Here is a 57,671-nt window from a genome sequence, read left to right on the forward strand (position 1 = left end):
GTTTATTCATCCAAGTGCACTGATATTCACTTTTATTTCAGTAGTATTATTGCGCCCCTTAATTGATGAGTTACTATTTCGTCATCTATTGATTCATGAATTAGGTAAAACATTTAATCTTTTAGTAATGATGATTGTTAGTGTGTTAATAGAAACCATTGTCCAAGTATATGATTTAATTTCAATATTGGAAGCCATCCCTTACATGATTATTTCAATAGGTGCAGTGATGGTATATATGAAAAGTGGGAAAAATTTAGCAGCGTCCTATCTTTATCATAGTACTGTACAACTCATCATATTTATTATTACAATGATTGATAAGCTTGTTTAAATAGAAAGAATAGGAGAGTTATATGACTTCGGAACATAATGATACATACTACCAAACCTCAGAGCAACGACCGATAAGAAATGAATTTGATTCAAAACGTATTGTTAAACGTGATTTTTGGCTAATACCTACATATTTAGTCATGAATATAGTTTTTCCGTTGATTCTTACATTTATTGTGATGGGAATAATTTCAGGCATCACAGGTGGTCATATATCGGAAAGTAAGTTTACAAAATATTATTTAGGATATGCCCAAGTCTTTACCTTAATTGGTCAATGTCTTGTATTAGTAGTCTTTTATTTAATGCATCGCAAAACCATTATTCCTATTGCCATCTCACGATTCAAAGCTTTAAAAAAACATATTCCACTCATTATCATTGTGATGGTGGCCCTTTATGTGTTGCAAGGCGCATATGGTTATTTAATGGAATTTTTACCGAAACAATATCAGTTTGATGATACAGAAAATAACAAAATGATTATTAAAATGTTTGAAATCAATTGGCTTTGGCCTGTTTTATTTTTAGATATTGTGATTATTACACCTTTTGTAGAAGAATTATTATTTAGACATTTGTTAATTCATGAGTTAGGTAAAAAATTAACGTATGGTGTGATGTATGTCGTGTCAGTGCTCGGGTTTGCAGGATTACATATGACAAGTGCATCATCACCATTTGAAGTTGGCCCTTATTTAATTATGGCTACAGGATTTGTTGTGGCATATCACTTAAGTGGTCGAAATTTAGCGATGACGATTACCCTTCATATGATAAATAATTTTATTTCTTTTATAGCGATTATTATGAGTATCATTTGGGGTTAAGAGTAAGAGGTAGAGTCATTGAAATTCAAAAAATAGTAACATTGAATTTCATTACTTTGCCTCTTTTTTTGTTATGATAAAAAAGAATATGTCATCTCATTAAAGAGTAAAGATAAGGAGGAAACGCTTGTGTTATTAGAAGTAAAACATCTGACCTACAAAGCAGATCAACGAACGATACTCAATAATATTAATTTTAAATTAGATCAAGGTGAAACCGTTGCAGTGGTTGGTCCTTCTGGAAGCGGAAAAAGTACATTCTTAAAGCAACTTAACAATTTAATTAGTCCGACTGAAGGAGAATTATTATTTAAAGGAAAACCATATGATGAGTATCGTCCTGAAGAATTACGTTCTAAAATTAGTTACATGATGCAACAAAGTGAATTATTTGGAACGACAGTAGAAGATAATATGGCTTTCCCAGCATTAACGCATCATGATCAATTTGATGAAGATAAAGCGAATGATTTACTTAATAAAGTCGGCTTGTCAAACTATAGTCTAGATTCAAAAGTAAAACATATGTCTGGTGGAGAACGTCAACGTATTGCTATTGCACGCCAGTTAATGTATCAACCAGAAATATTACTTCTAGATGAATCAACGAGTGCACTTGATACGCAAAATAAAGAAAAAATTGAAGATATTATCTTTAAATTAGCAGATGAAGGCGTCGCTATATTATGGATTACGCATAGTAATGATCAAAGTATGAGAAATTTCCAAAGAAGGATTACTATTAAAGATGGTCAGATTACAAATGAGGAGGTGTTAAATCATAATGAGTAATACAGCGCTTTGTTTAACAGCATTATTATTATTAATTCCTATTATTATTTCATATAAAGAAGGCTTACATATTATCAAAGATTTAGTCGTCGCTTCGATTAGAGCGGTGGTTCAATTATTAATTTTAGGATTGATATTAGAATATATTTTTAAAATTGATCAAGTATGGATATTATTGATTGCAGTATTAGTCATTATTATTAACGCTTCTTGGAATACCATTAATCGTGCATCGCCTGTTATGCATCATGTGTTTTGGATTTCTTTTGTTTCTATATTTATATCAACAGCAATTCCATTAGCATGTGCAGTGCTTGCTGGTGCCATCGATTTTAAAGCAAATGATGTCATTCCTATCGGCGGTATGCTTGCAAATAATGGTTTAATTGCCATTAATTTGGCATATCAAAATTTAGATCGTGCGTTCGTTCGAGATGTAGACGATATTGAATCTAAGTTAACATTAGCAGCAACGCCAAAGCTTGCGTCTAAAGGGGCGATTCGTGAAAGTATTCGTTTAGCGATTGTTCCAACAATTGATTCTGTAAAAACATATGGATTAGTGTCTATTCCGGGTATGATGACAGGATTAATTATTGGAGGTATGGCACCATTACAAGCCATCAAATTCCAATTACTTGTTGTGTTTATTCATACTACTGCAACGATTATGTCTGCATTGATTGCAACGTATTTAAGTTATGGTCAATTCTTTAATGCACGTCATCAACTCGTAGCACGTACAACGAATATAAAAGACAATAACTAAATCTCAATGACATATTTTTTCGCACAAAAATTTAAAAAATTATTATATAATGAAACAGTTACGAATGATAAAGGTTACCATTGCGTAACTGTTTTTTTATACCAAAATATATAAAGAAAGGAGTTCTATGCATGTCTGTCATGCGAGTGGCAACCTTCATTATTAGTGTGTTTATCGTCGGTATGGTTGAGATGATGGTTGCAGGAATTATGAATTTAATGAGTGGAGATCTCGGTGTCTCTGAAGCGATTATTGGTCAGCTTGTGACTTTATATGCATTAACATTTGCTATTTGTGGCCCCATACTTGTTAAGCTTACGAATCGCTTTGCAGTACGACCGGTCTTATTATGGACACTCGTTGCATTTATCATTGGAAATGCCATGATTGCGGTGGCGCCTAACTTTACTATTTTAGTGATTGGACGTATCTTATCTTCAGCAGCCGCGTCACTCATTATCGTTAAAGTCTTAGCTTTAACAGCGATGTTAACGATACCTAAAAACAGAGGAAAAATGATTGGTGTCGTTTATACTGGATTTAGTGGGGCTAACGTATTTGGCGTCCCGATCGGTACGATGATTGGGGATGCAATAGGTTGGAGATTTACGTTCTTATTTATTATTATTGTGAGTGTGATAGCTGGTGTACTGATGATGGTATATTTACCATCAACATCAGAATTAAATCAAGTTCAACGTCAATGGGGTTCAACTTCAAATAAACAGCCAAATACATCTAAAATTTTAAGACCGGTGGAGGTAGTCAAATATTTAGCAATTACTTTTTTAATTTTAGTAGCAAATTCTGTGACATTTGTTTATATTAATCCTCTTATTTTGAATCATGGTCATCAAATGGGATTTGTATCATTGGCGTTATTAGTGAATGGGATTGCAGGAGTGATTGGTACGTCGTTAGGTGGCATATTAGCAGATAAACTTAGCAGTAAACGTTGGCTAATCATTGCCTTTTCTATTTTTATAGTTATGATGTTGATAATGAATCTTATTTTGCATACTGTTACCCTATTATTAATTGGATTGTTTATATGGAATATTGTACAGTGGAGTACCAACCCAGCAATTCAAAGTGGTATAATTGAACACGTTGAAGGTGATACGAGTCAAGTGATGAGTTGGAATATGTCGAGTCTGAATGCGGGAATAGGATTTGGGGGCATTATTGGAGGACTCGTTGTTTCAAATATCTCTGTTCAAGCAGTCACGATTGTGAGCGCGATGGTTGGAGCTATGGGTCTTATTATTGTCATAAGTTTAAAAAATATGTCTTATATAAAAAATTAAGTAGGAAGTGGAACAGAATTCATTTTGAATTCATTGTTCCGCTTCTTTTTATTTATATATATAACAATAAGGTGTTTGAGGAGAATAAGATGGCCACGGCATAGTGTGGTATGTCGCAAAATAGATTAAATCATCTATCATGTGTTTACTGAGATAACGTTCATGTTCTAATGAGTTCACACCATGCGCTTTTAAAATCTCTAATTTTCCAAACCAAAACACTAAATCTAAAATATGATAAGCAGATTGAAACGGTGATGCATTAGAAAGGCACCAGTCAAAACGTAATTTCCAACAATGGGGATTGTTGTCAAGTTGATTTAAAAATGAAATTGCAGGTGTTTCAAAATAATGCGTTGTCACCATACGGGCTTGGTCTTTACCAGTTTGAGCTTGAGAAATGTGAAGGTGTATATCATTTAATGTCATAACTTCCACAAAGCGCTCAGGTGATAATTTTCTAGATTCATTGCGAATATAAATATTGCCTTCCTCTTTCGTAGTACCTATAACAACCGGTTTAGTAAATTGAGAAAGGGGACGAGACATGTTTGACTCTTGAATAGGTGCATAAATCAATTCAAGACCTTTTGATTTTCCGCGTGATGCTTCATCATAAGCCATTAATGATAATATCTCTAAAGTTGTTAAATGAGTCATTCTTTTTTTAGGAAAATAGGTATCTTTCAGATAGGCAAAATGGGCTGCTTTCTTTTGTCCTAATAAATGAGAATCAAGACGTAGCGTTCCACTTAATAACATCACTTGATGATAGTATTTATCTAATTCTGGTCGTTGCATTAATGCCATAATACTCATACTACCAGCAGACTGTCCCATTAATGTTATATTGTTTGAATCTCCACCGAAATATTTAATAAACGTATGTACCCATTTGAGTGCATTAATTTGATCAGACAAACCATTGTTTTTATTATAATCGCTATTGAAGTAAGACCAGTCTAAAAACCCTAAAGCACCTAAACGATAATTAAACGTAATTACAATGACATCATATCGAGCAACAATATGTTCAGGTGTATAAAGTTCTTGAGAACCATGTCCGTTCACAAAGCCACCACCATAAAAATAGATAATGACAGGCTTATTGTTATATTGATTGTTTTGACACCAAATATTTAAATATAAGCAGTCTTCACTTTGATTAAATAATTGAGCATGTGATGAGAAGAAGGTTTCGAGTTTGTTGTAGGGTTGTGGTGGTATAGATTTAAACGATGTTGCCTCAATGGTCTTATCCCAAGTTTTTAAGCATTTCGAGTGTTTAAATCGATGTTCATTAATAGGTTTATCAGCATAAGGAATCCCGAGAAAGTAATTAATTTTCTTTTTAGTATAGCCTTTAATATCTCCGCCATGTGTTTTAATTAAAGTCAATAGTATCATCTCCATACTTATCTTATGTCTAATATAACATTAAAAAAAACGTCTGAAACAAGTTGAGACAATTCTCTAACTTGTTTCAGACGTTTGAATGATTATTCGTTACCTTTAGCAGCTGCTTCAGCTTCTTCTGGTGAGCCGTCTTTCATTTTTTTATTGATTTTCTTAGCACGTTTGAAGTAAATACTATTGAAGTGACTTGAAGAACCAATTTTATAAAAAATGAGTGACAACACAATAATAGCAATAAAGTCATATGGGTAGTGAATCCAGTTCATACCTTTAAATTCCTTACTACCTACAAATGACATAGCAGCTAATAAAATAAGATAGACAATAATCCATAAGCTACCGCCAATTTGTTTTTTAGTATTTTTCCAATTCATTTTATATTCATAGAAGAAGTAAATTGGTAAACCTAAAATAATAATTAAAATAACTTCTGCTGTAGTAGGCCACATTGCCCAATAAATGGCCAGTGATGCTAATACGAATGATAAAGGTGCCATGATTTTTAATAATTTACCACGGAAGGGACGATGCAATTTAGGTCCCATTTTACGTAACGAAATAACTGTAGTAGGGCCTGTAAGATAGGCTACTAATGTTGCAGTCGAAATAACAGCTGCAAGTACGCCCCAATCACGGAATAACGTTACCATGATCATACTCATGACAGCATTAAATGCAATCGCAACACGTGGAATATTATATTTTGAATTAATTTTTCCTAAGAATTTAGGAATATGACCATTTTTCTCCATAGCGCTTAATACACGACCAGTAATGGCTACAAATGATACGCCAGTACCAAATGGAGATACTACGGCTTCAATATAAAGTAAAATGGCTAACCAATTAATACTTAATAAAATTGCCATGTCTGCAAATGGTGAATTAAAGTTAATACCGTGCCAACCATGTGAATGAATCATTGATTGTGGCATTGAAGTGATAAATGTACTTTGTAAGATAATATATAAAATTGCACTTAATATTAGTGAAATGCCGATACCACGTGCAATGTTTTTCTCAGGATTTTTAATTTCTGAGCCCATATTAATGATCGTTTGGAATGCATTAAATGAGAAGATAATACCTGATGTTGTTGTTGCTGCAAAGATAGGAGCACTACCATATGGCATAAATGTATTCAAGGAATGACCATAGTTTCCTGAATCAAACCCTGAGATCGTTAACATAATAATTGTTAGGAGTGGCACCCCTAATTTAAATACAGAAATTAAACTTGTAAATGAGGTTAATAATTTTACAGACCAATAATTTAATAATGAAAAGACAATGATGATAATGTAAACAACAAATAAACCAACTGTACTTATTGAACCATTATGCATCAATGCCTGAGTTGGCTTAGCCCAGTCCCAAGGCCAAGAGCTGATATATTGGACTGCAGATACTGCTTCAATTGGAATAATCGTTACGAGTGAGACCCAATTTGCCCATGCAGCAATGAAGCCAAGTAATGAACCATGTGTATATTGAGCATAGTTACTCATGCCACCAGATTGTGGAAACATTGTTCCTATTTCAATATAGTTATAAGAAATCGTTCCAATAACTATGAAGCCTATGACCCATGAGATAATGGCTGCTGGTCCAGCAACTGAAGATGCTTCCCAAGCTCCAAAGAGCCAACCAGAACCAATTAACGAACCTAAACCGAGTAACACGAGTTGCGTCAAGCTAATTTTATTATCGTTTTTATTCTTTCCCATAAATACTCCTTTTAATTTATTTTATTTTTTATAAAAAAAACACGATATAATTATACGCTTATCATTTAATTAGTCAAACTAAATATTTAAGAGATTTCAAAATATTATTAAAAGGAGTTTATTAAATTTTTTCTATAATATAATGATGATAATGTTATGAAAAAGTATGTAGTGAAACCGATGTAGAAAGGGAATAAATGATAAATAAAAATAGAGATGATAGGCATAGAATCGTATGATTTGAAATAATACAAAAAACCCTGTAAAGAAGTTTTCTTTACAGGGTTAAAACATTTAATTAATATTTTTGGTCACCATTTAATTTAACTAGGATTTTAGCTTGTGATTTATCATTAACTAATTGATTGAATCCTGATTCAACGATGTCAGCTAATTCAATTTTATCTGTGACAACGCTCTTAACATCTAAGCTGCCATTTGCGATTAAATCAATTGTTTGTTGGAATGTTGTTGGTGTATAAGCAATAGTAGACGTTAATTTAACACCAGAGTTTGTCAATAACATTGGATCAAAGTTAACTTCGTGTGCAAAGATTGAAACAATGACAACACTACCTCTTGGGCGTGTTACTTTTACAGATTGTGCTAATGTTACGCCAACACCAGCTACTTCAAAGGTTACATCTACACCGTTTTCAGTATGTTCGTTTACGAATTCTAATGGGTCAGTATTACCAGAGTTTACAACGTGAGTTGCGCCCACTTCTTTAGCTTTAGCTAAACGTTCTTCTGATAAATCAAATACAAAGATTTTACTAGCACCAGCTGCTTTAGCTGCAACGACTGTTAATAAACCAATTGGACCTGCACCAAAGATAGCCACTGTATCACCAAATAATAAGTTACCTTCTTTAACAGCTTGCACTGCTACTGCTGTTGGTTCAACTAATGCACCTTCTTGAGCAGACACATTTTCAGGTAAGTGATACACATTGTCTTCAGGTGCATTAGTAAATTCAGCGAAACCACCATCTGAACCCAATCCGATGAATGTATACCCATCATATAAATCTAAATTTTCTTCTTTTTCACGTGCAGAAACAGTTGGGTTTACAACGACACGGTCACCTTTTTTATATTTTGTAACGTCTTTCCCCACTTCTTCAACGATACCTGAGAATTCATGTCCTAAAGTTACAGGTGCTTTTTGACCTAAGAATGGATCAGGTTTGTCAGTGGAAATAAATACTGGACCTTCTAAATATTCGTGTAAGTCAGTACCACAAATACCAGCCCAAGATACTTTAACTTTTACTTCGTTATCTTTTAATTCTTTTGGTTCACGATCTTCAACGCGAACATCTTTTTGACCATACCATACTGCTGCTTTCATGATATATAACATCCCTTTCATAATAAAAAACACTTTGTAATTATAGATTAATACGAGGAACTCAGAAATTCAAATATATATAAATGAATTGTTAAACACTTTAGAAAAATTTGACAATTTTTCGAACTTTAATTGTAGACAATATAAAAAAGTTGGAATGTACTATTTACAAAGAATAGTTGTATATAAGTAATGTTAAATTTAAAAACTTAAAAAAATAATTAGGTAAAAAAATTAATTATTACATATAAATAATGTTTCAAAAAATTATAAAGGGTATATAAGTATAGGTGGTGGAATTTTAACGATTTCTATTAAAATGCAATTTTTTAAAACTTTATTACGCAATGGCCATATGGTTCTTGATTGAGACAATCAAAAATAGAATACTTTGGCTTTTTTGTATTTAAAATTTTCCATCATTAATACGATAGAAGGGGACATCCTATGACGCTTAGTATAAAGAACCTTACTAAAATTTATTCTGGAAATAAGAAAGCAGTCGATAATATTTCTTTAAATATTGAAGCTGGAGAATTTGTTGCATTTATTGGAACAAGTGGTAGTGGTAAAACAACAGCATTAAGAATGATTAATCGCATGATTGAACCTACAGAGGGTTCAATTGAAATGAATGGTAAAGATGTACGTAACATGAATCCAGTAGAATTACGTCGTAGTATTGGATACGTGATTCAACAAATTGGATTAATGCCACATATGACTATCAGAGAAAATATTGTGCTCGTTCCAAAACTTTTAAAATGGTCTAAAGAAAAGAAAGATGCTAAAGCAAAAGAGTTGATTAAATTAGTCGATTTACCTGAGGATTACTTAGATCGTTATCCGTCTGAACTGTCGGGTGGACAACAACAACGTATTGGTGTAGTTAGAGCGCTTGCAGCAGAACAAGACATTATTTTGATGGACGAACCGTTCGGTGCATTAGATCCTATAACTAGAGATACGTTACAAGATTTAGTTAAAGATTTACAAAAAAAGTTAGGAAAAACGTTTATTTTTGTAACTCATGATATGGATGAAGCGATTAAGCTAGCAGACAAAATTTGTATTATGTCGAAAGGCCAGATCGTTCAATATGATACACCGGACAATGTTTTAAGATATCCAGCAAATGATTTTGTTAGAGAATTTATTGGACAAAATAGACTGATTCAAGATCGACCAAACATGAGAACGGTTGAAGATGCAATGATCAAACCAATTACTATTCAAGCTGACGATTCTCTTAATGATGCAGTCAATATTATGAGAACCCATCGTATAGACACTATTTTTGTAGTGAATAATAAACATCGTCTTTTAGGGTTTTTAGATATTGAAGATATAAATCAAGGATTACGTCAAGGTAAAGAATTAATTGATACGATGCAGCGTGATGTTTATAAAGTACATATCGATTCAAAACTACAAGATTCAGTGCGAACTATTTTAAAGCGTAATGTACGTAATGTGCCTGTAGTAGATGATCATGATACATTAATTGGACTGATTACACGAGCAAACTTAGTAGATATTGTGTATGACTCCATTTGGGGTGAAGAGAATGAAACGAGTCACTCTTCTAAAACCTATTCAAATGAAGTTGAGCGAGAGAATGAACGTCAAAATGAAACACAACAACGTTTAACAACACAAGGTACACAACGTTATCATGAAGATATTATGAACGGAACAGATAGAGAACATACCCATAATACGGATGATACGGGAGTGGATCGTTAATGAGAGACTTTTTTGCACAATACGGAGAAGAACTCGTATCGAAAACGATAGAACATTTCTATATTTCTATTATTTCGTTACTTATTGCTATTGTCGTAGCTGTACCACTTGGTATTTTATTATCAAAAACAAAACGTACGGCGAATGTTGTATTGACTATTGCAGGTGTACTTCAAACGGTACCAACACTTGCCATTTTAGCGCTTATGATTCCAATTTTTGGTGTAGGTAAGACACCAGCAAGTGTAGCTTTATTTATCTATGTATTATTACCTATCTTAAATAATACAGTATTAGGAGTTCAAAATATTGATAAAAACATTATTGAAGCTGGAACAAGTATGGGGATGACAAAACTTCAATTAATGAAAGATGTGGAATTACCCCTTGCCTTACCATTAATTATTAGTGGTATACGTCTTGCAAGTGTATATGTCATTAGCTGGGCTACACTTGCGAGTTATATTGGTGCAGGTGGTTTAGGTGATTTAGTATTTAATGGCTTAACTCTCTATGAACCACCAATGATTATTAGTGCTACAATTTTAGTGACTTGCTTGGCACTGATTGTGGATTTCTTATTATCTTTAGTTGAAAAATGGGCTGTACCTAAAGGTCTTAAAGTATCTAGATAGTTTAAAAGGGAGGAATGAACAGCTATGAAAAATATTAAATATATATTTATCGTTCTTACATTGTCTCTCGTAGTATTATCTGGATGCGGCTTACCCGGTTTAGGTGACAGTAATTCGAAAGACAGTGTGAAAATTACAGCGACTGAAAGTAGTGAAACCAAAATAGTAGCAAATATTGAGAAATTAATGATTGAACATTATACAAATGGAGATATCAAACCAATCATTATTGGAAATTTAGGTTCAAGTATTGTTCAACATAATGCACTTATGCGTGGAGATGCTAATATGTCAGCGGTGCGTTTTACAGGAACAGAGTTAACCAGTGTACTCGATGCACCCCCAACTAGAGATGCGAATAAAGCCATGGATGAGTCACAGCGATTATTTAAAAAGAAATATGATCAAAAATATTATCATTCACTTGGCTTTGAAAACACGTATGCGTTTATGGTAACAAAAGAAACTGCTGATAAATATCACTTAGAAAAAGTATCAGACTTAGAAAAATATAAAGATCAGTTACGCTTGGGTATGGATACTCAATGGATGAATCGTGCCGGAGATGGATACCCAGCTTTCCAAAAAGAGTATGGCTTTAAGTTCAAAAGTGCACGTCCAATGCAAATTGGTTTAGTGTATGATGCACTTAAAAACAAAAAATTAGATATTGCCGTTGGTTACTCCACAGACGGACGTATTGCGGCATATAATTTGAAAATCTTAAAAGATGACCGTAACTTTTTCCCTCCATATGATGGCAGTCCATTAGCCACAGAAGAATTAATTAAAGACCATCCAGAGATTGATAAAGCTTTAACAAAATTAGAAAATACAATAAGTACAAAAGAAATGCAAAAACTGAATTATGAAGCAGATGGAAAAGGAAAAGAACCAGCCGTCATTGCAGAAGAATTTATTAAAAAACATAACTATTTTGAAGATAAGAAAGGTGGTCAATAACAGTGAAAGGGAATGTGTTAAGTTCGCTTTATGAATATTACACTTTGAATTTTGGCTATCTGATGGAACTCTTTTTTAAACATTTATTGATGTCTATATATGGAGTATTGTTTGCATGTATTATTGGCATTCCAATTGGTATTTTAATTGCACGTTATTCAAAAATAGCATGGCCAGTGATTACTATTGCTAATATTATTCAAACCGTGCCAGCTATTGCAATGCTTGCCATACTTATGTTGGCGTTAGGACTCGGTCCATCAACAGTTGTATTTGCAGTATTTTTATATGCCTTGCTACCGATCATAAAAAACACCTACACAGGTATTACAGAAGTTGACTACAATATTAAAGACGCAGGTAAAGGTATGGGAATGACCAATAACCAAGTTATGCGTATGATTGAGCTTCCACTATCGCTATCTGTAATCATCGGTGGTATTCGTATTGCACTTGTTGTAGCAATAGGAATTGTTGCTATTGGTTCATTTATTGGTGCACCGACGCTAGGAGACATTATTATTCGTGGAACGAATTCTACTGATGGTACAGTCTTTATTCTTGCAGGTGCGATTCCAATTGCATTAATTGCGATTTTAATTGATATTGGTCTACGTTTATTAGAGAAAAAATTAGATCCCACACATCGTTCTAGTAAACAAGTACAAAGTTTAAGATAAATTAAAAGCGTTGCTTAGACGATGACTAAGTTGTTACTTAGTTCGTCAGTAACGCTTTTTTTATTAGAATAATAGTGAAGCAAGTGGTGGTACGATTACAACAATAATCACACCTACAATTACTACTGCAATACTTCCCATTGATTCTTCTGTTTCTCCTAGTTCTTTAGCAGCGGCAACACCAAGTGTGTGTCCACTTGTACCAAGAGCTAAACCACGTGCAATTGGATTTGAAATTTTAAACATTTTTACAATTTTTCCACCTAATGCTGAAATAACGACAGCGTTAAGGATAACTGCTAATGATGTTAATTCTTTTACACCACCGATACCGTCAGATACTGGTAAGGCAATCGCAGTTGTTGCAGCTTGAGGTAACATAGACGCACTAATTTGATCACCTAAGTGGAATAATGTTGCAACTAAATAGATTAAGATTAAAGCTACTAGTGTACCCACAGCAATACCACCAAAAATTTGTAACCAATACTTTCTAAGTACTTGACGTTTTTTATAAAGTGGAATCGCGAAACTAATTGTTGCAGCTTCTAAGAAGAAGTTGATAATATCTCCACCAATTTTATAGTTATCATAACTAATACCTGTTACTTTTAAAAAGACAATTCCTGCCACCATCGCTACAAATAAAGGTGCCAGTAGGAAAAAGCCATTTGTTTTTTTATAGAAATATTGTGCAATAATATATGGAATTAATGAGACTAAAATACCAAAATAAGGTGTTGTAATACCTAAGTGATCAGCCATTAGTTTTCCTCCTTAAGTCGTGTTTTTTCATTTTGTTCTTCAGTAGGGAATAATGTTTTTGTTACAAATAATTGTGATACATAGCCCACACTGACTAATAATAATAATGTTGAAATAATAATTAATAGAATAATTAAAATTGGATGTTGACTTAAAAGTGGTAACGAATTAATAACTGATACACCGGCTGGTACGAATAAGAAGCCGATATTATTTGTTAGAGCGGTTCCCACACCCTCTACTTGACGTAATTTTACGACTCCTGAACTTAATAAAATAAATAATAATACGAGTCCGATTACCGATGCAGGCATTGGAAACGGAATAAATGATTCAATAATTTTTGAAACAAATAATACAGCAACAATAGTTAATACTTGGATAAAGAAATTGTAAGTTTTACCTGCTTTCTTATTTCCTTGAGTATTAGCGGTAGTTGAATTGTTTTTCGCCATATTGATACTCTCCCTCTTTTTCTTTTCTCTTGATGTTAGTATAAAATGAAACCGATTTCTTGAGTTAGATTTAGAAGTGAGTTACGAAAATTAATAGGTGAGTTGCAGTATTTTCCAGTTGAAAATCAGAAAGTGTTTATAGAACAATAAATGAACTATGATGGCATTAAAAAAGCTCTTAATCTAACACTTGATCATATGAAGTGTTAGGTTAAAAGCTAACTTAGAATATATATTAAGCAAGACCAATTTCTTGTTTAAATGATTTCATAAATGAACGACTAACTTGAAATTTAACATTCGTTGTCATTGTCACTTGATACGTATAATTAAACCAGTGTTCGACACTTTCGATATACTGCTTGTTAATAATCGTAGCTCTATGAATTTTTATAAACAACTGCTTAGGTAATTTCTTCTCATAATAATTGAGCGGTTCTGTCGTTTCATATGTTTTTTTTAAAGTCGTAATAGTCGAAATTCCATTGTTCACAGAAATTGCAACAATATCGTCTAAATTGATGACATAAATACGCTCATCCACTTCGATAGGAAGTACACTTTGATGATTAGTATAAGAAGAAGTATTCGTTTGTGATTGTGGAGAGTGGATAGGGTCTGACAATGTTTGAATCTGTTGTTTAGCGTTTAATAATCGTTTTACTTTTTGAACTGCTTGTTCAATTCGTTCTAATTCAAAAGGTTTTAATATATAATCAACTGCATCTAATTCAAATGCTTTTACTGCAAACGTATCATGTGCCGTAGCAAAAATGATATAAGGGGATGGTTTCATTTTTCGAATTTTATGAGCTAAATCAATCCCATTTTCATCCATTAAATTAATATCTAAAAACACTAAATCATAGGTGTGACAGAGCAGTTTTTCTAAAGTGTCTTCAATATTTTCAGCTTCATCGATTATTTCGAAATCAGATATTTCATTTAATAAGTAATGTAATTCATTACGTGCTAATGGCTCATCGTCAACAATAAGTGTCCTCATTTAACGTTCCTCCTTGATTAAATGATATGGAATCATACAGGATACTGTTGTTCCGTGCTTAGATGTATCAAAGTGTAATTTTGCATTAGAACCATATAAACCAGTGAGACGGCGATTTAAGTTTTCTAGTGCACTACCAGTTCCAGTTTCTGAAGCCACACTGATTTGTCCAAGTGAGGGTAATTTTTCAGGCGCTATACCATGTCCATTATCACTAACTGATAGTTTTAATGAGGCTTCTTTGTATTGAACGTCTACACAAACAATGTTATCTTTTCGTCGATGTTTGAATGCGTGTTTAATTGCATTTTCCACCAAAATTTGAATGATGAATGGTGGAATTAATACTTGTTTATAGGCATCATCAATATGATATTTAATTGTAAATCGATCTGGAAAACGTGCTTGCTCTAATGATAAATATGCTTTGACTTGTTGTAATTCTTTTTCTAAAGTAATCGTGCTATTACGCGCACCTTGTAAGTTTGATCTGAAAAATTGACTCAATTGCAAAAGTAACTTGCGTGCTTTTTCACTGTCAATACGTACAAGTGCTGAAATGGTGTTAATCGCATTAAAGAAAAAGTGTGGATTAACTTGAGCTTGTAGAGACTTAATTTCAGCATCTCGTAATAATTTACTTTGCGTTTCGGCCAGTCCCAATTCTAATTGACTTGAAAAAATATCTGCTAAACCCCGAGCAAGTTGTTTAGTTGATGTCGTAATATGATTATAGTCTGTAAAATAAAATTTTAAAGTACCTGCGACGTTTCCATTCGTCATTAAGGGCACAACGATAGCTTCTCGAAGTGGACAATTCGGATTATTACATCCAATGTCCTCTTTTGAATTGGCTTCTTTTAATTGGCCTGTACGTATGACTTCTTTAGATAAATTAGTAATGATTTCTTTTTTAGCGACATGATGATCACTACCCGCGCCTACGTGTGTTAAAATATCGGTTTTATTAGTAATTGCCACAGCAGATACTTTCATTAGCCTCAGTATAATTTCAGCTACAGGACGAGCAGATTTTTCATTTAATCCTGAACGAAAATAAGGTAGTGTTTTGTTTGCTAATTCAAGGACGTCATGAGTTTGAATTGCACGTGTTTGCTCTTCTTGTTTTAAAGTAGACAGAATAATAGATAAAAATAACGCAGTTCCAATACTATTAATTAATATCATCGGTAAAGCAATAAATTTTACCAATGCCCAAGCATTAGAAACATCATCAGCAAAAATTAAAATACAAGCCATCTGAATACTTTCGTTTATTAATCCAATCATGGCACCTATTAAAACAGTTGGATAGCGATTATGTCTCATGGTGCGATATCCATAAAATCCAGAAATTAATGCAATGATGACTGATGAAAATAGGTAAATATAAGCATTTGCGCCACCAATGAGGATTCGTGATAAGCCCGAGATAATACCAACGATAATCGCTACAAAAGGACCACCAATTAAACCAGACATTCCAATCGTTAATACCCGTGTATTCGCAAGTGACGTTTCATTATTTAGATGATAGTAAATATTACTAGAAATAATTTTGCCATGCTCAATTTCAATTCCAGTAAAGTTAGAAATAATTGCGAATAATGAAAATAAGATGGTGAGTTCTATTTGAGCACGTAATTTTTCACGTGCACTCATAATCGTCTTGAAGTGATTAATATTCATTAAAATGTAAGCAATAATAATAATTAAGCCTACACGTTCAAGTAATAAAATAAATAAATTAAACATTTTTGCACCTATTAAGTATATTAATAAAATTCAAAATTTTTACTACACTTTTTATTATAGTATGGAAAATTTAAAGTTGATAGTTTAAAATGTTCACTTATAAATACTTAGCACTTAATTTATATTAAATGATAATTTATTTTGGAAAATAATATTTAAAAAGAAAAAAAGATTTTTATATCCCATTATAGTAAGCTATGATAAAATTTTAATGTAGTTTAAAATTATATAGTTTTTGGGCAAGGTAGGAGGAATTTTTTTATAATGGAGTCTTCAAAAGAATTTAAGGGAGATAATCGGTTACTCGTTGGAATTATTATTAGTGTATTAACATTTTGGTTGTTTGCGCAATCGTTACTTAATATTGTGCCAACACTACAATCATCATTTAATACCGATTTGGGTACCATTAATATTGCAGTGAGCTTATCTGCCTTATTTTCTGGTTTGTTTATTGTAGGTGCTGGAGATGTTGCTGATAAATTTGGTCGCGTCAAAATGACTTATTTGGGACTAGGCTTAAATATCATTGGTTCATTATTATTGATTATTACACCAGTTCCATGGTTATTACTGATTGGACGTGCTTTGCAAGGTTTATCAGGTGCATTCATTATGCCATCAACTCTTGCGATAATTAATGAATATTACATAGGAAAAGAAAGACAACGTGCATTAAGTTTTTGGTCTATTGGCTCATGGGGCGGAAGTGGAATATGTTCATTGTTCGGTGGATTTATCGCTTCAACAATAGGATGGCAATGGATTTTTATTATTTCTATTGCTTTGTCAATACTTTCATTTTTCTTAATTAAACACACGCCAGAAACAAAAAATGAACCAGATACGGATACAGACAATAGCGGTTCAAAATTTGATTTTATAGGTTTGATTTTATTAGTTATTACATTATTAAGTGTCAATGTGATGGTAACACAAGCTTCTGATCGTGGATTATTATCACCTGTCATTCTATCGTTATTTGGAATATTTTTAATTGCTGGTATATTCTTTGTTCTTCGTGAATTTAAAACTGAGAACCCACTTGTTGATTTTAGTTTATTTAAGAATAAAGGATATAGTGGTGCTACACTTTCAAACTTCATGCTAAATGGAGTAGCAGGTGGTACGCTTATCGTAGTAAATACATATTACCAAAGTCATTTAGGTTTCACTTCATTACAAGCAGGTTTAATCTCTATCACTTATTTAGTAGCAGTGCTTGTAATGATTCGTGTAGGTGAAAAACTATTACAAAAATTAGGTGCTAAAAAGCCATTGCTTATAGGTAGTGGATTTACATTTTTAGGGTTACTACTTTTATCCCTCACCTTCTTACCTAATTTGTTTTATATTATTTCAAGTATTATTGGTTACCTACTATTTGGTATTGGGCTTGGTATGTATGCCACACCATCTACAGATACAGCAGTTGATCAAGCGCCAGATGATAAAGTGGGTGTTGCCTCTGGATTGTATAAAATGGCTTCATCACTAGGAAATGCATTTGGTGTAGCTTTATCAAGTACGATTTATGGTGTTTGTGCAGCGAAAATGAATTTAGAACTTGGTGGTTTAGCGGGCGTACTCTTTAATGCCATCATCGTTTTAACTGCTTTCTTTGTCATTTTCTTCTTAATTCCAAATAAAGCTAAACGTGCTTAATTAAAACTGGATATTAATAAAATTTAAATCTGAGGTGCGAATAGAGTACCTCAGATTTTTTATATTGAATAAAAGAATAAATGTAAACATAATAATGAGTACTTATACAGGGGGATAATGACTTCTACGTCAATTATTGAAAAATAAAAAAAGTTCTAAATTTATCAAATTATTTAGAATATTCTGTTTATATTATTGACGATACTTTATTAAAGTAGTATTTTAAAAATAATATTAAAAGAAGGAGTCGAATATTATGAAAATAGCAATTGCTGGTTCAGGAGCGTTGGGAAGTGGTTTCGGTGCAATGTTATATCGCCAAGGTAATGATGTGACACTCATTGATGGTTGGGAGCCACAAGCAACAGCTGTAAAACATGAAGGTTTACATATTGATATAAATGGAGAAGACTATCATTTAAATATTCCTATGTATCAAGATACAAAAATACCAAGTGATCTTCAATTTGATATTGTATTTTTATTTACAAAAGCTATGCAACTTGAGAGCATGCTAACACATATCCAGCCACATATTCATGATACAACAATTATGGTTTGTACAATGAATGGTCTAAAACATGAAGAACGTATTGTAAATTATGTAGATAAATCACGTATTGTTCGTGGTGTAACTACGTGGACGGCCGGCTTAGAATCACCTGGACATACTCATTTAATGGGTAGTGGTCCAGTAGAGATAGGTTCTCTTGTGCCAGAGGGACAGAATAATGTTGAAGTGATATATAATCTATTAGAACAAGCGAAGCTCAATCCACATAAAAGTGAAGACTTGCAACAATCTATTTGGAAGAAGATTTGTGTAAATGGGACAGCAAATGCGCTATGTACAATTTTAGAATGTCGTTTATCAACATTAAATGAAAGTGAATATGCAAGAAAACTTGTATATGACATTACTAAAGAGATAGTAGAAGTTGCTACTGTTGATGGTGTACATTTAAATGCAGATGAAGTCTATCACTATCTTGTCGATTTAAATGATAAAGTAGGTCCACATTTCCCATCAATGTATCAAGATTTGATTAATAATAATCGACGTACTGAAATTGATTACATTAACGGAGCAGTGGCTCGCTTAGGTTCAGAACATCATATCGATGCGCCAATTAATCAATTTGTAGCGAACATGGTACATGCCAAAGAAGAGCAACGTCAAGCTAAGTAAATAGAATGCAAAAGTGAGTTAAAAGTGATTAACTCACTTTTTAATTTGTAATCATTAAGGGTAAATATAATATATAGTGAGATAAGGAGTTGTGAAATTAATGAAACAATCAACGAAAAGAGTTATCATGACGGGCGTTATTGGCGGATTATTAAGTGGTGCAGTTAAAATGGGATGGGAAGCACTCATCCCTCCTAGAACGCCACAACGTGAAGAAGAACCACCACCAATGACATTACTGCATAAATTGAATTTACCTGACAATGTTAAACATGCTACGTACCGTTATAACGAGAACGATATACCTATAACTGTCATGGGTGTTCATTATGGCTTTTCAATTGCAAATGCTATAGTATATGGATTACTTGCTGAAAAGTGTCCAAAAGTGGCGACATTAAGAGGTACATTCTTCGGTATTTTGATTCATATTGCTTTTCATGAATATATACTGCCTAAATTAAATCTAACACCACAAGTTAAAGATTTACCTAAAGAAGAACGCATTTCAGAATTATTAGGTCATATTGTTTGGATGAATACGATTGATTTAATACGAAATAGTCATCGATAAATAAAAAAGGAAGCGCGTGATAGTCACGCGCTTCCTTTTTGATATAATTGATCTTATCAATGGTTAGAAGTGCTTGAGGATGTTTCTGAAGTAGTTTGACGCTTTGTTTCTATGCGTTGTCTTAATTTTTCTCCCTCAATTTTACCCACTTTCGCATAATGGCTATGAGCAAAATGCATTTGAATAATTAAAAAAGTTGCACTTATAGCCCAATATACACTTAACGCTGATGCTGAATGTAATGATGCATAAGTAATAAATAAAGGGGATAAGACCATCATGACATAATAAGATCGACGTTCATTTTTAGGATAATGAATTGAGTTGACAAGAGGTTGTATAAAATACATCACAGCTGCAATGATGGTCATGATTATGTCAGTATGCATTAAATTAAACCATAAAAAATGAGGATGCTGAGTAATACCACCACTTGTTGGATATTTAATTGACGTATATAGTCCGAGAAGAATTGGAATTTGAATTAAAATTGGAAATGTGCCAATTAAATTTTTAAAAGGATTGATTCCATACTCATTATATTTTTTCATTAATAATTTATTTGCTGCACGTCGTTCTTCAGGCGATTGAGCTTCTTTAATTTTTTCTTGAATTTTATTAATTTCTGGTTTTACGACCTCTGTTTTGCCACGAATAACATGAATATTTTTTACTTGAATACACATGAGTGGCATCAGTATTAAACGCAATATAAATACAATGACGATAATAGCTAAACCATAGTTTTCATTGAATGCATGTCCTAAGACATGAAGTAAAGCATCCATCGGTTTTACAAATACAGTATAAAATAGGCCGTGTTGTTCTTCTTTATGAGAATAGTCACAGCCTGCAAGCATTATTAAGGCCATCAGTAATAAGAACCATTTCTTTTTCATATTTAAACTCCTATACACTGGTCTTTAATAATCTTAGTCTTAGTGATATAAGCTTAACATAATAATGAAGAAAAGAAGAAATACATGTTTTAATAGATTATATTGGTCGTTTGGATTGCGTTATGATGTTTAGGATAAAATAACTCCATAGACTTGTCAGTAATAAGACGAAGCTAAATAATGTTATTTTCGCTTGTAATGGTAACCATGACATCATAAAACACCAATCAGAATTTGATAATAAGAGTGTTGGAAGTAAGTGGAGAATCGCTAAAATAAGTGTAAAAGTTAACAGCATCATACTTATTTTGATGAGTAATCCACGAGACATCGTTTTAAAATGAATAGACTTAAATTTAAAAATTAAACGATAAATTATTAGAAAAACACTTGCTACAGCTATTAGCAAAATGATAGTGATGATGATAAATAGGATATTCCACTGATTAATAAGATATTGTAACGTTTTAATATGTTGACCATTACTCATTTGTGTATTGAGATGCTGTGCAAGTTCGGCTACATTTTTTGAATAGCTATTAGCAAGGACTACAATGCCATAATCTTTTTTTGGATTTAAAATAATATATGAAGAATAGTTTTCAAGTGTGCCAGGATGATATACAATTGTTTCTGAATGATTATCATCAATAAACCAACCTGTTGCATAGTGAACGTCTTGAGAATTATCTATTGCTTTAACTTTAGGTTGATGTGTTAGTTGAACTAATGATGCTACCTTTTTTGGCGGATTAAGTTGAAACTTCAACCAAGAGGCTAAATCTTTCGTGTTAGTCATCATATAGGCAGCTGGATTATCTCCTAAATTAAATTCAGGACTATCAGCATAAGCTTTTCCTTTTTTGATTACATACCCTTGAGCATCATTGTTCTTTTTCATATTACTTTCCTTTACAGTTGATTGTGTCATATGTAATGGAGTGAAAAGATGTGTGTTTAAGTAAGTCGCATATGATTGATGTGAAGCCTTTTGAACAATCAAACCTAAAATATCATAATTCATATTGGAATATTCAAATTGCTTGCCAGGTTTAGCATCTAAGTTACGTCCTTTGATACTATGAACAAGGCCTTCTAGACTGTTTGTGTCTTTTGTGATTTTGTCATCATTTGTGATGTCTCCTGAAATACCACTTGTTTGAGCAATCAATTGATCTACTGTGATATCTACTTTTTTATGATTATATTTCATATAGAAACCTGGAATATAATGACTGACTTTATCATTGAGATTGATTTTATGTGCCTCAACAAGTTGCATTATTGCATAACCCGTAAATGCTTTGGTATTTGAAGCAATTTCAAAACGCGTATTTGGTGTGACTTTGGATTTCTTTTTAATATTTGAAAAACCATAGCCTTTATTAAGAATCGTCTTATTATTTTTTACAATAAGAATGGACATTCCTGGAATATGATCGTCTTTCATTTTATTAACAATCATGTTATCGATATAACTTTGTGACGATGGACTAAACATTGAATAACTAGGTTTTAATTTAATAGCTATGGAAAGAATAATGATTCCTACTAATAAAATCATCCCAATCATGATAAAATTTTTTCTCATTTTCCCTTACTTCCTTACTTAATACTCCTTAAAATTAAACCTCTAAAAATAGTATAGCAAGTTTAAACTTAAACCGCTCTATACAAATATTAAATACTGTTGATACCTCTTTATAACTATTAAAAAAAGATATACTCTAAAAATATAATTGTAAAAAGTTACTTAAAATGTAATTTATACTATATTATTTCCACGTAAATGTATACTTTTTCACTAAATAGGAGTATATTTTATCCATTAAAAATGAATATAAAAAGAGGTAAGGATGGATTATGTTCACTCAATTTAAAAGACTTATTATTGGTAAGCCAAAAAAAAATAGAGACTTAAAAAATGAAAAAATAAGTAACTTTAAGGCTTTAGCAATTTTATCTTCTGACGCATTATCTTCAGTAGCTTATGGTCCAGAACAGATTTTAATTACTTTATCTATGGTTGGCGCTATTGCATCTTGGTATACATTACCTATTGCGGCTGCTGTTTTAGTGCTACTTGCAGCATTGATTCTATCATATCGTCAAATTATATATGCTTATCCTAAAGGCGGAGGAGCGTATATGGTTTCTAAAACAAATTTAGGAGAAAAATGGGGATTGCTTGCAGGTGGCTCTTTATTAGTAGACTATATTTTAACCGTCGCAGTAAGCATTTCATCAGGTGCGGATGCTTTTGTTGCAGCATTTCCAGGGTTATATCACTATAAAGTATTCATTGCATGTTTATTGGTACTATTTATTCTAATAATGAATTTACGTGGTTTAACAGAGTCAGCAACTGTGCTCTCTTATCCAGTTTATTTATTTATAATTGGATTAATAGTCATGATTGTTATTGGAACATGGCAAGTGGCAACCGGACAAGCAGAACCTCATATGCAGGCGACAGTAGGAACCGCAGTGCCAGGTGTCACATTATTTTTATTACTTAAAGCATTTTCTTCAGGTGCATCATCTCTAACAGGTGTAGAAGCCATTTCGAATGCAGTAACAAACTTTAAAGATCCTGGATCTAAAAATGCAGTTAAAACGTTAATTACTATGGGAATGATATTAGCTTTCTTACTTGTAGGTATTGTGGGATTAGCATATTGGTATGGTATTATGCCACAGACTGAAACAACTGTATTATCTCAACTTGCAATGAATATTTTAGGGCATAATGTAGGATATTATTTTGTACAAGTAACGACTGTCATGATTCTTGTCCTAGCAGCTAATACTGGATTCACAGCTTTTCCAATGTTAGCTGCAAGTATGTCAAAAGATAAATATATGCCACGTATGTTTAACGTAAGAGGAGACCGTTTAGGTTATTCAAATTCAATTATTACATTAGGCATTTGTGCAATGTTGCTTATTATCTTTTTCCATGGTAAAACTGAAAATCTTATTCCTTTATATGCAGTAGGTGTGTTTATTCCATTTACACTAGCTCAATATGGAATGGTTTTAAAATGGATTCGTGGTCGTGAAAAAGGATGGTCTACTAAACTTATTGCAAATGCTATAGGGGGTACTATTACTTTTATCGTATTTATGATTTTCTTAATTACGAAATTTAACCAAGTATGGCCAATCTTAATTTTTTTACCGATTGTTGTATATATATTTACGCGTATTAATAGACATTACAAGGATATTGCTGAGCAACTTAGCACAACTAAAATTGTTCAAGATATGCCAGTGGTCGATAAAAATCTAGCGATTGTACCCGTTAATACGATCACTACAGCATTAAATAAATCTATTTATTATGCACATATGATTGCAGATGATGTGATTGCTGTACATGTATCTTTCGGAGATCAAACTGATAATTTATTTATTGAAAAATGGAATAAACAATATCCAGATATTAGACTAGTGACGTTACACTCAGAATATCGCAGTGTCATTCGTCCGATTTCTCGATTTATCGATAAAATTAATAAAAAAGCGAATGATCAAAACTATGTCATCACAGTGGTTGTCACTGAATTTATTCCTAAAAAACCATGGCATAACTTTTTACACAATCAAACGAGTTTGCGATTAAAAATGCATTTATTCTATCAAAAAAATGTTATTTTAGCGACGGTTCCTTATAAATTACAAAAGTAGAAGAAAATAAAAAGAACTCGAGAGATACAGGTCTCTTGAGTTCTTTCTATATATTAATGATTTAATTCCTTGGCAAGTACAATTTCATTATAGTTAATATTTTCACGTAATTGTGCGGCAATTTCATTTGTAACTTTATTTCTAGAAATCAATTCATCTAAAATTTGACGTTGAGTATACAATGCATCTAATTTGGCATCATATTGTTGTTGAGTATTTAATTCATACATGAATTTATTTTCCTCACTTTGACGTTTTCGATTATGATGTTGTCTTAACTTACGTGATAATGCATAATATTGGTTGATAATTAAACTGACTTCGAGAACATTTGTGCTATTTTGTTCTTCTTGAAGTCTTAAAGTCACCTGACGATTAACAATACGTATGATGTGTTGTACTTTTTTAAAGTTATGTCTTAATTCTTTTCTGTCAGTATAGCGTTGTTGTTCAAATGATGATTGATTCACACTTTTACGTGAATCTTTTCGCGCTTTAAATCTAAGTATGATTAACTTACTAAAACGATTCAATTTCTCAATAAAAGACATTTCTCTAAATGATTGTGTCAATTCCATTACTTTGCGATAATCACTTAAATCTTTTTTAGTAATACGCTCCTGTTTAATTAACTGTTGAAGCGTCTCAGTTTCAACATCTTCTGCAATGTCTCTTAATCGATGTAATTCTTTCGTATTTTTATCATCACTTTCCATGTCGATTAAAAATGATAATTCATTAAGATATTGATTCAGAATAAGTCGATAATCAATATCTTTGTGTGTATCTGCTTTTTCTTTTAATGTGCGAATAACATGTTGAATCATGAAAATTTTAGCTGATTGATAACTCATACCTTTGAAGTGTGATTGTTGTTCGGATGGCGTAATGAATGGAAGGATCATTTGTGCAAAAATTAAACTGATAAGTACCATCATTGAAGCAATAAAGAGTAAATCATTTCTATGATCAAAGTTTTGATTGCCGTTAATAATGAATGGTAACGTTAACGCCATTGACAATGAAATCGTTCCATGAATACCACACAAGGTCATAATAAATGCATAACGTCTCCGTTTTGGTGGTTGTGTTTCTTCTTCTTCATCGAGATATGCTTCAACGTTTTTTGGATAGTAAAAATCTTTAAACCAAACATAGACCCAAATAAATCTAAAGATATAGATGGCAAATGCTATGAGGAATGCCACCACAATTAGAAAAACTAAATTTTGTGGTTCATTACGTACAATTTCTAAAATAACTTCTGGCACAATATATCCTAAAACGACGAAGACAAAGCCATTTAATGCATAACTTAATGTATTCCAAATTTGATTGTAGTTCATTTGTAATTCAGTTTGGGCACGAATGAGACGATCTCGTTCTAAACCATGAATTAACCCAGCTACCACAACTGCAATAATCCCAGAAGCATGGACTTCTTCTGCAATAAAATAAATGACAAAAGGAGTAAGCAATTGGATGAAAGTCAATGTATTACTATCTTTTAAACCTTTATTAGACGTGAGGTAAACACGTAAACTGACGACTAAAGCACCAATTATTGCACCTACTAAAATACCAAGAAATGTTGAGAGTAAAAACTGACCAATTGCATTCATAGCTGAAAAACTACCTGTTACCAGAGCAGTGACTGCAATTTTAAAAGAAATAATACCTGCAGCATCATTTAATAGAGACTCTCCTTCTAAAATTGCCATAGACCCCTTGGGTAATACTTTACCTTTAGTAATGGCTGATACAGCAACTGCATCTGTCGGACATAAAATAGCTGCAATAGCAAAAGCAGCTGGCATCGGTAAATTAGGCCAAATCCAATGAATGAAAAAGCCAACTCCAATCACAGTTGTAAATACTAATCCCATGGCCATAAGCACGACAGGTTTTCGGTATTCTAAAAGCTTTTCTCTAGAAACATGTGTCCCTTCCACAAATAAGAGTGGGGCAATGACAGCCATCATAAAAACTTCTGGTTCAAATTTAAAATGTAGTGGAATGGGGAAGATGAATAGCGCTACACCTAAGGCAATTTGAATGAAAGCTGTTGGAATGTTGGGGAAGCGATGATAAATAATAGAACTAATGATAACGGCAAGTATAAATAATAAAAAAGCTTCTAACAATTCCATATGTATTGTGACTCCTTTCTTTTTTAAATACTTAATATTTTATCATGATTAAAAAATAATAAGAAATTTTAGTATATGTCATTCTTAAGACATAGAAAAGCGAAACTGAATTCAGTTCCGCTTAATAAAATATCTAATGATTGATTGATTCTCGAGGTTGCTGACGTGTTTTTTCAGCTAAATATTCAGCATTTTTCTTATACTTTTTATAGAACAAGAATAAGAATATAAACCAAACTGGTGAAATAAATATGGCTACTCTCGTATCAGCACTAAAGAACAATAACACAAATACAAACAAGAAAAATGCAAGAATAACATAAGCCAGTGCTTTACCGCCTAGAAGTTTAAATTTATTGTGTTTATGTTCTTCAGGATTTTTTCGTACATATATAATGTAAGAAATAATAATCATTGCCCAAACAACTATAAATAATACAGTTGAAAGTGTAGTGACATAAATAATTGAATTGCATCTGGAAAGATAAAATTTAATAATGCGGCTAAAAGTAATGTCCCAGAAGATACAAGCATTGATAAGTAAGGCACACTATGATGATTTGTCTTACTTAACATTTTGGGTCCTAGTCCTTGTTTAGATAATCCAAATAAAATACGACTATTTGAATAAATACCACTGTTCGTTGCAGAAGCGGCTGCTGTTAATACGACAAAGTTAACAAGTCCTGCTGCAAAAGGTAAGCCAATCATACTAAATAACATTACAAATGGACTTGCATCAGGGTTAATCTTATTCCAAGGAATCACTGACATGATCACAAGTAAGCCTCCCACATAGAATAATAAAATTCTAACAGGTACATTATTAATTGCTTTTGGAATCACTGTGCGAGGATCCTTAGTTTCTCCAGCTGTAACACCTATTAGTTCAATACCGATAAATGAGTAGACAGCAATTTGGAATGACATTAAAAATCCAGCTGGTCCATTTGGAAAAATACCACCATGATTTACAAGATTACTAAAAGACGCATGTCCATATGACGTTTTAAATGAAAAGAAAATCATAACTAAGCCAACGATAATCATAGCAATAATAGTAATAATTTTTATAATAGAGAACCAAAATTCTAACTCTCCAAATAATTTTGCACCAAGCATATTAAATGAAATAAGTAAGAGTACGATAAATAATACAGTTAGCCAGTGAGGAACGTTTGGAAACCAAAAACTAAAATATTGTCCCATTGCCGTTAAATCAGACATACTTGAAACAATCCAAGATAACCAATATGTCCAACCAATGACAAAACCACCGAATGGTCCCAAATATTCGTTGGCAATATCTACAAATGAATTGAAACGTGTATTACTAAGTAATAATTCTCCAAGTGCTCTCATGAAAGCAAATAACACTATACCAATAATTAGATAGGTGATTAGTAGGGATGGCCCTGTTAACGAAATCGTTTGTCCAGAACCTAAAAATAATCCTGTGCCAATAGCACCACCAATTGCAATTAATTGAATGTGTCTATTACTTAATTCTCTTTCTAACTGTCTTGCCATAGACTTCCCCCTCAGAAAGCCATACGATAATTACGTAAGCGCTTTCTTTAAATTTTAAAAACTTGTTTAACAAATTGGAAAAGAGTGAAGATCAATTTGTAATTAATTAGAATATTCAGATTTTTAAAAGTTTACTTTTTTAAATTTTGTTAAATATGTAACTTTGTTAAAAGTTAATTTTATTATACTCTTAATTTTCAAAAAAACAAATGTGTGTATACAACTATGAAAAACAGAATAATTTATATTTATAATAATCTATGGCATAATAGATAAAATTTAAAAATGTATTAGAGGAGTAGAGGAATGAGAATCGGAGCGATTTCTGATCTACATATAGACAGACATCCTAAACTAAAATCAAATGTATATCTAGAAACATTGATTAAAGTAGTTCAACATAGAGAGATTGACTTACTATTAATTGCAGGAGATATTTCGAATTATTTTAGAGATAGCTATCAATTTATTAAAGATTTAAAAACTACTTTACATATTCCCGTATTATTTGTTCCAGGAAATCATGATTATTGGAAAGTAGAGGATGAAACGACATCTCAAGATATTTATGATTTTTATAGAACAAAGCCAGAGTGTTTGTTGGATCATCCATATGTAATTAATGATAATTGGGCTATTGTAGGCCATACTGCTTGGTATGATTACAGTTACGCTGATAAAAAGTTTGAAGAAACTCGATTAAAAAAAGGGAAATATTATGGGGCCACTTGGCAAGATAAAGTGAAAATCGATTGGGATGAAGATGATACGATTTTATCCAAAAAGGCGGCTAAGCATGTTAAACAAGCATTGGAGCAACTTCAAGATAAACAAATTATTTTAATGACACATATTGTGACACATTCTAAATTTGTAGTACCTACCCCTCATCGTATTTTTGATTTTTTCAATGCATTTATAGGTACATCAGATTTCGACCGATTATATCAACAGTTTCCGATTAAATACAGTATTATGGGGCATGTTCATTTTCGTAAATCTTTAGTAGAAAATAATATAACCTTTTTATGTCCTTGTTTAGGTTATAAAAGAGAATGGCGAACAGCAGATATATATTCAGAAATGAATCATGCATTAATAGACTTTGTAATAGAATAAAAAAGAGCAAGAAACGACGTTCAGAAGGCAGTCGCTTTTTGCTCTTTTAATTTATGGTTTTACATAGATACATTTTTTACCAGGGGCGTTAAAGCTACGCTCCATGAATTCTTTTTTAATTTTTATAATCTGGAAGCGATTAGGTACTAATGCAGGCACAATTATTTTTCTTAAAAAGTGACTCCATAAAGGATCAATATAATAGTAATGTGTGTCGTCATATCCAATAAGTAATGTAACGTGAATGTTAGACACAAGCTGACGCGTGTGGTTATCAAATTTAAACGTTTTACGTGAAGGTTTTTGACCTAAGCTTGTATGATACATAAGAATCGGTTGTCCTTGATCAATCACAGTTTCTAATTCTTCTAAATTCGTACCAGTGCCATCTACGATACGTGAATCAAATGTTTGTAAATATGGAACATAAGCAGAAGGGAAAATCGTTTGGTGATGACCAAACTTAACAAGTAAATGATGACCAACATAGCCTTTATAGGGATTATTTGGATGCGTAGGCCAATGTTTCATAATATCAGTAGCTTTAATATTATGATGATTATATTGTAATAACATAGCTGCAGAAACGCCTTCACAACCCATAATCATAGGGATTGGAAAAAGTTGACTTTTAGGCGTAACTGATAATAATTTTTTATTCATTAACGTTCTCCTTTATGTCAGTAAAACATTGTTTTAAAGTAAATTTATTATATACCTTGATTAGAGTAGCGTATAATCATTTGAATTCTTTGTATTAACAAAATGTGGGTCAACATATTTAAGACAATAAGAAGAATGTTGATATAGTAATTGATGTTAAAAATTCAAACCCAAAAGTGATTAAAGATATCATGCTTAAAATGTATCTTATTCATATACTAATTTTTAATATGCAACAGAAAGATTGAACAGTTAATATAAAATAAAATTGGGAGTTATGCATTTAAAAATGAATATATGCAAACTCCCAAGTATTATTTTATTTTGCGGCATGAACAATATCATTCATGTTATGTTTATTGCGTCAAAAATCTTTATTGCACATTATACCAATAGATAACATTAAAGGACCTGCTTTCTTTTGATTCTGTAGATATGGGTTTAGTCCTTAAGATGTCATAGCTTCTTATTTAATCTGATTGTGTTAAAAAAGTAAGTCAATCTTATTTTTCTAGGATGCATGTTATCATTAATACAAATTAAAATTTATTAAATAATACGTGATTTTCAAGATGTACATGTTCATGTGTTTCACGTTCTAAATGTTCAAGGCGTGTGTAGACTAAACGCCAAGTATTACATGCTTCACTAGGTGGCTGATACTGATTTGTTAAATCGCTCATTTCTTCTAATAGATGTCCAGTTTGAGTATGATCTTCAACTAAACTTTCAATAACCTGATGCGCATTCTTAACTTGTTCACCACGTGCAATTTTAATGAGTAATGGAAAATCATGATTATCTTCTTTATCCATATGTTCAAGCATACCATCACGATACTGGCGATATAACTCTTGTAATTGAAGTAAATATGGATGGTTTGGTCCATGAACTTTTGCAATTTTAGTGACATAAGGTGAAAGGTTTTTAAATTCTTCACGCATTGTTTCATGGTAACGTGATTGAATATATTGAATTAAGGAAGGGACATCTAAATATTTAACGTTGATATTTCCTGTTGAATGTACAGGTAAATGATTAATTTCTTCTATAATTGTATCGACATTTACTTTTTTATTTTTTACTGCATTTTTAATTGAGATATTTCCACCACAACAAAAATCTATTCCGTATTTTCTGAAAACATCCGAACTTAATGGAAAATCAGTAACGACATTAGCAACAATTGAATCTTTAGTGACCATAAATAAATCCTCCTTATTTAACTATAGTTTATTATAGTAAATAATAATCATTTTCAATTAGAGAAGAATAAGTTGTCATGTATTTGTTGAAAAGTCATTACAAATTTGTGAATGTTAAAAAATACTTGAGATATAATAATTGTCTCAAATATTTTTTAACATATTAGCAGTCGATGTTTATATTAAAAATGGATGCTAGATTACGTTTATTAATATAAGAATATATTAGATACGTTGATATTTTTTAAAATATAAAAATTGAAGTAAAACTATGAGAATTGCTGTGATAACAATTACTGTGAGATAAGGCATTACATTATACTGTCCTTTAAGACCAACTAAAGGAGACACTAGACCACCAAGGATAAATTGGAATAAACCTAGTAAACTAGAAGCATTTCCACTTCCACCAGTACGTTCTTCCATAGCCATTGAAAATCCTAAGGGGCCGATTGAAGTGACAGGACAAACATTTAAAAAGAAAGCGACTAATAAGAGCCACAATGGACCTTGTAATATCAAAGTAAATACAACGAGAAGTACACCAATAAGTTGAATGAAAGTCAAATAAATTAAGATTTTAAAACGATGTATACGTTCAACAAGCAAAGCAACGATTTGACTCACAACAATTAAACCAATGCCATTGATTGCAATCATTACGCTAAATTGTTGAGGCGTCATATGGTATATTTTCTGAGTGATAAACGGAGAAGCAGATGAAAAACTAAATAACATAACATAAGTTAATCCTTGTAAAAACATTGGAATAATAAATCTTGGTCGTTTAAGCAAACGTCCAAAGTCAGAAAATATATGTTTGAAATTGGCAGTAACATGCTCAGAATGATGTGTGGTCGGCATATTGAAAGTAACGCCACATAACATGATTATGCTAATAGCTGTTAAAATAACAAAGATAATTCTCCATGAGCCAAGAGAAAGCGATAAACCTCCAAGTAATGGCATTAAAATAGTTACTATACCATTTACAACCATAAGAGAAGCAAGAAATTTAGCTAGAGTATTTCCTTGGTAATAATCTCCTGCGAAAGCTTTAGCGATAACAATAATACCTCCGGCAGTTAATCCTTGTACCAAACGTATCAATAAAAATAGTGGAAATGTTGTAATAAATATTGCACCACATGAAGCTAAAACGAATACACTAAGAATTATTAGTGCAATTTTTTTTCGACCGAATACATCTGATAAAGGTCCGAATATAAACTGTCCAAGTGCTAGGCCAATCATTGCAAAGGATAGGGTAAGTTGTATGCTTGACGTTGATGTATTAAATTGTTGCTGAACTGCTGGTAAAGCGGGTAAATACATATCTATAATCATTGGACCAAATGCTGTCATTGTTCCTAGAACAATGAGTAATAGCATCGGCAATTTAGTATGTGTTGAGTTATGCATAATTGTACTCCTTGAAAAGATTTGCAATGTACATTATATAGGTTTTTGAGAAAATATGTAATTTCAAATATAAAAAGCTCTAAAAAGATTGATTTAATCAATCTTTTTAGAGCTGAAATTTGTCACAATACATAAGAATATTAATTATTATTACCAAGAATACTGTTTAGTTTTTTCTTGATATCATCTACTTTATTATTGACATCATCTAATAGCGCATTCACTTTGTTTTCATTTGCGTTGTTTTGTTGTGCATTATTTGCTTCTTTTAACTTATTAACTTGGTCTTGATAAAATTGAGTTAATTTAGAGTCTTCTTTAGTAATCTCATTATTTTTTAATTTATCAATTTGAGATTGTATTTGTCTAAGACGTGATTCAGTGTCTATTTTATCTTTAATATCATTTTTTGCATCTTCAACTTGTTTCTTGATATTATCGCTTTGATTTTGAACTTCTTGTTGATAATTTTTAGATACATCATTTGTTGCATTATACGTATGTTGTTTATTGTCCGATTCCTTTTTATGATCAATATAAGATTTAGTCGCAAAAATGCCAATAATTAAAAGAAGAATTGCAATAATAGCGATTAACCAACGTTTTGATTTTTTATTTTTTTCATTCTCTTCTTCTAGTAATTGTTCACGTCTAAAGTCACGATCGTTATAGTAACGGTTAGCATTTTCATCATAATCGCCCTGATTTTGATGATGATACTCTTGACGAGGTTCATTTCTTCTGTAATTTTCTTCACTTTGACGTCTCTGTTGACGTTGTTGATACTCGCGACTTTTTTGATTACGTTGTTGATATTGATCATCGTATTGATATGAATCTTTGTATTTTTCAGTACGTTTCATAGATTTCACCTCTTTTTAATCATTTAACTTAATTAATCGAGCAATATTTTCAGCAGTTTGTGTTAAGAATCGTTCTCCATTTTCTAATAAATAGGGGAGTTCTGATGGCGTTTCTATAATGCTAAACACAGTATCAATTCCATGTTGATATACGGCTTGATAATTTTTTCCTAAACTACCGCATATACCAATAACAGGTAAGTCGAATTGTTTGGCTGCTTTTGCCACTCCGATAGGTGTTTTACCATAAATCGTTTGTACATCTATTTTTCCTTCTCCTGTAATAACTAAATCGGCATCTTTAATGCTTTGAAGAAATTGCGTTTCTTTTAAGACAATATCAATGCCATTAGATAATGACGCATTGAAGAAAGTGAGAATACCAGCTCCTAATCCACCGGCAGCTCCAGCACCAGGTATATCTTTAACACTGATATGATATGCTTTCTCTATCATATCATGATAATTTGCGAGTGCGGAATCCAACTTTGGTATCATCTTTTCAGTTGCTCCCTTTTGTGGTCCGTAAATATATGTTGCACCATTAGAACCTAATAAAGGATTTGTAACATCACATGCCACTTCAAAGGTAACGTCGTTTAATCTATAATCTAATTTTGACGCATCTATATGAGTTAAATGAGCAAGAGCGCCACCACCAAGTTCAATTTCTTCATTATCAGAGTTTAGAAATTTTACGCCAAGAGCGGTCAGCATACCACTACCACCATCATTTGTTGCACTCCCCCCTATGCCTAATATAATTTTAGTCACATTATGGTTTAGAGCATCTTTAATTAATTCGCCAACGCCAAATGTTGTAGTAATTAAAGGATTACGTTCATCTGTACGAATTAAATCTAATCCTGAAGCTGCTGCCATTTCAATAATAGCCACATGATTATCTCTCGAACGAGCATAAGATGCAGTCACTTCTCTAAAAAGTGGATCATGTACTTTAATGCTATGAATTGTCGCATCTAATGCTTCTATTAAAGCTTCGGTTGTACCTTCGCCACCATCTGCCATAGGGATAACCTCTGTTTTAAGCGCATCACCGAATATATTTTTAAAACCCTGTTCTATAGCTAATCCAGCTTGTTTAGCAGACATACTCTCTTTAAATGAATCTGGCGCAATAACCATTTTGTTTATGTTCAACGAGATCACTTCCGATTAAAATTATAAATAAAAAACTAAATTAAAATGATTTAATGTTTAAAATATAAAAAAAGTATATAATGATATTTAATTAAATAGAATTGATTAAACACTATAATGTAACATTATTGTAGTGGAGGAGTAGTGTAAATGTCTAACTTTAAACAACACGAATTTTACATCTGGGTCATAGGGTTATTATTATTTTACGGTTACTTAGGTTTAATTATTCCTTTACATGGAATCGATTGGTTTTTTGGAAGTCATCAAGGCATAAGTACCTTTTATCATCATTTTGATAATTTGAATGGACGTTATATTAGTAATTTAATTGAACTTGTAGCAGTGCGTTCGGTAATATTACGTATGATTATGTATTCAATAATATCAGTAAGCATTATTTTATTAATACTCAAATTGATACGCCAAACATTTTCAATCCGTCATCTCATGCTTGCAACTATGTTATTGCTTATTATACCTAATTCAGTTTTTTCAGAGAGTTATGGAAGCTTTGGCTACTTTTTTAGTTATGCTTTTGGAATGATATGTGTTCTCTATAATTTGTATTTTATAAGTCAAATTTTATTTATAAAAGATGAACTAAAAATGTACAATGTCATTTTATTTTGGATCAGTTGTTTCAGTGGGCAATTATTTGCTGAATCATTAACTTTTTTCGTTAATTTGGCTTTATTCACGACATTAATTGCTTATTTTGTGTTAAAACGTAAAATTAACTTTAATTTATTAATAGGGTTTCTATTATCATTATGTGGTACATTAATAATGTTGATTAACCAAACGTACATTAATTATCTAAGTGACATTCAAGCAATGAGAGCACACATTGATGGTTTAGGTTATGTTCATAAATTAAGAGTTACAATATTAAATGACCTTCCACGTTATATGTTTTTTAATCATATTATCATAGTGTCTATGATTGCGATTGTTATAATTGGATTACTTATAAAAAATACTCGCTTTCAAACGTTTTCTAAAATCAGACAATTTATATTAATGATTGGTATACTTGTATTGCCTATATACAAGATATTTATTTTTGAACCCTTTAATTTTAATCAAACAACTTTGATTACAAGTTATGGTCTAATTAATTTCTTATTATGTTTTAGCTTTTTCGTCAGTATAAGTATGGCTAGTTTTATTATAGTTACAGATAGCTACTATCGTATTATTTTAATAGCTGCTTTTATTTCTATTATTTTAAGTGCTATACCTATCTTTTTCATTTCAGAGGTAACGTCTCAACAGTTCTTTATTGTATATATAATGTGGTGTGTGATATTGATTACTTTAGTTACTGAATTACATACTTTAAAACAAAGCTATGATAATATTCTTAAAATTTGTGTAGGATGTTTATTATTCGTATTTATTGCTATTTTTACGATTGTGCATTTTAAATATGAAGCTAGATTAAATAATATTCAAACTCAAATTCAACAACATAGAAATGAAATTATTGTAAAACATTTGCCATTTGAGACATATTTCTATGAAATGACTCCAACTGAAGAAATCGAAAAGGAAAATTTCAAAGAGTACTATCAAATTTCAAATAATAAACAACTTAAAATATTGCCGTTTGATATTAATGTAATAGAAGACAGAGGAGATTAACTATGAAGTTAAAACAAACGCACTATGAAATAATTAAATTCGTCATAGTGGGTGGGATTAATACACTTGATTATTATTTAGTGTATCTCATTTTACTAAAATTATTACACATTCACTATATGGTGAGTCATATTATTGGATTTATAGTAAGTTTTATTATTTCTTATTATTTAAATTGTTATTTCGTTTATAGAGTTAAACCAACCCTTAAGAAATTTTTAAGTTTTCCATTAACACAAGTAGTAAATATGGGAATGCAATCTTTGTTTTTATATATCTTTGTAAGATGGTTTAATTTCCCTTCTGAAATTGCACCGTTTGTAGGACTTATCGTTACAATTCCGATTACTTTTATATTATCTAAATGGATTTTAAAAGACTAAAATTTAAAAAAGAGCTAGAATTATGTATTTCTAGCTCTTTTTTTTATAAATAGGAAATTAGGTTTGACTAAAAAATTAATTAGCTTATTTTTATAAAAATGATAGAAATAAAAAAATATTGTAATTCAAATTTTGATAGTACATACTAGTAATACTAAGTGTTTAAGGTGGTTAACTAGATATGACCCAAAACGAAAATCTTAAATTGGCGCAAAGAGGCGCTTATTTAAGTTTAGTTGTTTATATCGTTTTATCTGTTGCAAAATATATTGCTGGATATGTGTACGATTCGGCAGCTGTAAGAGCAGATGCATTGAACAATATGACTGATATTGTTGTATCTATCGCTGTTATTGTGGGGTTAAAGATTTCAATTAAGCCAGCTGATAAAAATCATCCTTATGGTCATTTGAAATCTGAAAATATTTCAACGCTTTTCGTATCATTCATTATTATGTTTGTAGGTATCCAAGTAGTGATTGAAAATGCACCTCGAATGTTGACAAATGAACACCATATTCCAAATTTTATTACGATTATTATTAGTATGATGAGTGGTGTCATTATGATTGGTGTTTATGCTATTAATCATAGGCTTGCAAAACAAACTAAAAGTAGCTCATTAGACTCGGCCTCAAAAGATAATTTATCTGACGGTTTAGTCAGTATGGGTACTGCTATTGGATTATTATTTACACAATTTGGTCTACCTATTATTGATGTGATACTTGCCACTGTATTAGGATGTTTAATTATTTATACTGGGTTTGGAATATTTAAAGATTCAATTTTTGCATTGAGTGATGGATTTAAGGAACAAGATTTAGAAGAATATCGAAATCTTGTTCAAGAAGTTACAGATGTAAGAGAAGTAAAAAATGTAAAAGGACGTTATCACGGCAGTAGCATTTTTTTAGATGTAACGATTGTAGTAGATGCAAATTTATCATTACAAGAAGCGCATGATATTTGCGATAGAGTAGAAACACATTTAGAAAATAACGGTATATCGTCTGTATATGTTCATCCAGAACCAAATACATTAGATGAGAAATAAAAAAGAGCGGGAGTATACTCCTGCTCTTTTTTGATTCGATTTACCACCAACCATTTGATTCTCTAAAACGTATCGCTGCTCCAATTGATCCATAACGTTCTTTTGCATATTGAATCATGCCTTTAGTTTGAGTTTCAACTGATCCATACCCCCATGATTGGTTAGTTTGGCCTAATCCATGGTATTGACCATTTGATGCATTAGGGTTACCGCCGGATTCAGGAAGGACAATTTTCTCCCACATTTCTTCTGTGCCTCCAGCAGCTAAGAAACGTTGATATACTGATTGTGTACGACTTGAAGTACTAGAAGTTGTCGTGTTTGAACTTGATGCATTTAAATTAGATGTATGACTTTGATTATATTGGTATTGATGTTGTTGAGAAGGGGATGTTGATACCTCTTCTGCGTGTGCCTGACCAGTTTCTAAACTAGCGGCACCTAATGAGAGCATGGTCATTAATGCAAAAATTGATTTTTTCATGATAAAAAACTCCTTTGTGATTTGGATATTAATGTTCAAATTAAAACATTGCATCCCAATAAATCTAGATGTTGACTACGGTATGTTCACTATAACAGTTAATTTAATGACATAGGTTACTGTCATATCAAGAATAATTATCAAATATGAACACGAAGTAACAAATATCTCAACCGTTTATCATATATTCCGAATTAAATTATAAGTAGTCCTATTATGAAAAAAAGTGAAATAGTTCTATAATAATGGTGTAAAGATAAATAGATATTAAATTAAATAATGAGGAAAGTATTTATAATTCAATCGTTATACTCATTAACTTTCTATTAACCTAAGGAGTGTTATATTATGCCAAAATTAATTTTATGTCGCCATGGACAAAGTGAATGGAATGCGAAAAATTTATTTACCGGTTGGGAAGATGTTCAACTGTCAGAACAAGGGAGAAATGAAGCCATCACTTCAGGTAAAAAATTAAAAGAAAACAAAATTGAAATTGATGTTGCTTATACTTCTTTATTAACAAGAGCATTGGAAACGACTCAATATTTATTAGCTGAATCTGACCAAGAATGGATTCCCGTTCATAAAAGTTGGCGCTTGAACGAACGACACTATGGAAAATTACAAGGGTTAAATAAAGATGATGCCCGTAAGGAATTTGGTGAAGAACAAGTTCATCAATGGAGACGTTCTTATGATGTATTACCGCCAGCACAAACTGAAGAACAACGTCAATCTTATTTAAATGATCGTCGTTACCGTCATTTAGATCATCGTATGATGCCTTACTCTGAAAGTTTAAAAACAACATTAGAGCGTGTTATTCCAATTTGGACTGATCATATTTCACAACATTTATTAGATGGGGATACTGTACTTGTAGCAGCACATGGTAACTCTATTCGAGCATTAATTAAATATTTAGAAAACGTATCTGATGAAGACATTATAGGCTATGAAATTAAAACTGGCGCACCGTTAATTTATGAATTAGATGATGATTTAAAAGTAACTAATCATTATTATTTATAAAAGTGTGAGCAAGAATTTTTATTTATTGTAATATAGTAGATACAATAAAAGGCTAAAGCATTAAAGAAGTGCTTTAGTCTTTTATTAATGTAGTGGAGTAAGATTGTTTATAAAAATAGTTAAACGGTTTTAACTAACGTCGATATTGCTTAATCATCTTTAATGCACGTTTACGTGTTTTAATATTAGAACTTTTTAAGTTGCGACGTGCAGTTTGTAAATCTTGTTTCATAAATAGTCCTCCTTTTTATAAAGAATAAAGGAAAAGATGGTTTATGTAAATAGTAATTATTACGATTTAAAAATCGGAATAAGGAGATGATACCATGTCGCATAGTAAAAAGTTAATTATGATTTTCACTATGCTATTAGGTGGCTTTTTTGGTTTATTAAATGAAACCTTGTTGACCACAGCATTACCGAGAATAATGAAAGATTTTCATATTGAATATTCTCAAGTACAATGGCTCACAACAGCCTTCTTACTAACAAATGGAGTAGTTATTCCATTATCTGCATTTATTATTCAACGTTATACAACAAGACAAGTCTTCTTAACTGGAATTATTATATTCTTTCTAGGCACTTTACTAGGAGGATTTAGCCCTAATTTCACTACTTTATTAATTGCAAGAATTATCCAAGCATTAGGTTCTGGTATTATGATGCCACTAATGATGACGACGATATTAGATATATTTGAACCGCACGAACGTGGAAAATATATGGGGATGTTTGGATTAGTGATTGGTTTAGCACCAGCGATTGGACCTACATTATCTGGATATTTGGTTGAATACATTAATTGGAGAGCATTGTTTTATGTTGTAGCTCCAATTTCAGCAGTGACCTTTATACTTGCTTTAATTTTTATTAAAAACGTTGGAGTAAAAGTAAAAGCGCCCATTGACATACTATCCATTATCTTATCTATTCTCGGATTCGGTGGTATGTTATATGGGGTAAGTTCTATTTCTCAGAAAGGTTGGAATGACCCAGTCGTTCTGAGCACTATTATTTTAGGCATTATTTTTGTAGTTTTATTTATTTGGAGACAAGAACGACTTGAAACTCCTTTATTAAGTTTTAAAGTATTTAAAAATAGTCAATTCACAGTAGGTATTGCTATTATGGCTGTAACGATGATTTCGATGATTGGATCTGAAACGGTATTACCTATGTTTGTACAAAATGTGTTGCAACGTACGCCTGTTGATTCTGGTTTGATATTGTTACCCGGAGCAATTGTAATGGCAATCATGTCAATCATATCTGGGCGTTTATACGAAACGTTTGGCGCACGAGTACTTTCAATGATAGGTATGCTTATTGTAACGATTACGACGTCCTACTTTGTAGTTATGGATGAGCATACGTCAACAATTGTTTTAGCAACTATTTATGCGATTCGTATGATTGGTATTGCTTTAGGGTTAATGCCTGTAATGACGCATACAATGAACCAACTCACTCCAGAATTAAATGCCCATGGATCTTCAATGACAAATACAATTCAACAAGTAGCGGGTTCTATTGGTACAGCTGGTTTAGTAACAATTTTAAGTGTAGCAAGTCAGCATTTTAAACCGACACTCAGTGATTATCAAGGAATGGCTAAAACAGAGATGATGAAACACATTCAAACAGACGCAATGATACATGGTTATCATTCTGGCTTTTTATTTGCAGTCATTATCACAGTCGTTAGTTTATTATTAACTTTTTTACTTAAACGAAAAAAGGATTTAAATGAAGAAAGTCATTAACCTCATATCTAAACCTTCTATTTTATTTAATAGTTTAAATAGTTATTGACTATTCATAGTGATGAGATTAGAATTAATTTATTCTGACTAATTTAATAGGAATATGGAGGAGTTATTAATGAAAAGACTTTTATTTGTAGCTTTGACACTTATTTTTGTATTAGCCGCATGTGGTAATAGTGGTTCATCTGACAAAAATAGTGATTCAAAATCAAGTAGCAGTAATAGTGATAAAAAAACATTACGTGTAGGAACTGAAGGGACTTATGCACCTTTTACTTTTCACAACAAAAAAGATCAGTTAACTGGTTATGATATTGATGTAATTAAAGCTGTTGCGAAAGAAGAAGGATATAAACTTAAATTTAATGAAACATCTTGGGATTCAATGTTTGCTGGTTTAGATGCAAAACGTTTTGATGTCATTGCAAACCAAGTGGGTATCAATAAAGAAAGAAAAGAAAAATATAAATTCTCTAACCCTTACACTTATTCAAGTGGTGTCTTAGTTGTTCGTGATGATGAGAAGAATATTAAATCATTTGATGATGTGAAAGGTAAAAAATTAGCGCAAACATTTACTTCTAACTACGGAAAACTTGCTAAAGATAAAGGTGCTAACATCACTAAAGTAGATGGTTTCAACCAGTCTATCGATTTATTATTATCTAAACGTGTGGATGGTACTTTTAATGATAGCTTATCTTATTTAGATTATAAAAAACAAAAACCTAATGCTAAAATTAAAGCAATTAAAGGTGATGCAGAACAAAATAAATCAGCATTTGCATTCTCTAAAAGTGTCGATGATAAAGTTGTTTCTGATTTCAACGATGGTCTGAAAAAACTTAAAGAGAACGGTGAACTAGCAAAAATTGGTAAGAAATGGTTCGGTGAAAATGTTTCTGAGCCTAAATAGTCAACAACAACACGCATTAGATGCAGCAACTCAAGCATTTGGACCCATGTTGGAAGGTTTAGTAAAATACTCTATTCCAATTACAATTGTGACATTTATTTTAGGTTTGATTATCGCTTTGTTTACGGCGTTAATGCGTATTTCATCTAGTAAAGTATTAAGAGGAATTGCACGTGTATATGTATCTATTATTCGTGGCACACCAATGATTGTACAACTCTTTATTATCTTTTATGGTATTCCAGAACTTGGACGTCTAATTACTGGAAATGCAGACGAACAATGGACATTGTCTTCTGTTGTTTCAGCGATTATTGGATTGTCTTTAAATGTAGGTGCATATGCATCTGAAATTATCCGTGGTGGTATTATTTCTATTCCAAAAGGCCAGACAGAAGCGGCATACTCTATTGGAATGAATTATCGTCAAACGATTCAACGTATTATTTTACCTCAAGCGATTCGTGTTTCAGTTCCAGCTTTAGGTAACACATTCTTAGGATTAATTAAAGACACATCATTACTAGGATTTATCTTAGTAGCTGAAATGTTCCGTAAAGCGCAAGAAGTTGCTTCTACAACATACGAGTACTTTACAATTTATATTCTCGTAGCCGTGATGTATTGGGTTGTTTGTTTTATTATTTCAGTCATCCAAGGCTTCTATGAATCATATATTGAAAGAGGGTATAAGGCATGATTGAGTTATCCAATATTCATAAATCTTTTAATGATAAAGAAGTAATTAAAGGTATTGATTTGAATGTAAAAAAAGGTGAAGTTGTCACATTAATTGGTCGTTCCGGTTCGGGTAAGACTACATTATTGCGTATGATTAATGCGTTAGAGATTCCAACTGAAGGCAACGTTACTGTGAATGATAAAACGTATACTGCTAAAGATAAGAAATCTCAAATTGAAGTACGTAAACAATCAGGGATGGTATTCCAAAGTTATAATCTTTTTCCACATAAAACGGCTTTAGAAAATGTGATGGAAGGTTTAGTAACTGTAAAGAAAATGAGTAAATCAGAAGCTAAAAATAGAGCATTAGACTTACTTGAAAAAGTAGGTTTGACACATGTTAAAGATCAACGTCCTCATGCACTCTCTGGTGGTCAACAACAACGTGTGGCGATTGCGAGAGCTTTAGCGATGAATCCTAAAGTGATGTTATTTGATGAACCTACATCTGCACTTGACCCTGAACTTGTAAATGATGTGTTGAAAGTTATTAAAGAATTAGCAAATGAAGGCATGACGATGGTGATAGTTACTCATGCAATGCGTTTTGCAAAAGAAGTATCTAATAAAGTTGTATTTATTCATGACGGTGAAATTGGTGAAGAAGGATCTCCTGAAGAATTATTTGATCACCCTAAAACTGATGAATTAAAACGTTTTTTAAATGTGATTAATGAAAATTAAAAAAGAATCGTCGTTTGAGATGTTTCATCTTGAACGACGATTCTTTTTATTGAATAATGCTTTCTTTCTTCACATAAATAGATTTTAGAAATATTTATATTTTAAACTGATAGTAAAACAGTAAGCTCAAATTGAAGTACTTTATTCTCATATTGATTAAATGTCATAATTTCAACGGTTAAACTACCAAATTGTTTTTTCAATTTTTTATCTAAAACTTTAACTTTTACATATAAGTTATCATTTGGATAGACAGGTTTAATAAAGGTTACATTATTTAAATGAGTCCCTGCAATGATGTCTTCTTCATATTTATTTTCTTCAATCCAAAGTTTAAAAGAAAGAGAAAGGGTATGCATACCTGATGCTATAATCCCTTTATACATTCCTTGACCTGCTTTTTTCTTATCTAGATGCATATATTGAGGGTCAAATTGATGAGCAAACTCTAATATTTCTTTCTCAGTTATTTTGTAATGTTTACTAATGAATGTATCTCCTATAGAAAACATACTGTATTTCATAGTTATATGCCTACCTTAAAGTATACTTATAATGCAATGATTATCTTCTATTTTTGATCCATTGTTGAGTATGATAAAGAACAGGTTTAATTGGCTTAATGAAGTCACCAATATATTCATAAACACTAGCATTAAAGCCTTTTTTGAACTGTTGGACACCATAATCTTCAGCATTTTCACTAAAGTCTCCAGTAATACCATAGAAGTTGTAACGGTCAATGTTATGCTCTTTAGCAAATTTAATCATTTCCCACTGTAAACGATAGGCCCCCATATATTCATTATATTTTGGGTTAGAACCACTAGATAAATAATATACTTCATGTTCATTGTAGATATATAATGCAGCTGCTAGATTTAATACTTCACCTTCTGCTGCAATTTTATCTTTTGTTTGGTTTATTTTACGTTCATTGCTATCAAATTGTTGTTGAAGTTGATTGCGTTTATTTTTGTTCTTTTTAGAGTTAGGGCTTTCTTTTAAAACTTCTTCAATTTCAGTAAGTTGTTTTGTTAAATCCTCATGTTTATGTTGTAGAGTAGACAAATAATCTTTTAAATCGATATAAGCTAATTTTAGCATGGCATGATCTTTATATGTTTTTTGCATTTCATAGAAATAAGGCTCATCTCTAAATTTAAAGCCATGTTTTTCTTCAGCCATTTGGAACAGTTCGAAGAAAGTATGTGTGTCTTCCATAGGTAATGTTTTAACTTTTACGCCCATTTCATACGTCTTTTTAATATTACGACGTGTTTGATAGTCCATTTCTTTTAATAATTGGTCTTCAGTTTTATCTTTAAGATCAAGTACAGACAACCAACGAATTTGACTCATTGTACTATAACCTACAGACCAACCTTGATGTTTATATCCTAAGTCTTCAAGTGTTTTAATCACTGCACGATTATCGTAGCTTTTTAAAATTTCTCCATCTGCATTACGTAGGTTTTCTAAAATATATGGATCTACTAAAACAAATAGACAATTTTGTTTTTTTAAATATTCTGTTAGTGATTTGAAAAAGAAGTGAACCAGTTTGATATTGCTATAATCCATTACTGGACCACGATGTGTGTAAAAATATTTATAAAATTTTAATGCGCGTGCTTCAGTCATTAATGTTGCTGCAATGACATCTCCACTATCATCTTTAACACCTACAACATGTACATCATGTTTCATCTCATTTCTATTATCCAAGTGTATTCGAGATTGTGTATAGTGAGAAAAATGTTCGGATGTGAATTTTTCAAATTCTTCAGGTGTTAAACTTACGAATTTCATGATTATCTACTCCTCTGTGTTTTTAAGAATTCTAAACTATTTTATCAAATTAGTTCTATTATTACACACATTTAGTAAATTAATTTACTCGTACTTTAGTATTAGATAATAATTATTTTTTAAAATATATAACTATAAAACTTAAAATATAATATTTTTTAATAGTCTAGTTTATATTGCAAAACCACTGTATGATAATCAGTATAAGCATAGTATAATAGTAAGAGTTATATTAGGTTAGATTAGAAAAAGTAGGAGTGAACATATTTGAAAAGATTGATTTTATCATTAAGTGTATGTGTCATATTGCTAGCGGGCTGCGGTAATGATGAATATGCTAATAAAATAGATAAAGCTGTAAAACTACAAGATAAAAAACAAGAACGACTTGCTAGGAATGAACAAGGCGATGTGGTAAAACACTTTGATAAAAAAGACGCTAATATATATGTGTATGAAAAAGGTAAATATGTTGTATTAGCATATAGACCATTAAGTAATAACGATGAAATGCATTATTATACATATCAATTTAAAGACAAGAAGGCAACTTATTTAGAGCACTTTGATACGAAACAATATATTAGTACACATGATTCGGATTATAAGGAAGAAAATCTTAACTAATTGAAACAATCTTAAGGAGTATATATGAAAAAATTGATTTTTATTGGAGCTGGGATCATATGTTTAATCATTATCGTTGTCGCTTGCTCTCGAAATAAAAAAGAAACAACCCCAGCTCATACGAAAAATGGAAAAATTTTAATTGTAGAATATGGAGACTATAAATGTCCTTATTGCAAGAAAATTGAAGATAACGTCATGCCTATCATAAAAAAAGATTATATTGATACAAATAGAGTGGAATATCAATTTATTAATGCAAGTTTTCTTGGAAAAGATTCATTAATGGGCTCTAGAGCAGGGAATGCTATTCAATCTATTGCACCAAAAGAATATCTTACATTCCAAAAAAATATATATGCTCATCAACAAGAAGAAAAAAAAACATTGGATTACTGAAACATTACTAGATAAAGAAATTGACCAATTAAATATTTCTCAAAAACAAAAAGATCGCATAAAAAAAGAATATAAAACTAAAAATAGCGATGCTTGGAAGGAAGCAGAAAAACAGAAAAAGTTAACAAAAGAAAATCATATTCAATCTGTTCCAACAGTTTTTATCAATGGTAAAAAAGTAGAAGACCCTTATAAAGTTAAAGAATGGAAACAATATTTATAGCATAATACAAAAGACCTAACTTAGTGTTGTTTAAATATTAAATTAGGTCTTTTAATTATGTTTTTATATAGTTTATGAAATATTTAAAAATCTTACATTTAAAATCATTATTTTTATAAAAAAAGGGAATAGAGATAAAAGAAATAAAGTTAGAACAATTAATTTACTTTAATTAAGTCGTTTAGTTTGTCATTTTCATTAGATTTATTTAATATACTGAGTATAATAATTATATTAAAGTAGAAGATAGATAAAATGAATACTATTAGTTTTATCATTTCACTATTGGAGGGAAAATAAATGGCTAACTTTAATTTAGATCCAGTTCATTCAGGTGTGAATTTCTCAATACAACACCTTGTAATTAGTAATGTAAAAGGACGTTTTAACGATTTTGATGCAGATATTACAGGTGACTTTCATGATTTAAGTTCTTTAAAAGGCACTTTTACTGTTCAAGCTAATTCTATTGATACTAAAGTAGAAGATCGTGATAATCATCTTAAAAGTGAAGATTTCTTAAACGTTGAACAATATCCTGAAATTAAATTTGAAATTATTAGTGTTGATGACCATTCAGTTACTGGTAATGTAACAATTAAAGATCAAACACAAAAAGAAACATTCGATTTAGATTATAAAGGTATTAGCTTAAACCCACTTAATAATAAAAATACAGCAGGTTTAGTTATTACTGGCGAACTTGATCGTGAAAAATATGGTGTTACATTTAACCAACCATTAGAAACTGGTGGTTTCTTATTAGGTAAAACATTAAATGTGGAATTCGATTTAGAATTTCCTATTGAAGAATAATAAAGTTAAAAAACAGGCAGAGTTCTAACTTTGCCTGTTTTTTTATTGTCTTAAAATATAATAGTTGTTAAATTATAGAAATCACCATTTTAGAAATTAGGAGAGATAACGATGTCAATCGATGTAAAAGAAAATAAAATAATTTTTAAAAGAACATTTAAAGCTCCTATCAATGATGTATTTGATGCCTATACAAATCCATCGTTATTTGAGCAATGGTTTCATCCTCAAGGCGCTAAGACAAAAGTATATCGTTTTAATACTGAAGAAGGCGGGGAAGCCTTCTTTGCAATAGAAACCTCAGAACAGACAAGCTATACATTAACAGAATATCGAAAAGTGGATCGTCCGAAGTATCTTGAATACTTTGATTACTTTGCTACACCTGAGGGAAAAAAAGATACGCGTTTACCTGGTATGCATATTTCAATCAATTTTAACTCAGATAATAAACAAATGACTACTATTACGTCTACGTCAGTGTTTCCAACTAAAGAAGCAGCTCAACAAGCAGTAGGTATGGGAATAGAAGCAGGTATGAATTCAACATTAGATCAACTAGAAGTCTTACTTAATGAATAAATCGTCACGAGGATGTCAAAATTAAATTGAACTTTTAAGTTATAATAATATTGAAAAGAGGATGATATAGTATGAAAGAAAGATATTTAAAAGTGCTGGGATTATTTTCAATTAGTACTTTAATTCCAACATTATTAATTAATTCAAAGTGTTTAAATAATGGCGTCATAAAATATATTTTAAGAACGGCATTAGGCTATGGTATTTTTGCTTCAGGATTACGTTATTTTTCAAAATTAAAAAAAGCACATTAATATCATGACAAGAGCAAGATATGGAAAATAAACCTCCATATGTTGCTCTTTTTTAATCTTCTCTATTCAAAATGCACTTCACTATATATAATATAAAATTATAAATGAATTAAGGAGAGGGAATATGACAAGTAACCATACAACAATTGAAGATACATATACTACAAAAGATCTTATTAAAGCGGCTGTAAGACAGGTACAAATGAAAGAAGTTATGGCAACTCAAACACCTGGACGATATTTACTAAAGTCAATGATGTCAGGATTTTTATTAGCTATTGTTACAGTATTTATGTTAGCAATCAAAACACAGTTTGCAGGAACAAATGATGGACTTGTTAATTTATTAGGAGCAATCTCATTTAGTTTAGCTTTAGTTCTTATTGTTCTAACTAATTCAGAATTACTTACTAGTAATTTTATGTATTTAACTGTCGGATGGTACTACAAAGTAATTGCAGTTAAAAAAATGTTATACATATTCTTATTTTGTTTTATTGGAAATATTATAGGTGGGTTTATTTTATTCTTATTAATGAAGGGGACACATGTGATGACACCTGAAATGGTTGCAAGTCTAAGTAAAACAGTACATTTAAAAACGGTAGAATCAACTTGGTTAAATATTCTTATCAAAGGGATATTCTGTAACTTCTTTATTAATATTGGTATTTATGTTTCAATGCTTTTTAAAGAAGGTTTAGCGCGCGCATTTTTCATTGCTGTTGGTGTGATAGTATTTGTATTTATGGGATATGAACACGTTGTATTTAATGCTGGATTATATGCAGGAATGATTTTTTATAATAGTGATGCATTATCATGGATAGATGTGCTAAAAAATATCGTATTTGCTTTTGTAGGTAACTATATTGGTGGAGGTATTTTTGTAGGGCTTGTTTATGCCTATTTAAACGGAAAAAGAGACAGTATAAAAGCATAGTAAGACGATCAAAGAGCGGAAATATCGAGAGACATTTCCGCTCTTTTAATCCCCAACATATTGACTTAATATTCAGAAAATCTTATTATTTTAATCAACATTAAAATAATAAGGGGGAAACCATTTGGTTGCGAATATTCTAGTAGCTCATGGCATGAGAAAAGGAGATCAAAATAAAGCACTCGGTGAATTTATAGATAGTTTATTACAAGATGAAACTTACGCTTATGAGCTTGCTTTTATTGAAAGTGAAGAAAAAAGTGTTGAAAATACGATTATTAATTTAATAGAAAAAGGAGAAACGCAATTTAAAGTTGTACCTTTACTTATATTTTCAGCTATGCATTATATTGTAGACATTCCAGAGATGTTAAGAAACATTAAACAAGCACATCCAAATATAACCTATGAAATTAGTGCACCTCTTGGTACGCATCCATATATGGTAGATTTAGTAGAACAACGTATTAATGATGTGGATATAAAAGAAGACTCAGATGTGGCAGTTGTATTGATTGCACATGGTAGCTTTTCTTATACTAAAGCACATGATGAACTAAAAGAATTGAGTACTAAGTTAAAGCAAGACAAACCTATATATTGCCGTACGTTATATGGAGATATTACGTTTAAAAATGATTTAGATCAACTTTCAAGACAATATCATCATCTTATTGTGGTTCCAATGTTTTTATATGATGGACGTTTAGTTAATAAAGTAAAAGGTCTTATATCAGAGATGGATATTGCTAATGAATTGCACATTACCCCGTCTATTAATTTCGACCCTATTTTAAAATCGATTATTCGAGAGCGATTAAAAGAATTAACAGTATAGTAACTACATACATCTTTCATTATATGAGTGCTAAATCCTCACTTATGTAATGGAAGGTGTTTTTTATTAGGGAAATCCCCGATTTTACATTTAAGTGTGAAAATAATCACAAATTCAAAAGAATATGGTATAAAATAGCCTTGTAAAGAATAGTGAGTGCAAAACTATTTGAATTTAATAATAATTAAATGTAATAAAAGGGGCATTGATATGGCTAAACAAAAACTCGTAATGATTGGTAATGGTATGGCTGGTTTAAGAACAATTGAAGAAATTTTAGAACGTTCAGATTCTCAATTTGACATTACAATTATTGGTAAAGAACCTTATCCTAATTATAATCGAATCATGTTATCCAACATTTTACAAAAGAAAATAACAGTTGAAGAAACGATTATGAATGATTATGACTGGTATAAAGAACATCATATTGAACTAATTGTAGATGATCCAGTTGAAAAAGTAGATAGACAATCCAAAACTGTCACTACATCTAAAGGTATCACTGTAGCTTATGATATCTGTATCTTTGCGACGGGTTCAAAGGCATTTGTTTTACCTATACCTGGATCAGAATTACCAAGTGTCATCGGTTGGCGCACAATTGAAGATACTGAGCGTATGATTGAAATTGCTAAAACAAAACGACGTGCCATTGTTATTGGTGGAGGTCTTCTTGGATTAGAATGTGCAAGAGGATTAATGGATCAAGGTATGGATGTAACAGTTCTTCACTTAGCAGAATGGCTGATGGAAATGCAATTAGACCGTAAAGCTGGAGATATGTTAAAAGCTGATTTAGAGCGTCAAGGTATGCATATCGAACTACAAGCAAATTCTAAAGAAATTATAGGAACAGATGATGTAGAAGCTATTAAGCTAGCTGATGGTAGAGTAATAGAAACAGATTTAGTCGTTATGGCTGTTGGTATACGTCCATTTACCGAAGTAGCTCGTGAAGCGGGATTAGAAGTGAATCGAGGTATCGTTGTTAATGATTACTTGCAAACATCTGATGAACATATCTATGCCGTGGGTGAATGCGCGGAACACAACGGTAAAGTATATGGTTTAGTTGCACCTCTTTATGAACAAGGTAAAGTGCTTGCTGATTATTTAACAGGTAAAGAGACTGAAGGATATAAAGGTTCTACAACATTTACGTCTTTAAAAGTATCAGGTTGTGATTTATATAGTGCAGGACAAATCGTTGAAGATGAAACTGTACACGGTATCGAAATCTTTAACAGTGTAGATAATATTTACAAAAAAGTCTATCTAAGTGATGGTCGAGTGGTAGGTGCCGTTTTATATGGTGATACAGATGATGGTTCAAGATTTTATAGTATGATGAAAAAACATGAATCACTAGAGGACTATACACTAGTGTCACTGCTTCATAAAGGCGGAGAAGAAAGTGGAACTTCAATAGCAGACATGCCTGATGATGAAACAATTTGTGGTTGTAATGGTGTAGATAAAGGTACGATTGTCAACGCAATTACAACAAAAGGGTTGACTACTGTAGATGAGGTTACAAAAACAACCAAAGCAGGAAATTCTTGTGGTAAGTGTAAAGGACAAATTGGAGAAATACTAAAATGTACATTAGGTGATGAATTTGTAGCTGCTAAACCAACGGGTATTTGTGCATGTACTGATTTGACACGTGATGAAATTGTTACTCAAATTAGAGCTAAAGGTTTAAAAACATCAAAAGAAGTTCGTCACGTACTTGATTTTAAAGATAAAAATGGTTGTCCAAAATGTCGCCCAGCTATCAACTATTATCTAAATATGGTATATCCTCATGAACACCAAGATGAAAAAGCATCAAGATTTGCGAACGAACGTTATCATGCAAATATTCAAAATGATGGTACTTTCTCAGTGATTCCACAAATGCGTGGTGGTGTCACAGATGCTGACCAATTAATTCGTTTAGGTGAAGTAGCGAAAAAATATAACGTGCCTCTTGTTAAAGTAACAGGGTCTCAGCGTGTAGGGTTATATGGTCTTAAAAAAGATGAGTTACCAAAAGTTTGGAAAGATTTAGGTATGCGCTCTGCCTCTGCATATGGTAAGAAAACGCGTTCTGTGAAAAGTTGTGTTGGTAAAGAATTCTGTCGATTTGGTACACAATATACTACACGTTTAGGTATTCGATTAGAAAAAACATTTGAATACATAGACACACCTCATAAATTTAAAATGGGTGTTTCTGGTTGTCCAAGAAGCTGTGTAGAATCAGGTGTTAAAGACTTTGGTGTCATTTCAGTAGAAAATGGCTATCAAATTTATATTGGCGGTAACGGTGGTACAGAGGTCACTGTAGGTCAATTACTTACTACTGTTGAAACAGAAGATCAAGTGGTACAACTTTGTGGTGCGCTTATGCAGTATTACAGAGAGACTGGAATATATGCTGAACGAACAGCACCATGGCTTAAACGACTAGGATTTGATCATGTTAAGGAAGTGCTTTTAGATGAACAACGTCAAAAAGAACTTTTTGATAGAATTATGGATGCAAAACAAGCACTTGAAGAAGAACCTTGGGAAGCTATTGTTGAAAATAAAGAAGCACAAAAAATATTTGAAGTCGAGAAAGTGTGAGGATGAGTGTAATGGAAAAAGTTAAAGTAACAACTATGGATGAATTAACACCATTAATTGGTAAAAAGGTTATCGTTAAAGATAAACAAATCGGTATATTTTTAACAGAAAATGGAGAAGTGCATGCTATTAATAATGTGTGTCCACATAAAGAAGGACCGTTATCTGAAGGTACTGTAAGTGGAGAATATGTTTATTGTCCACTCCACGATCAAAAAATTGATTTGAATACGGGTGAAGTGCAAGAACCTGATACAGGTTGTGTTGAAACATATCAAGTTGAAATTCAAGATGGAGACGTATTTATATGTCTCTAGTCACTAAAAGTGAATTTGGAAAAGTATATTTAATTGGAGCTGGTCCTGGCAATCCTAATTTGCTAACTAAACAAGCAGAACGATTAATTCGTCAAGCAGATGTTATTTTATATGATCGTCTTGTCAATCCATTGATATTACAATATGCAAAGCCAACTACTGAAATCATAGATGTTGGAAAAAAACCTTATACTAAACATATTCAACAAGAAGATATCAATTTAAAAATAGTAGCAGCAGCGAAAAAGTATAAAATTGTTGTACGTTTAAAAGGTGGAGACCCAGCAGTGTTTGGTCGAGTAACTGAAGAAATAGACATTTTAAAAGAACATCAGATTGCCTATGATATTGTACCTGGGGTAACTTCTGCGAGTGCAGCGGTAGCTTCATTAGACTTAGGTTTAACGATGCGCTCAGTAGCACTAAGTGTTACATTTTCCACAGGTCATTTTAAAGATGATATTGATCAAGACATGGATATACGTAATTTAGCTAATGGTGGAACTTTGGCAATTTATATGGGAATTAAACGATTAAATGATATTATTAATCAAATTAGAAGATATACTAAAGAAGATTATGATATTGCTATCATTTTTAATGCTACGTGTTATAACGAAACCATAGTGGTTGGTAAACTAAGCACTATTGAACATCAATTATCTAAGCTTAATATTAAACATGATCCAGGAATTTGTATATTAGGCCATATCATTAACTATATGGATGACGAAAAGATTATACACTCAAAACAAACAATAGATGAAACATTGTACGTTATTAAAGGGAATAAAGACTTAGCCCTTTCAAAAGCAGAAGACTTATCTCAACAGTATTTAAAATGCTTAATTCAATATAATGAAACTTATCATTCTTCACAAAAGTATTTATATGAATCGATCATAACGCAGCACCAAAATATTAAATATATTGAAGTGTAGTTCTTTACGCTTCGAATGTCATAAGTGAGATAACACGATATTTAAAACGTGTGTTATCTCACTTTTTTTAGGGATTCTTTTATATGAAATAGGTAATTCCCTAATATAAAAACCATGTGAAAAAATGTACAATTTAAATGAAATTTCTTTAAATAACATTGGACATAAGTAACGTATTACCTTTGCAGGTAGGAGGATTTATATAAATGGGAAAATTCGGATTAAACTTTTTCAAACCAACTGAAACGTTTAATGGAAATTGGTCAGTTTTAGAAAGTAAAAGTAGAGAATGGGAAAAAATGTATCGTGAAAGATGGAGTCACGATAAAGTAGTAAGAACCACACATGGCGTAAACTGTACAGGATCATGTTCGTGGAAAGTTTTCGTTAAAAATGGTGTGATTACGTGGGAGAATCAACAAATTGACTATCCAAGTTGTGGTCCAGATATGCCTGAATTTGAACCTCGGGGATGTCCACGTGGCGCGTCATTTTCATGGTATGAATACAGCCCACTTCGTGTAAAATACCCTTACATTAGAGGTAAACTATTAGATCTATGGACAGAAGCACTTGAAGACAATAATGGAAATCGTATCGCCGCATGGGCATCTATCGTTGAAGATGAAAAGAAAGCTAAATTATATAAAGAAGCACGTGGTAAAGGTGGACATGTACGTGCAAGTTGGAAAGATGTAACAGATATTATCGCAGCACAAATTCTTTATACTATTAAAAAAGATGGTCCGGATAGAATCGCTGGTTTTACACCTATTCCAGCAATGTCGATGATTAGTTATGCATCTGGTGCGCGTTTTATTAATTTATTAGGCGGGGAAATGTTAAGTTTTTATGATTGGTATGCTGATTTACCACCTGCATCTCCTCAAATTTGGGGTGAACAAACTGATGTACCTGAATCAAGTGATTGGTACAATGCTTCTTACATCATTATGTGGGGCTCTAACGTTCCACTTACTCGTACGCCTGATGCCCATTTTATGACTGAAGTACGTTATAAAGGTGCAAAAGTGGTTTCTGTAGCACCAGATTATGCAGAAAATGTTAAATTTGCTGATAATTGGTTAGCACCTAATCCAGGAACAGATGCCGCAGTTGCTCAAGCTATGACACATGTCATCTTACAAGAATTTTATGAAGATAAACCAAGTGATATGTTTGTTAATTATGCAAAGCAATATACAGATATGCCATTTGTATTGATGCTGAATGAAGATGAGAATGGTTATAAGGCAGGACGATTTTTACGTGCAAGCGATTTAGGTATAAAAAGTGAAAATGGTGAGTGGAAACCAGTGATTCACGATGCGATTAGCCACAAACTTGTGGTTCCAAACGGTACAATGGGTCAACGTTGGGAAGAAGGCAAACAATGGAATTTAAAACTTGAAACAGAAGATGGAAGTAAAATTGATCCAGCTTTATCTGTTGCAGAAGAAGAATATGAGTTACAAACCATTCAATTCCCTTACTTTGATAGTCAAAGAGACGGTATTTTCGAACGACCTATCCCAACTAAAAAAGTTAAATTAGCAGATGGTAAAGAAGTACGTATTGCTACAGTATATGATTTAATGGCTAGTCAATATGGTATTAAACGATTTGGTCATGAGTTAGAAGCTAAATCTTATGAAGATAGTGAATCTAAATATACACCTGCATGGCAAGAAAACGTTACAGGTATTAAACAAGAATTAGTGACACAAGTCGCAAGAGAATTTGCACAAAATGCTATTGATACTAAAGGACGTTCGATGATTATTATGGGTGCGGGGATTAACCACTGGTTCAATTCTGACACCATTTACCGTGCTGTATTGAATTTAGTTCTCTTATGTGGATGCCAAGGTGTTAATGGTGGAGGTTGGGCTCACTATGTTGGGCAAGAAAAATGTCGTCCAATCGAAGGATGGAATACTGTAGCTTTCGCTAAAGATTGGCAAGGTCCACCACGTTTACAAAATGGTACAAGTTGGTTCTATTTTGCAACTGATCAATGGAAATATGAAGAATCTAATGTAGATAAATTGAAATCACCACTTGCTAATAACATTAAACATCAGCATCCAGCAGATTATAATGTGACAGCAGCACGTTTAGGTTGGTTACCTTCATATCCACAATTTAATAAAAACAGTTTGTTATTTGGTGAAGAGGCAAAAGATGCGGGCGATGATTCAAATGAAGCTATTTTAAAACGTGCGATTGAATCAGTGAAAAATAAAGAAACAGAATTTGCTATTGAAGACCCAGATTTAAGAAAAAATCATCCTAAAACATTATTTGTTTGGAGATCTAACTTAATTTCAAGTTCAGCTAAAGGTCAAGAGTACTTTATGAAACATTTACTTGGTACACGTTCAGGATTAATGGCTGAACCGAATGAAGATGATAAACCAGAGGAAATTAAATGGAGAGAAGATACAGTAGGTAAATTAGATTTACTTGTATCATTAGATTTTAGAATGACTGCAACGCCTTTATATTCTGATATTGTGCTGCCAGCAGCAACTTGGTATGAAAAACATGACTTATCTTCAACAGATATGCATCCATTTATTCATCCATTTAATCCAGCAATTGATCCATTATGGGAGTCACGTTCTGACTGGGACATTTACAAAACATTGAGTAAAGCAATTTCAGAAATGGCTAAAGATTATTTACCAGGTACATTTAAAGATGTGGTAACTACACCACTTGCACATGACTCTAAACAAGAACTAGGTTCTGAATACGGTATCGTTAAAGATTGGTCTAAAGGTGAAGTAGAAGGTATTCCAGGTAAAACTATGCCTAACTTCTCTATTGTAGAACGTGACTATACTAAAATTTATGATAAATATGTTACATTAGGACCTTTACTTGAGAAAGGTAAAGTAGGTGCACACGGCGTTAGTTTTAGCGTTAAAGAAGAATACGAAGAGCTAAAAAGTATGATTGGTACGTGGAATGATGACGATGAACATTCTGTTAGAAATGATAGACCACGTATTGATACTGCACGTAAAGTAGCTGATGCAATTTTAAATATCTCTTCGGCAACGAATGGTAAATTATCTCAAAAATCATATGAAGATTTAGAAAATCAAACTGGAATGGAATTGAAGGATATTTCAAAAGAACGTGCATCTGAAAAAATTTCGTTCTTAAATATTACAGCTCAACCAAGAGAAGTTATCCCAACAGCAGTATTCCCAGGCTCTAATAAAAATAATCGTCGTTATTCTCCATTTACAACAAATATTGAAAGACTTGTACCTTTTAGAACGCTAACTGGAAGACAAAGTTACTATATCGATCACGAAGTATTCCAGCAATTTGGTGAAAGCTTACCAGTATATAAACCAACACTTCCACCAATGGTATTTGGCGCAAGAGATAAAAAGGTAAAAGGTGGACAAGATGCACTTGTTCTACGTTATTTAACACCTCATGGAAAATGGAATATTCATTCAACATATCAAGATAATGAACGTATGTTGACTTTATTCAGAGGCGGTCCAGTTGTTTGGCTGTCTAATGAAGATGCTGAGCAACATGGTATCAATGATAATGATTGGCTTGAAGTTTATAACAGAAATGGTGTTGTGACTGCAAGAGCGGTAACGTCACACCGCATGCCTAAAGGTACGATGTTTATGTATCACGCACAAGATAAGCACATTGAAACACCAGGTTCTGAGATTACTGATACTCGTGGGGGATCACATAATGCACCTACAAGAATTCACTTAAAACCTACGCAATTAGTTGGAGGATATGCACAAATTAGTTATCACTTCAATTACTATGGACCAATTGGAAACCAACGTGATGTGTACGTCGCAGTTAGAAAAATGAAGGAGGTAAATTGGCTTGAAGATTAAAGCGCAAGTTGCAATGGTATTGAATTTA

General features: G+C 31.9%; 52 protein-coding genes and 2 pseudogenes (2 of these 54 running past the window's edge). 34 read left to right on the plus strand and 20 right to left on the minus strand.

What is annotated here, in order from left to right; all coding sequences use genetic code 11:
* The 5 genes from lnsB to NSU06_RS02145 all read left to right on the plus strand — a co-directional run.
* Positions 1-334 carry the 3' portion of a CPBP family lipoprotein N-acylation protein LnsB gene (gene lnsB / locus NSU06_RS02125; RefSeq protein ID WP_340779232.1) on the plus strand. It extends 449 nt beyond the left edge of the window, so the window shows 334 of its 783 coding nt (coding positions 450-783); its start codon lies off the left edge, out of view; its stop codon occupies positions 332-334.
* A 22-nt stretch (positions 335-356) separates the two neighbouring features.
* A complete protein-coding gene (locus tag NSU06_RS02130) occupies positions 357-1,166 on the plus strand; it encodes a CPBP family intramembrane glutamic endopeptidase (protein ID WP_017175004.1) in 810 nt (269 codons plus the stop codon).
* Positions 1,167-1,295: 129 nt separating this feature from the next.
* The gene (locus tag NSU06_RS02135; protein WP_311052221.1) at positions 1,296-1,958 is read left to right on the plus strand and encodes an ABC transporter ATP-binding protein; all 663 of its coding nucleotides are present in this window, start codon (positions 1,296-1,298) and stop codon (positions 1,956-1,958) included.
* Complete coding sequence (locus NSU06_RS02140; protein ID WP_019835004.1) at positions 1,951-2,727, plus strand: ABC transporter permease; 777 nt, start codon at positions 1,951-1,953, stop codon at positions 2,725-2,727. The genes NSU06_RS02135 and NSU06_RS02140 overlap by 8 nt, the downstream gene beginning before the upstream one ends.
* A 131-nt stretch (positions 2,728-2,858) precedes the next feature.
* Positions 2,859-4,034: an MFS transporter gene (locus NSU06_RS02145; RefSeq protein WP_049379306.1), complete on the plus strand. Its 1,176-nt coding sequence runs from the start codon at positions 2,859-2,861 to the stop codon at positions 4,032-4,034.
* Between the two features lie 48 nt (positions 4,035-4,082).
* On the opposite strand, the gene NSU06_RS02150 is transcribed toward NSU06_RS02145, so the two are convergent.
* From NSU06_RS02150 to NSU06_RS02160, 3 genes are all read right to left on the minus strand, one after another.
* Positions 4,083-5,432: a carboxylesterase family protein gene (locus NSU06_RS02150; protein ID WP_340779239.1), complete on the minus strand. Its 1,350-nt coding sequence runs from the start codon at positions 5,430-5,432 to the stop codon at positions 4,083-4,085.
* Positions 5,433-5,533: 101 nt separating this feature from the next.
* Positions 5,534-7,177, minus strand: coding sequence for an APC family permease (locus NSU06_RS02155; protein WP_049379308.1), 1,644 nt, complete (start codon positions 7,175-7,177; stop codon positions 5,534-5,536).
* A gap of 298 nt (positions 7,178-7,475) precedes the next feature.
* Entirely contained in the window at positions 7,476-8,531 is a 1,056-nt protein-coding gene (locus tag NSU06_RS02160) for a 2,3-butanediol dehydrogenase (protein ID WP_029376761.1), read from the minus strand.
* Positions 8,532-8,978: 447 nt separating this feature from the next.
* Here NSU06_RS02160 and NSU06_RS02165 point away from each other — a divergent pair, with 447 nt between their 5' ends.
* The 4 genes from NSU06_RS02165 to NSU06_RS02180 are packed head-to-tail and all read left to right on the plus strand — an operon-like array spanning position 8,979 to position 12,555.
* Complete coding sequence (locus NSU06_RS02165; RefSeq protein WP_017174997.1) at positions 8,979-10,277, plus strand: betaine/proline/choline family ABC transporter ATP-binding protein; 1,299 nt, start codon at positions 8,979-8,981, stop codon at positions 10,275-10,277.
* A complete protein-coding gene (locus NSU06_RS02170) occupies positions 10,277-10,912 on the plus strand; it encodes an ABC transporter permease (protein ID WP_340779241.1) in 636 nt (211 codons plus the stop codon). The genes NSU06_RS02165 and NSU06_RS02170 overlap by 1 nt, the downstream gene beginning before the upstream one ends.
* Positions 10,913-10,936: 24 nt before the next feature.
* Positions 10,937-11,875, plus strand: a complete 939-nt coding sequence (locus NSU06_RS02175; RefSeq protein ID WP_048762189.1) for an osmoprotectant ABC transporter substrate-binding protein — start codon at positions 10,937-10,939, stop codon at positions 11,873-11,875.
* 2 nt (positions 11,876-11,877) lie between these two features.
* On the plus strand, positions 11,878-12,555 hold the full coding sequence (locus tag NSU06_RS02180; protein WP_002448417.1) for an ABC transporter permease: 678 nt from the start codon (positions 11,878-11,880) through the stop codon (positions 12,553-12,555).
* Between the two features lie 63 nt (positions 12,556-12,618).
* Here NSU06_RS02180 and lrgB read toward each other — a convergent pair whose 3' ends face one another.
* From lrgB to NSU06_RS02200, 4 genes are all read right to left on the minus strand, one after another.
* Positions 12,619-13,320, minus strand: a complete 702-nt coding sequence (gene lrgB / locus NSU06_RS02185) for an antiholin-like protein LrgB (protein ID WP_002448343.1) — start codon at positions 13,318-13,320, stop codon at positions 12,619-12,621.
* A complete protein-coding gene (gene lrgA / locus NSU06_RS02190; RefSeq protein ID WP_017174993.1) occupies positions 13,320-13,775 on the minus strand; it encodes an antiholin-like murein hydrolase modulator LrgA in 456 nt (151 codons plus the stop codon). Before lrgA ends, lrgB begins: the two co-directional genes overlap by 1 nt.
* A 235-nt stretch (positions 13,776-14,010) precedes the next feature.
* Entirely contained in the window at positions 14,011-14,781 is a 771-nt protein-coding gene (locus NSU06_RS02195; RefSeq protein ID WP_340779244.1) for a response regulator transcription factor LytR, read from the minus strand.
* Positions 14,782-16,536 carry a sensor histidine kinase gene (locus tag NSU06_RS02200; protein ID WP_048762185.1) on the minus strand — a complete coding sequence of 585 codons (1,755 nt, stop codon included), beginning with the start codon at positions 16,534-16,536 and terminating at the stop codon, positions 14,782-14,784.
* Between the two features lie 264 nt (positions 16,537-16,800).
* Between NSU06_RS02200 and NSU06_RS02205 the strand changes: the two genes are divergently transcribed.
* The 3 genes from NSU06_RS02205 to NSU06_RS02215 all read left to right on the plus strand — a co-directional run bounded on the left by NSU06_RS02205 (position 16,801) and on the right by NSU06_RS02215 (position 19,964).
* Entirely contained in the window at positions 16,801-18,201 is a 1,401-nt protein-coding gene (locus tag NSU06_RS02205) for an MFS transporter (protein WP_017174990.1), read from the plus strand.
* A 256-nt stretch (positions 18,202-18,457) separates the two neighbouring features.
* Positions 18,458-19,390, plus strand: coding sequence for a 2-dehydropantoate 2-reductase (locus NSU06_RS02210; protein WP_048678842.1), 933 nt, complete (start codon positions 18,458-18,460; stop codon positions 19,388-19,390).
* A 100-nt stretch (positions 19,391-19,490) separates the two neighbouring features.
* Positions 19,491-19,964, plus strand: a complete 474-nt coding sequence (locus NSU06_RS02215; RefSeq protein ID WP_311045671.1) for a DUF1440 domain-containing protein — start codon at positions 19,491-19,493, stop codon at positions 19,962-19,964.
* A gap of 56 nt (positions 19,965-20,020) precedes the next feature.
* On the opposite strand, the gene yidC is transcribed toward NSU06_RS02215, so the two are convergent.
* A complete protein-coding gene (gene yidC / locus NSU06_RS02220) occupies positions 20,021-20,863 on the minus strand; it encodes a membrane protein insertase YidC (protein ID WP_070468503.1) in 843 nt (280 codons plus the stop codon).
* A 97-nt stretch (positions 20,864-20,960) separates the two neighbouring features.
* Positions 20,961-22,454 carry a serine hydrolase domain-containing protein gene (locus tag NSU06_RS02225; RefSeq protein WP_145433523.1) on the minus strand — a complete coding sequence of 498 codons (1,494 nt, stop codon included), beginning with the start codon at positions 22,452-22,454 and terminating at the stop codon, positions 20,961-20,963.
* A gap of 272 nt (positions 22,455-22,726) precedes the next feature.
* Between NSU06_RS02225 and NSU06_RS02230 the strand changes: the two genes are divergently transcribed.
* Complete coding sequence (locus NSU06_RS02230; RefSeq protein WP_017174985.1) at positions 22,727-24,553, plus strand: APC family permease; 1,827 nt, start codon at positions 22,727-22,729, stop codon at positions 24,551-24,553.
* Between the two features lie 53 nt (positions 24,554-24,606).
* Here the strand turns inward: NSU06_RS02230 and NSU06_RS02235 are convergent, their stop codons facing one another.
* Both NSU06_RS02235 and NSU06_RS02240 read right to left on the minus strand, forming a co-directional pair.
* The gene (locus NSU06_RS02235) at positions 24,607-26,703 is read right to left on the minus strand and encodes a cation:proton antiporter (protein WP_311045674.1); all 2,097 of its coding nucleotides are present in this window, start codon (positions 26,701-26,703) and stop codon (positions 24,607-24,609) included.
* Between the two features lie 133 nt (positions 26,704-26,836).
* Positions 26,837-28,233 (minus strand): annotated as a pseudogene (locus tag NSU06_RS02240) (amino acid permease).
* A 306-nt stretch (positions 28,234-28,539) separates the two neighbouring features.
* Between NSU06_RS02240 and NSU06_RS02245 the strand changes: the two are divergent.
* A complete protein-coding gene (locus tag NSU06_RS02245) occupies positions 28,540-29,352 on the plus strand; it encodes a metallophosphoesterase (protein WP_070647452.1) in 813 nt (270 codons plus the stop codon).
* Between the two features lie 51 nt (positions 29,353-29,403).
* Here the strand turns inward: NSU06_RS02245 and NSU06_RS02250 are convergent, their stop codons facing one another.
* The 5 genes from NSU06_RS02250 to NSU06_RS02270 form a co-directional block, all read right to left on the minus strand.
* The gene (locus NSU06_RS02250) at positions 29,404-30,015 is read right to left on the minus strand and encodes a C39 family peptidase (protein ID WP_017174981.1); all 612 of its coding nucleotides are present in this window, start codon (positions 30,013-30,015) and stop codon (positions 29,404-29,406) included.
* A gap of 539 nt (positions 30,016-30,554) precedes the next feature.
* Positions 30,555-31,220 carry an iron-sulfur cluster repair di-iron protein ScdA gene (scdA, locus tag NSU06_RS02255; protein ID WP_019834815.1) on the minus strand — a complete coding sequence of 222 codons (666 nt, stop codon included), beginning with the start codon at positions 31,218-31,220 and terminating at the stop codon, positions 30,555-30,557.
* Between the two features lie 225 nt (positions 31,221-31,445).
* Positions 31,446-32,642: a multidrug effflux MFS transporter gene (locus NSU06_RS02260; protein ID WP_002488760.1), complete on the minus strand. Its 1,197-nt coding sequence runs from the start codon at positions 32,640-32,642 to the stop codon at positions 31,446-31,448.
* Positions 32,643-32,782: 140 nt separating this feature from the next.
* Positions 32,783-33,505: a hypothetical protein gene (locus tag NSU06_RS02265; protein WP_002488783.1), complete on the minus strand. Its 723-nt coding sequence runs from the start codon at positions 33,503-33,505 to the stop codon at positions 32,783-32,785.
* A 15-nt stretch (positions 33,506-33,520) separates the two neighbouring features.
* Complete coding sequence (locus NSU06_RS02270) at positions 33,521-34,666, minus strand: glycerate kinase (RefSeq protein ID WP_019834816.1); 1,146 nt, start codon at positions 34,664-34,666, stop codon at positions 33,521-33,523.
* 150 nt (positions 34,667-34,816) lie between these two features.
* Between NSU06_RS02270 and NSU06_RS02275 the strand changes: the two genes are divergently transcribed.
* From NSU06_RS02275 to NSU06_RS02285, 3 genes are all read left to right on the plus strand, one after another.
* On the plus strand, positions 34,817-36,313 hold the full coding sequence (locus tag NSU06_RS02275; RefSeq protein WP_145429680.1) for a hypothetical protein: 1,497 nt from the start codon (positions 34,817-34,819) through the stop codon (positions 36,311-36,313).
* A gap of 2 nt (positions 36,314-36,315) precedes the next feature.
* Positions 36,316-36,696 (plus strand): GtrA family protein, encoded by a 381-nt coding sequence (locus NSU06_RS02280; protein ID WP_017174977.1) that lies wholly within the window; start codon positions 36,316-36,318, stop codon positions 36,694-36,696.
* Positions 36,697-36,877: 181 nt separating this feature from the next.
* Positions 36,878-37,753, plus strand: a complete 876-nt coding sequence (locus NSU06_RS02285) for a cation diffusion facilitator family transporter (protein ID WP_167805714.1) — start codon at positions 36,878-36,880, stop codon at positions 37,751-37,753.
* A 40-nt stretch (positions 37,754-37,793) separates the two neighbouring features.
* On the opposite strand, the gene NSU06_RS02290 is transcribed toward NSU06_RS02285, so the two are convergent.
* Positions 37,794-38,237 carry a transglycosylase gene (locus NSU06_RS02290; protein WP_070813180.1) on the minus strand — a complete coding sequence of 148 codons (444 nt, stop codon included), beginning with the start codon at positions 38,235-38,237 and terminating at the stop codon, positions 37,794-37,796.
* Positions 38,238-38,585: 348 nt separating this feature from the next.
* Here NSU06_RS02290 and NSU06_RS02295 point away from each other — a divergent pair, with 348 nt between their 5' ends.
* The gene (locus NSU06_RS02295) at positions 38,586-39,272 is read left to right on the plus strand and encodes a 2,3-diphosphoglycerate-dependent phosphoglycerate mutase (protein WP_017174974.1); all 687 of its coding nucleotides are present in this window, start codon (positions 38,586-38,588) and stop codon (positions 39,270-39,272) included.
* A 133-nt stretch (positions 39,273-39,405) separates the two neighbouring features.
* On the opposite strand, the gene NSU06_RS02300 is transcribed toward NSU06_RS02295, so the two are convergent.
* On the minus strand, positions 39,406-39,504 hold the full coding sequence (locus NSU06_RS02300; RefSeq protein WP_017174973.1) for a putative metal homeostasis protein: 99 nt from the start codon (positions 39,502-39,504) through the stop codon (positions 39,406-39,408).
* A gap of 94 nt (positions 39,505-39,598) precedes the next feature.
* Here NSU06_RS02300 and NSU06_RS02305 point away from each other — a divergent pair, with 94 nt between their 5' ends.
* The 4 genes from NSU06_RS02305 (at position 39,599) to NSU06_RS02320 (ending at position 43,385) form a co-directional block, all read left to right on the plus strand.
* A complete protein-coding gene (locus tag NSU06_RS02305) occupies positions 39,599-41,038 on the plus strand; it encodes an MDR family MFS transporter (protein WP_145416767.1) in 1,440 nt (479 codons plus the stop codon).
* 118 nt (positions 41,039-41,156) lie between these two features.
* On the plus strand, positions 41,157-41,957 hold the full coding sequence (locus NSU06_RS02310; protein ID WP_002488763.1) for a transporter substrate-binding domain-containing protein: 801 nt from the start codon (positions 41,157-41,159) through the stop codon (positions 41,955-41,957).
* On the plus strand, positions 41,938-42,657 hold the full coding sequence (locus NSU06_RS02315; protein WP_002448600.1) for an amino acid ABC transporter permease: 720 nt from the start codon (positions 41,938-41,940) through the stop codon (positions 42,655-42,657). The genes NSU06_RS02310 and NSU06_RS02315 overlap by 20 nt, the downstream gene beginning before the upstream one ends.
* The gene (locus NSU06_RS02320) at positions 42,654-43,385 is read left to right on the plus strand and encodes an amino acid ABC transporter ATP-binding protein (RefSeq protein ID WP_002448438.1); all 732 of its coding nucleotides are present in this window, start codon (positions 42,654-42,656) and stop codon (positions 43,383-43,385) included. Before NSU06_RS02315 ends, NSU06_RS02320 begins: the two co-directional genes overlap by 4 nt.
* 101 nt (positions 43,386-43,486) lie before the next feature.
* Here the strand turns inward: NSU06_RS02320 and NSU06_RS02325 are convergent, their stop codons facing one another.
* The gene (locus NSU06_RS02325) at positions 43,487-43,909 is read right to left on the minus strand and encodes a MaoC/PaaZ C-terminal domain-containing protein (protein ID WP_002448363.1); all 423 of its coding nucleotides are present in this window, start codon (positions 43,907-43,909) and stop codon (positions 43,487-43,489) included.
* A gap of 40 nt (positions 43,910-43,949) precedes the next feature.
* Positions 43,950-45,197 carry an aminoacyltransferase gene (locus NSU06_RS02330; RefSeq protein ID WP_311045676.1) on the minus strand — a complete coding sequence of 416 codons (1,248 nt, stop codon included), beginning with the start codon at positions 45,195-45,197 and terminating at the stop codon, positions 43,950-43,952.
* A 267-nt stretch (positions 45,198-45,464) separates the two neighbouring features.
* On the opposite strand from NSU06_RS02330, the gene NSU06_RS02335 reads away from it, so the two are divergent.
* From NSU06_RS02335 to narH, 12 genes and pseudogenes are all read left to right on the plus strand, one after another.
* On the plus strand, positions 45,465-45,824 hold the full coding sequence (locus NSU06_RS02335; RefSeq protein WP_017174967.1) for a DUF4467 domain-containing protein: 360 nt from the start codon (positions 45,465-45,467) through the stop codon (positions 45,822-45,824).
* A gap of 24 nt (positions 45,825-45,848) precedes the next feature.
* Positions 45,849-46,446 (plus strand): annotated as a pseudogene (locus NSU06_RS02340) (thioredoxin domain-containing protein).
* Between the two features lie 300 nt (positions 46,447-46,746).
* Positions 46,747-47,262, plus strand: a complete 516-nt coding sequence (locus tag NSU06_RS02345) for a YceI family protein (protein WP_019834820.1) — start codon at positions 46,747-46,749, stop codon at positions 47,260-47,262.
* A 111-nt stretch (positions 47,263-47,373) separates the two neighbouring features.
* Positions 47,374-47,844, plus strand: a complete 471-nt coding sequence (locus NSU06_RS02350) for an SRPBCC family protein (RefSeq protein ID WP_019834821.1) — start codon at positions 47,374-47,376, stop codon at positions 47,842-47,844.
* Between the two features lie 71 nt (positions 47,845-47,915).
* Complete coding sequence (locus NSU06_RS02355; protein ID WP_002448340.1) at positions 47,916-48,098, plus strand: hypothetical protein; 183 nt, start codon at positions 47,916-47,918, stop codon at positions 48,096-48,098.
* 124 nt (positions 48,099-48,222) lie between these two features.
* The gene (locus NSU06_RS02360; RefSeq protein ID WP_002448547.1) at positions 48,223-49,041 is read left to right on the plus strand and encodes a formate/nitrite transporter family protein; all 819 of its coding nucleotides are present in this window, start codon (positions 48,223-48,225) and stop codon (positions 49,039-49,041) included.
* A gap of 124 nt (positions 49,042-49,165) precedes the next feature.
* Positions 49,166-49,879, plus strand: a complete 714-nt coding sequence (locus NSU06_RS02365) for a sirohydrochlorin chelatase (RefSeq protein ID WP_070663278.1) — start codon at positions 49,166-49,168, stop codon at positions 49,877-49,879.
* 210 nt (positions 49,880-50,089) lie between these two features.
* Positions 50,090-52,495: a nitrite reductase large subunit NirB gene (gene nirB, locus NSU06_RS02370; protein ID WP_145423988.1), complete on the plus strand. Its 2,406-nt coding sequence runs from the start codon at positions 50,090-50,092 to the stop codon at positions 52,493-52,495.
* Positions 52,496-52,497: 2 nt separating this feature from the next.
* Positions 52,498-52,812, plus strand: coding sequence for a nitrite reductase small subunit NirD (gene nirD, locus NSU06_RS02375; RefSeq protein ID WP_029376759.1), 315 nt, complete (start codon positions 52,498-52,500; stop codon positions 52,810-52,812).
* The gene (gene cobA, locus NSU06_RS02380) at positions 52,803-53,753 is read left to right on the plus strand and encodes a uroporphyrinogen-III C-methyltransferase (RefSeq protein ID WP_145423990.1); all 951 of its coding nucleotides are present in this window, start codon (positions 52,803-52,805) and stop codon (positions 53,751-53,753) included. Before nirD ends, cobA begins: the two co-directional genes overlap by 10 nt.
* A 206-nt stretch (positions 53,754-53,959) precedes the next feature.
* Positions 53,960-57,643 (plus strand): nitrate reductase subunit alpha, encoded by a 3,684-nt coding sequence (locus NSU06_RS02385; RefSeq protein ID WP_340779266.1) that lies wholly within the window; start codon positions 53,960-53,962, stop codon positions 57,641-57,643.
* Positions 57,633-57,671: the start of a nitrate reductase subunit beta gene (gene narH, locus NSU06_RS02390; protein ID WP_019834828.1), read on the plus strand. It continues 1,521 nt past the right edge of the window; only the first 39 of its 1,560 coding nucleotides appear in the window; its start codon is at positions 57,633-57,635; its stop codon lies beyond the right edge, outside the window. Before NSU06_RS02385 ends, narH begins: the two co-directional genes overlap by 11 nt.

Origin of the sequence: Staphylococcus sp. FSL W8-1270, from assembly GCF_038007165.1 — a bacterium.
Classification (GTDB): Bacteria; Bacillota; Bacilli; order Staphylococcales; family Staphylococcaceae; genus Staphylococcus; species Staphylococcus hominis.

Bases quoted from the DNA above. Each gene is read 5' to 3' on its own strand.
- lrgA (WP_017174993.1), bottom strand. From the start codon at position 13,775: ATGGCGAAAAACAATTCAACTACCGCTAATACTCAAGGAAATAAGAAA.
- NSU06_RS02315 (WP_002448600.1), top strand. From the start codon at position 41,938: ATGTTTCTGAGCCTAAATAGTCAACAACAACACGCATTAGATGCAGCA.
- NSU06_RS02170 (WP_340779241.1), top strand. From the start codon at position 10,277: ATGAGAGACTTTTTTGCACAATACGGAGAAGAACTCGTATCGAAAACG.
- NSU06_RS02225 (WP_145433523.1), bottom strand. From the start codon at position 22,454: ATGAGAAAAAATTTTATCATGATTGGGATGATTTTATTAGTAGGAATC.
- NSU06_RS02385 (WP_340779266.1), top strand. From the start codon at position 53,960: ATGGGAAAATTCGGATTAAACTTTTTCAAACCAACTGAAACGTTTAAT.
- NSU06_RS02295 (WP_017174974.1), top strand. From the start codon at position 38,586: ATGCCAAAATTAATTTTATGTCGCCATGGACAAAGTGAATGGAATGCG.
- NSU06_RS02175 (WP_048762189.1), top strand. From the start codon at position 10,937: ATGAAAAATATTAAATATATATTTATCGTTCTTACATTGTCTCTCGTA.
- NSU06_RS02215 (WP_311045671.1), top strand. From the start codon at position 19,491: ATGAAACAATCAACGAAAAGAGTTATCATGACGGGCGTTATTGGCGGA.
- cobA (WP_145423990.1), top strand. From the start codon at position 52,803: ATGTCTCTAGTCACTAAAAGTGAATTTGGAAAAGTATATTTAATTGGA.
- NSU06_RS02355 (WP_002448340.1), top strand. From the start codon at position 47,916: ATGAAAGAAAGATATTTAAAAGTGCTGGGATTATTTTCAATTAGTACT.
- scdA (WP_019834815.1), bottom strand. From the start codon at position 31,220: ATGGTCACTAAAGATTCAATTGTTGCTAATGTCGTTACTGATTTTCCA.
- NSU06_RS02250 (WP_017174981.1), bottom strand. From the start codon at position 30,015: ATGAATAAAAAATTATTATCAGTTACGCCTAAAAGTCAACTTTTTCCA.
- NSU06_RS02310 (WP_002488763.1), top strand. From the start codon at position 41,157: ATGAAAAGACTTTTATTTGTAGCTTTGACACTTATTTTTGTATTAGCC.
- NSU06_RS02280 (WP_017174977.1), top strand. From the start codon at position 36,316: ATGAAGTTAAAACAAACGCACTATGAAATAATTAAATTCGTCATAGTG.
- NSU06_RS02235 (WP_311045674.1), bottom strand. From the start codon at position 26,703: ATGGAATTGTTAGAAGCTTTTTTATTATTTATACTTGCCGTTATCATT.
- NSU06_RS02245 (WP_070647452.1), top strand. From the start codon at position 28,540: ATGAGAATCGGAGCGATTTCTGATCTACATATAGACAGACATCCTAAA.
- NSU06_RS02345 (WP_019834820.1), top strand. From the start codon at position 46,747: ATGGCTAACTTTAATTTAGATCCAGTTCATTCAGGTGTGAATTTCTCA.
- yidC (WP_070468503.1), bottom strand. From the start codon at position 20,863: ATGAAAAAGAAATGGTTCTTATTACTGATGGCCTTAATAATGCTTGCA.
- NSU06_RS02265 (WP_002488783.1), bottom strand. From the start codon at position 33,505: ATGAAACGTACTGAAAAATACAAAGATTCATATCAATACGATGATCAA.
- NSU06_RS02275 (WP_145429680.1), top strand. From the start codon at position 34,817: ATGTCTAACTTTAAACAACACGAATTTTACATCTGGGTCATAGGGTTA.
- NSU06_RS02290 (WP_070813180.1), bottom strand. From the start codon at position 38,237: ATGAAAAAATCAATTTTTGCATTAATGACCATGCTCTCATTAGGTGCC.
- NSU06_RS02140 (WP_019835004.1), top strand. From the start codon at position 1,951: ATGAGTAATACAGCGCTTTGTTTAACAGCATTATTATTATTAATTCCT.
- NSU06_RS02285 (WP_167805714.1), top strand. From the start codon at position 36,878: ATGACCCAAAACGAAAATCTTAAATTGGCGCAAAGAGGCGCTTATTTA.
- NSU06_RS02325 (WP_002448363.1), bottom strand. From the start codon at position 43,909: ATGAAATACAGTATGTTTTCTATAGGAGATACATTCATTAGTAAACAT.
- NSU06_RS02195 (WP_340779244.1), bottom strand. From the start codon at position 14,781: ATGAGGACACTTATTGTTGACGATGAGCCATTAGCACGTAATGAATTA.
- NSU06_RS02145 (WP_049379306.1), top strand. From the start codon at position 2,859: ATGTCTGTCATGCGAGTGGCAACCTTCATTATTAGTGTGTTTATCGTC.
- NSU06_RS02165 (WP_017174997.1), top strand. From the start codon at position 8,979: ATGACGCTTAGTATAAAGAACCTTACTAAAATTTATTCTGGAAATAAG.
- NSU06_RS02360 (WP_002448547.1), top strand. From the start codon at position 48,223: ATGACAAGTAACCATACAACAATTGAAGATACATATACTACAAAAGAT.
- NSU06_RS02330 (WP_311045676.1), bottom strand. From the start codon at position 45,197: ATGAAATTCGTAAGTTTAACACCTGAAGAATTTGAAAAATTCACATCC.
- NSU06_RS02350 (WP_019834821.1), top strand. From the start codon at position 47,374: ATGTCAATCGATGTAAAAGAAAATAAAATAATTTTTAAAAGAACATTT.
- NSU06_RS02300 (WP_017174973.1), bottom strand. From the start codon at position 39,504: ATGAAACAAGATTTACAAACTGCACGTCGCAACTTAAAAAGTTCTAAT.
- nirD (WP_029376759.1), top strand. From the start codon at position 52,498: ATGAGTGTAATGGAAAAAGTTAAAGTAACAACTATGGATGAATTAACA.
- NSU06_RS02210 (WP_048678842.1), top strand. From the start codon at position 18,458: ATGAAAATAGCAATTGCTGGTTCAGGAGCGTTGGGAAGTGGTTTCGGT.
- NSU06_RS02320 (WP_002448438.1), top strand. From the start codon at position 42,654: ATGATTGAGTTATCCAATATTCATAAATCTTTTAATGATAAAGAAGTA.
- NSU06_RS02130 (WP_017175004.1), top strand. From the start codon at position 357: ATGACTTCGGAACATAATGATACATACTACCAAACCTCAGAGCAACGA.
- NSU06_RS02205 (WP_017174990.1), top strand. From the start codon at position 16,801: ATGGAGTCTTCAAAAGAATTTAAGGGAGATAATCGGTTACTCGTTGGA.
- NSU06_RS02200 (WP_048762185.1), bottom strand. From the start codon at position 16,536: ATGTTTAATTTATTTATTTTATTACTTGAACGTGTAGGCTTAATTATT.
- NSU06_RS02230 (WP_017174985.1), top strand. From the start codon at position 22,727: ATGTTCACTCAATTTAAAAGACTTATTATTGGTAAGCCAAAAAAAAAT.
- nirB (WP_145423988.1), top strand. From the start codon at position 50,090: ATGGCTAAACAAAAACTCGTAATGATTGGTAATGGTATGGCTGGTTTA.
- NSU06_RS02260 (WP_002488760.1), bottom strand. From the start codon at position 32,642: ATGCATAACTCAACACATACTAAATTGCCGATGCTATTACTCATTGTT.
- lrgB (WP_002448343.1), bottom strand. From the start codon at position 13,320: ATGGCTGATCACTTAGGTATTACAACACCTTATTTTGGTATTTTAGTC.
- NSU06_RS02155 (WP_049379308.1), bottom strand. From the start codon at position 7,177: ATGGGAAAGAATAAAAACGATAATAAAATTAGCTTGACGCAACTCGTG.
- NSU06_RS02305 (WP_145416767.1), top strand. From the start codon at position 39,599: ATGTCGCATAGTAAAAAGTTAATTATGATTTTCACTATGCTATTAGGT.
- NSU06_RS02160 (WP_029376761.1), bottom strand. From the start codon at position 8,531: ATGAAAGCAGCAGTATGGTATGGTCAAAAAGATGTTCGCGTTGAAGAT.